26 protein-coding genes and 2 pseudogenes (2 of these 28 only partly in view) are annotated in these 57,671 nt (G+C 72.0%); 6 read left to right on the top strand and 22 right to left on the bottom strand.

Features of this window, described 5'->3' with window-relative positions:
- Nucleotides 1–392, top strand: the end of a protein-coding gene (locus tag M4V62_RS39090) for an alpha-hydroxy acid oxidase (RefSeq protein WP_249591932.1). The gene continues 721 nt to the left of window position 1, outside the view; only the last 392 of its 1,113 coding nucleotides appear in the window; the start codon falls outside the window, past its left edge; it ends in the stop codon at nt 390–392.
- 24 nt (nt 393–416) lie between these two features.
- Here M4V62_RS39090 and M4V62_RS39085 read toward each other — a convergent pair whose 3' ends face one another.
- From M4V62_RS39085 to M4V62_RS39010, 16 genes and pseudogenes are all read right to left on the bottom strand, one after another.
- Nucleotides 417–629, bottom strand: coding sequence for a ferredoxin (locus M4V62_RS39085; protein WP_249591931.1), 213 nt, complete (start codon nt 627–629; stop codon nt 417–419).
- A gap of 23 nt (nt 630–652) precedes the next feature.
- The gene (locus tag M4V62_RS39080; RefSeq protein WP_249591930.1) at nt 653–1,864 is read right to left on the bottom strand and encodes a cytochrome P450; all 1,212 of its coding nucleotides are present in this window, start codon (nt 1,862–1,864) and stop codon (nt 653–655) included.
- A 71-nt stretch (nt 1,865–1,935) separates the two neighbouring features.
- Entirely contained in the window at nt 1,936–3,108 is a 1,173-nt protein-coding gene (locus tag M4V62_RS39075) for a cytochrome P450 (protein WP_249591929.1), read from the bottom strand.
- Between the two features lie 14 nt (nt 3,109–3,122).
- On the bottom strand, nt 3,123–4,634 hold the full coding sequence (locus tag M4V62_RS39070) for a tryptophan 7-halogenase (protein WP_249591928.1): 1,512 nt from the start codon (nt 4,632–4,634) through the stop codon (nt 3,123–3,125).
- Nucleotides 4,635–4,740: 106 nt separating this feature from the next.
- Nucleotides 4,741–6,027 (bottom strand): cation:proton antiporter, encoded by a 1,287-nt coding sequence (locus M4V62_RS39065; RefSeq protein ID WP_249591927.1) that lies wholly within the window; start codon nt 6,025–6,027, stop codon nt 4,741–4,743.
- Entirely contained in the window at nt 6,028–6,255 is a 228-nt protein-coding gene (locus M4V62_RS39060) for an MbtH family protein (RefSeq protein ID WP_249591926.1), read from the bottom strand.
- 3 nt (nt 6,256–6,258) lie between these two features.
- A complete protein-coding gene (locus M4V62_RS39055; protein ID WP_249591925.1) occupies nt 6,259–12,834 on the bottom strand; it encodes an amino acid adenylation domain-containing protein in 6,576 nt (2,191 codons plus the stop codon).
- A 35-nt stretch (nt 12,835–12,869) separates the two neighbouring features.
- Nucleotides 12,870–26,885 (bottom strand): non-ribosomal peptide synthetase, encoded by a 14,016-nt coding sequence (locus M4V62_RS39050; protein WP_249591924.1) that lies wholly within the window; start codon nt 26,883–26,885, stop codon nt 12,870–12,872.
- Between the two features lie 87 nt (nt 26,886–26,972).
- A pseudogene (locus tag M4V62_RS43995) lies at nt 26,973–34,891 on the bottom strand (amino acid adenylation domain-containing protein).
- 207 nt (nt 34,892–35,098) lie between these two features.
- Nucleotides 35,099–38,188: pseudogene (locus M4V62_RS43990) on the bottom strand (amino acid adenylation domain-containing protein); the annotation flags it as partial.
- Between the two features lie 62 nt (nt 38,189–38,250).
- On the bottom strand, nt 38,251–40,197 hold the full coding sequence (locus tag M4V62_RS39035; RefSeq protein ID WP_249591921.1) for an ABC transporter ATP-binding protein: 1,947 nt from the start codon (nt 40,195–40,197) through the stop codon (nt 38,251–38,253).
- A gap of 388 nt (nt 40,198–40,585) precedes the next feature.
- Nucleotides 40,586–41,533: a ParB/RepB/Spo0J family partition protein gene (locus M4V62_RS39030; RefSeq protein ID WP_249591920.1), complete on the bottom strand. Its 948-nt coding sequence runs from the start codon at nt 41,531–41,533 to the stop codon at nt 40,586–40,588.
- Between the two features lie 422 nt (nt 41,534–41,955).
- Entirely contained in the window at nt 41,956–43,011 is a 1,056-nt protein-coding gene (gene aroF, locus M4V62_RS39025; protein WP_249591919.1) for a 3-deoxy-7-phosphoheptulonate synthase, read from the bottom strand.
- A 105-nt stretch (nt 43,012–43,116) separates the two neighbouring features.
- Nucleotides 43,117–44,406: a sensor histidine kinase gene (locus tag M4V62_RS39020; RefSeq protein WP_249591918.1), complete on the bottom strand. Its 1,290-nt coding sequence runs from the start codon at nt 44,404–44,406 to the stop codon at nt 43,117–43,119.
- Between the two features lies 1 nt (nt 44,407).
- Nucleotides 44,408–45,061, bottom strand: coding sequence for a response regulator transcription factor (locus M4V62_RS39015; protein ID WP_249591917.1), 654 nt, complete (start codon nt 45,059–45,061; stop codon nt 44,408–44,410).
- Between the two features lie 355 nt (nt 45,062–45,416).
- Nucleotides 45,417–48,329, bottom strand: a complete 2,913-nt coding sequence (locus M4V62_RS39010; RefSeq protein WP_283779134.1) for a helix-turn-helix transcriptional regulator — start codon at nt 48,327–48,329, stop codon at nt 45,417–45,419.
- A 479-nt stretch (nt 48,330–48,808) separates the two neighbouring features.
- Between M4V62_RS39010 and M4V62_RS39005 the strand changes: the two genes are divergently transcribed.
- The gene (locus M4V62_RS39005) at nt 48,809–49,594 is read left to right on the top strand and encodes an SAM-dependent methyltransferase (RefSeq protein ID WP_249591916.1); all 786 of its coding nucleotides are present in this window, start codon (nt 48,809–48,811) and stop codon (nt 49,592–49,594) included.
- Between the two features lie 3 nt (nt 49,595–49,597).
- Here the strand turns inward: M4V62_RS39005 and M4V62_RS39000 are convergent, their stop codons facing one another.
- Nucleotides 49,598–50,041 (bottom strand): winged helix-turn-helix transcriptional regulator, encoded by a 444-nt coding sequence (locus M4V62_RS39000; protein ID WP_249591915.1) that lies wholly within the window; start codon nt 50,039–50,041, stop codon nt 49,598–49,600.
- 102 nt (nt 50,042–50,143) lie between these two features.
- Between M4V62_RS39000 and M4V62_RS38995 the strand changes: the two genes are divergently transcribed.
- Nucleotides 50,144–51,028, top strand: coding sequence for an alpha/beta fold hydrolase (locus M4V62_RS38995; protein WP_249591914.1), 885 nt, complete (start codon nt 50,144–50,146; stop codon nt 51,026–51,028).
- Here M4V62_RS38995 and M4V62_RS38990 read toward each other — a convergent pair.
- Together M4V62_RS38990 and M4V62_RS38985 are read right to left on the bottom strand one after the other, a co-directional pair.
- Nucleotides 51,025–52,200 carry an FAD-dependent oxidoreductase gene (locus tag M4V62_RS38990; RefSeq protein ID WP_249591913.1) on the bottom strand — a complete coding sequence of 392 codons (1,176 nt, stop codon included), beginning with the start codon at nt 52,198–52,200 and terminating at the stop codon, nt 51,025–51,027. The genes M4V62_RS38995 and M4V62_RS38990 overlap by 4 nt on opposite strands.
- A gap of 44 nt (nt 52,201–52,244) precedes the next feature.
- Nucleotides 52,245–52,943, bottom strand: a complete 699-nt coding sequence (locus M4V62_RS38985; protein ID WP_249591912.1) for a TetR/AcrR family transcriptional regulator — start codon at nt 52,941–52,943, stop codon at nt 52,245–52,247.
- Nucleotides 52,944–53,193: 250 nt separating this feature from the next.
- Between M4V62_RS38985 and M4V62_RS38980 the strand changes: the two genes are divergently transcribed.
- The 3 genes from M4V62_RS38980 to M4V62_RS38970 all read left to right on the top strand — a co-directional run bounded on the left by M4V62_RS38980 (nt 53,194) and on the right by M4V62_RS38970 (nt 55,510).
- Nucleotides 53,194–53,610: an ATP-binding protein gene (locus M4V62_RS38980; protein WP_249591911.1), complete on the top strand. Its 417-nt coding sequence runs from the start codon at nt 53,194–53,196 to the stop codon at nt 53,608–53,610.
- Nucleotides 53,611–53,769: 159 nt separating this feature from the next.
- Nucleotides 53,770–54,126: a DUF779 domain-containing protein gene (locus M4V62_RS38975; protein ID WP_249591910.1), complete on the top strand. Its 357-nt coding sequence runs from the start codon at nt 53,770–53,772 to the stop codon at nt 54,124–54,126.
- Nucleotides 54,127–54,325: 199 nt separating this feature from the next.
- A complete protein-coding gene (locus tag M4V62_RS38970; protein WP_249593192.1) occupies nt 54,326–55,510 on the top strand; it encodes a phosphodiester glycosidase family protein in 1,185 nt (394 codons plus the stop codon).
- A gap of 68 nt (nt 55,511–55,578) precedes the next feature.
- Here the strand turns inward: M4V62_RS38970 and M4V62_RS38965 are convergent, their stop codons facing one another.
- From M4V62_RS38965 to M4V62_RS38955, 3 genes are all read right to left on the bottom strand, one after another.
- Entirely contained in the window at nt 55,579–57,159 is a 1,581-nt protein-coding gene (locus M4V62_RS38965; protein WP_249591909.1) for a hypothetical protein, read from the bottom strand.
- 70 nt (nt 57,160–57,229) lie between these two features.
- Complete coding sequence (locus M4V62_RS38960) at nt 57,230–57,424, bottom strand: hypothetical protein (RefSeq protein WP_160503040.1); 195 nt, start codon at nt 57,422–57,424, stop codon at nt 57,230–57,232.
- 135 nt (nt 57,425–57,559) lie between these two features.
- Nucleotides 57,560–57,671: the 3' portion of a phosphatidylinositol-specific phospholipase C/glycerophosphodiester phosphodiesterase family protein gene (locus M4V62_RS38955; RefSeq protein ID WP_249591908.1), read on the bottom strand. It continues 746 nt past the right edge of the window; 112 of the gene's 858 nt are visible here — the last part of the coding sequence; its start codon lies beyond the right edge, outside the window; the stop codon is at nt 57,560–57,562.

Raw genomic sequence — 57,671 nt, 5'->3', positions numbered from 1 at the left:
CCGCCGAGGACGCGGTGCGGGCGGCGGAACTGGGCGCGGACGCCGTCGTGGTGTCGAACCACGGCGGCCGTCAGCTCGACGGCGCGCTGCCCGGCATCGACGCCCTCCCCGAGGTGGCCGATGCGGTCGGCGACCGGTGCGAGGTCATGGTGGACGGCGGAGTGCGCGGCGGCACGGACGTGCTCAAGGCGCTGGCGTCCGGAGCCGACGGGGTCCTGGTGGGGCGGCCACCGGTGTGGGGGCTCGCCGCAGGCGGGGAGGCCGGCGTACGGCAGGTCCTCGATCTGCTGGCCGACGAGTTGCGCGACGCGCTGGGGCTCGCGGGATGCGCCGGTGTCGGGGCGGCCGGGGAGCTGCGTACGGTGCGGCTGCCGCAGGGCGGCCGTGCGTGAGTGAACGCGGTTGCGGGCGCGGCATCAGTGGTCGGCGGTGTCCCGTTCGTGCAGCGTGATCGCGCCGGACGGGCACCGCGCGGCAGCCAGGCGCACGGCGGCGGCCAGCTCGGGGGCCGGGGCCGGTGCGTTGAGCAGGACCTTGCCGTCCTCGTCCGACTGGTCGAAGACGGCGGGGACCTGGGCCATGCAGAGCCCGGAACCCGCGCAGCGGTGGCGATCGACCCGTAACTCCATCTGCTCCTCCTTGGCCTTCTTATTCACCAGGTGACCGGCAGCCGGTCCACGCCGTGGGCGAGCGCGTGCACGCGGAACGGCACCTCGTCATCGGGCACGGCCAGGCGCAGGCCGGGCAAGCGCCGCAGCAGCGCCGGGTAGGCGATCCGCAGTTCCATCCGGGCCAGTGCCGCGCCCAGGCAGTGGTGGATGCCGTGGCCGAAGGCGACATGGGCCGCGGGCTCGCGTGTGATGTCGAAGCGGTCGGGGTCGGCGAGCAGCGCAGGATCGCGGTTGGCCATCGGCAGCGAGCACAGGACGTGTTCGCCCGCCCTGATGAGCTGCTCCCCGACGGTGACGTCCGCCAGGGCGGTGCGGGGCGTCGGGGCGTGCGGCACCGACAGGTGGCGCAGCAATTCCTCGACCGCGCGGTCCACCGCTCGGGGGTCGTCGCGCACCACGGCGAGCTGGTCGGGGTGGCCGAGCAACAGCAGGGTGCCAAGGCCCAGCATGCCGGAGATGTTGTCGAGGCCCGCGAGCACCAACAGGACGCACACGCCCCGCAGTTCCTTGTCCGTGACCTCGTCGCCGTGGTCGCGGACCAGCATGCCCAGGAAGCCTTCGTCGGGGTCCGTGCGCTGCCGGGCCACCATCGCGGCGACGTACCGCGAGAGCAGTTCCCCGGCCGCCGCACGCCGCTGCCGTCCCCGGCCCGGCGCGAGGAAGGCGTGGCAGCGGCGCAGGAAGTCGACGCGGTCGTCGCGCGGTACGCCGATCAGCTCGCACAGGGCCGCGCCGGGGACCGGCGAGGCGAACGCCGTGATGAGTTCGGCGGGCGGACCCGTGCGTTCCATGGCGTCGAGGTGCTCGGTGACGATGCCGGTGATGCCCGGCTCGATCCTGCGCATCCGGCGCAGGGTGAACTCGGGCGTGAGGATCTGTCGCAGCCGGGTGTGCTCGGGCGGGTCGTAGTCCATGAGCTGCCCGATCAGTTCGTCGGGCCGCGGTCCTTCGCCCCGGCCCGCCGACGAGGGCGGCCCGAAGCGGCGCCGGGTGGAGAACCGCCGGTGGTCGCCGAGCACTTGGCGCACCTCGGCGTGGCCCGTGACCAGCCAGACGGGCACCCCGTCGGTTCCCGGACCCACGTCGATCCGGGTGACGGGCCGCCCCGCGGACAGCCGCCGCAGCTCTTCGGCCGGGCCGAAGCGTTCGCGGCGGGTGTGGACGAGGCCGGCTCCGGCCGTGGATGTCGTCATTGTCATCGCTCCCCTGCCCATCGTTCGCGTGCCCATCGGCCCCTGCCCATCGGCCCCTTGCCCATCGCTCCCTACCAGGTGACCGGCAGCGTCTCCACGCCGTACGGCGCCTGTGTCCGGAAGCGGATCTCCTCCGGTGGCACGGCGGAGCGCAGCTCGGGAAAGCGGCGCAGCACCGCCAGGTAGGCGCTCCTGAGCTCCATCCGCACCAGGGAAGCCCCGATGCAGTAGTGGATGCCGTGGCCGAGCCCCACATGGGCGGTGGCCTCACGGGTGATGTCGAGGACGTCCGGCGGCGCGCCGGGCGGCCGGACGCGGTTGGCGGCCAGCAGTGAACAGGCCACCTGGTCCCCTGCCTTGATCACCTCGCCCGCGAGGCGCACGTCCTCGCGGGCGGTCCTCGGCGATGCCGTCGGGATGATCGACAGGTAGCGGATGAACTCCTCCACCGCCTGGTCGATCAGGTGCGGGCACTGCCTGAGCAGGTTGAGCTGGTCCGGGTTCTCGAGAAGGGCCAGGATGCCGAGGCCCAGCATGCTCGCCATGTTCTCCACGCCGGAGCCCATCACGAACGCGGTGAGGCCGACCAGTTCGTCGTCATCGATGTCGTCGCCGTGCGCGCGCACCAGCCTGCCGAGCAGGTCGTCGCCCGGTGCGCGCCGGTTCCTGGCCACGAGCTGGTCGACGTACGCGAGATAGGCGGCGCCCGCGGTCATCTGGAGCTGCCGGCCGCGGAAGGCGGGCCTGCTGACCTTGAGCAGCCGCGCCAGCTCCGCCCGGTCGTCGCGCGCCACGCCGAACAGCTCGCACATGACGAGGCCGGGCACGGGCCAGGCGACGTGCCGCATGAAGTCGGCGGGCTGCCCCGCCTTCTCCAGGGAGTCCAGGCAGTCCGCGACGACCGCTTCGACGGCGGGCTCGAGGCCGCGCATCCGGCGGACCGTGAACTCGGGTGTCAGCAGCAGCCGGAGCCGGGAGTGGTCGGGCGGATCGTACTGGATGAGGTTGCCCGCCTGGACCGGCCGGGTGCCGCCCGCGGGCGGGGCCGTGCTGAACCGCTCCGCGTCGCCGAGGACCGCGCGCACCTCGTCGTGGCCCGTCACGAGCCAGCCCGTCGACGAGCCTGGTCCCTCGCCGAGTTCGACCTGGGACAGCGGCGCCCGCTCGCTGAGTTCGCTGAGCTCGGGCAGCGGGTCGAGGCGGTCCCTGCGGTTGTGCATGGAGAGGTCTGACGGCCGCGCCATGCGCGGACCTCCTTCTACTCGGCCGGGCTCGGGGCGGAGACGGGCGACTGCCAGAACATGCCGTCCTGCGACGGCACAAGACCCCCGCTGAACAAGGGGGATTCGGCTTCGGCGTCCTCCCCGAGCAGGGCGCGCATCTGGACCTGGCCGCCCTCCTGCATGACTTCGCGCACCACCGAGGACTTGAACAGCGGCACCATGCTTCCGTCGTCGCTGCCGGCCAGTTCGTCGACCGCGGCGGCGAACTCCGCCGAGCCCGACGAGAAGCGTTTGGCGAGGATCTCGGCGTCCGTCAGGACGCGTTCGCCGGAGGAGACGCCGCCGATGAGCTCGACGAACGACTGGAGTTCGGGCCGCTCGGTCCGGGTGACCTTCTTGGCCTGCCAGAAGTAGGAGTCCTCGTCGTGGTGCATCTCGTAGAAGGACAGGAGGAATTCGTAGAAGACGCCGTACTCGCGGCGGTAGCGGGCCTCGAACTCCTTCAACGCCCGTTCCTCGTCGACGCGTTCGGACAGGACGCTGTTGATGGAGCGTGCCGCGAGCAGCGCGCTGTAGGTCGCCAGGTGGACGCCCGACGAGAACACCGGGTCGACGAAGCACGCCGCGTCGCCGATGAGGACGAGGCCGGGGCGGGAGAAGGTCGTCTGGTGGTACGAGTAGTCCTTGCGGACGCGCAGTTGTCCGTACTGGCCTGTGGTGACCCGCTTGGCGTTCGCCAGGTACTCGCCGATCAGGGGGCACTCGTCGACGAGTGCCATGAGCGCCTTCTCGCGGTCGCCCTGGATCTTCTCGGCCATCTCGCGCCGCACCACGGCGCCGACGCTCGTCAGGGTGTCGCTCAGCGGGATGTACCAGAACCAGCCGCTCGGGAACGCGACCGACAGGATGTTGCCCGAGTTGGGTTCCGGCAGCCGCTTGCCGCCTTCGAAGTAGCCGAACAGGGCGAGGCTGCGGAAGAACTCCGAATACTCGCGCTTGCCTCCCACCCGCTGGTGCAGGCGGCTCATGTTGCCCGAGGCGTCCACGACGAACGTGGCGAGCGCCCGGCGCTCCTTGCCGTCGGCGTCGGTGTACGTGACGCCCCGGACCCGCTCGTCGTCGGCGACGACGTCGAGCACCGCGCACCCTTCGCGCACCTCGGCGCCCACCTTGCGGGCGTGCTTGAGCAGGATGTCGTCGAACTTGGACCGCTCCACCTGGTAGGCGAACGACGTCGGCCCGCTCATGCGCGGGGAGACGGAGAAGGAGAAGGTCCAGGGGTCCGGGTTGGCCCCCCACCGGAAGGTGCCGCCGCGCTTGCGCGGGAAGCCCGCCTTGGCCAGTTCGTCTGCGACACCGGTCAGCCTGCACACGCCGTGCACGGTGGACGGCAGCAGCGATTCGCCGATCTGGTGGCGCGGGAAGAACTCCTTCTCCAGGACAAGCACCCGCCTGCCCTGCATGGCCACCAGAGCGGCCAGTGTCGATCCTGCGGGACCTCCGCCGACCACCACCACGTCGAATTCCTCGGAATCCGGCAAGGTCATCCCTCCTCCCCTATTCTCCCGGCCTGGCTGCCGCATTGCGTAAAGCGCGGTACCCGCCCAGGGAGCCCCATTGCTCAATTGAGTCTGAAATCGCCCTGCCCGGGCGTCAAGGTTGTCCATCCGCCAGCGCGGGAACGACCTTCTTCTTCGGATCGTGCGGAGTTTCCCGCTTGTTCCTGCGCGCCGTCAGGGACAACAAAGGACCCGTCATGAAGGTCGTGACCAAGGCCATGAGTACGAGAACGGTGAAAAGCGCGGGTCCGATGATCCCGGCGTCCAACGCGACGTTCAGGACGATCAGTTCCGTGAGCCCGCGGGTGTTCACCAGCACGGCGACGGTCACCGACCGGTGCGTGTCCATGCCGCTGATCCGCGAAGCCGCGTACGCCGGTCCCAGCTTGCCCAGGATGGCGATGGCGAGGATCAACAGGAGCAGGAGACCGCCGTCGCCGTCCAGCGAGCCGATGTTGAAGGACAGGCCCGTCGTCACGAAGAACAGCGGGAGGAGCAGATCGGACGTCTGCTCCATCGGCCGCAGCACATCGGCGTCGGGCACCCCGTCCCTGCGGGGCATCGTGAGGCCGGCGAGCAGACCGCCGAACACGGGGTGCAGTCCGAGCTCGGCGGTCACCCAGGCGCTGCCCAGGGCGAGACCGAGCGCGATCGTGAGCTGGTTGGCAAGCGCCACCCTGGACCGCCGGAGCCACCGTCCGAGCACCGGACGCACCACCAGGAACATGGCCGCCACGAACAGGGAGATCAGGAGCAGCGTCAGCTGCCACGACCGCCCGGTGGCGTGCCCGGTGCCGGCGAGAGCGGCGGCGAGGACCAGCCAGGCCACGACGTCCATGAGCCCGGCGGCGGTGGTGGCCACCGTGCCCTCGGGGCTGCCCGCGAGCCCTCGCTCACGGACGATGGCCGCGAGCACGGGCAGCGCGGTGACGGAGACGGCCACGGCCATGAACAGCCAGAACGCCCTGCCGTCCGCGTGCCCCGGCTGGACCGCGTCGAACGCCCCGTGGAACACCCCCACAGCGCCCACACCCAGGCCTGCGGGAACCAGGAACGCGCACAGCGCCACGGTGGCCGCCGCTCTGCCTCCCTGGCGCAGCTGCCGCCCGTCCATCTCGTACCCCACGACGAACATGAAGATCACGATGGCGATCTGCGAGAGCACCGTCAGGAACGGCAGCACCTCCGGTGGGAAGAGCCGCGAGGTCGGATCTCCCGGCAGCCGGCCCAGGAGCGTCGGGCCAAGGGCGATACCGGCGACGATCTGGCCGATGACCACGGGCTGTCCGCAGCGGCGGGCCAGCGCGCCGAGGAGACGGGAGACGATGACGATGACGGCCACATCACCGATCGCCACCGTCACCAGTGCTTCGGTGTCCACCTAGGGCACCGCCGTCTCGTTCCTGCTCATGTCGGCGACGAGGCTCTTGGGGCGCATGTCCGTCCAGTTCTCCTCGATGTACGCGAGGCATTCCTGCCGGGTTCCCTCGCCGTGCGCGGTGGTCCAGCCCTCAGGTATCTCGGCGAAAGCGGGCCACAGGGAGTGCTGTCCCTCGTCGTTGACGAGGACCAGGAAAGTGCCGTCTTCGTTGTCGAACGGATTGGTCATCGTTCAGTCCTTTTCGGTTGCTGTCCGCTGTTCCGGATTCTTTTCCTTCGCCTTTCCCGTCGTGGCGCCGAGTTTCCGCGCGACGACGGGCGCGATGCGCGTCAAGGCCTCGGCCTTGAGCATGTCGTAATGGCCGACGGGTACTTCGTGCGCTTCGATGGCGCCGCCGATGAAGGGCTGCCAGCGCGCGGTGGCGTCCGGCTCGGGCCGTTCCGCGGTCCCGTCGGCGGCCGCCACGAAGAGCAGCAGGTCGCCGCGGGTGGGGCGGGGCGTGTGGTCCGGCGCGAATCCCGACATGTTGCGCACGACCGTCTCCAGGTTCGACAGGGCCTGCTCGCTCATGCCCGACGAGCGGTAGAGGGCGGCCACGTCGGCGCCCTGCCCCAGCTGCCCTTGCTCTCCCTGCTGCCCTTGCTGCAGCACGCTGTAGCCGTCCGTCGCCTGTCCCTCCTCGCCGCGGAACCGCGACTTCGGGGCGGCGCCGCTGCCGGGATAGGCGTCGAGCAGCGCCAGGAGCGAGACCTCTTCGCCCAGTTCTTCCAGGCGGGCTGCGACGGCTTGAGCGATGGTTCCGCCGACGGACCAGCCCAGGAGCTGATAGGGGCCGACGGGCTGGACCGTGCGGATCTCGTCCGCGTAGTCCGCCGCCATCTCCTCGATGCTGCCCGGCAGTTGCCCGGCCCGCGCGATCCCGCGCGCCTGCACGCCGTACACCGGGAGGTCCTGCGGGAGGTGCGGCAGGAGAGCGGCGTACGTCCAGCTCAGGCCCATGCCGGTGTGCACGCAGAACAGCGGGGGGCGGGTGCCTTCCGGCCGCAGGGGCAGCAGCACTCCCAGGTCACCGCGGTTCCTGCCCAACCGCCGCCCTGTTCCGGTGTCCCGGCTCCGTCGCTGGTCCTCGGGCTGTACGGCGATCAGGCCGGCGCCGGTCCGCTTCGCCCGTTCACCGGTACGGAACATGCGCTCACCCGCAGGGCCGAAGGGGCACGCGACGAACCGTTCACCCGTGCGCCCCGGGCCGCCCGCGTAGCCGCGTGCCAGCGTGGCGCCCGCGACATACAGGTCGCCGGGAACACCCGGCGGCACCGGGCGCAGGCGTTCGTCGAGCACGAGGCCGCGGGTGTTCAGGACCGGGCCGCCGGTCCTGGGTTCCCACGCCTCGGCAGCGTCGGAGTCCGTCCGGTGCTCCAGCCAGGCTCCGCCCGTCTCCGGCGATCCGTAGCCACTCACCAGCGGGATCGAGGGGTGGCGCTCTTGCCATGCGTGCACCTGGTCCACGGCCTGCGGCTCGCCCGTCACGTCCACGACCAGGGCATCGGATGCCGACTCAAGGAGCTCCGGCGTGGTGACCACCAGCGTCCCGCTCTCCCCCGCCGCCAGGTCCTGACCGGGTGTGCCGAGCCGCACGCTCCCTCCCGCGCAGAGCGCCGCGAGCAGCGGCGTCAGGAGCGCCGCGAACGGGGCCCTGGCATCCAGCAACGGAGCCGCGCCCAGAGCCGGGGAGGCATGCATGCGGTACGTCGTGTGGGAGGTGAGCGTGCGGTGTTCCATGACGGCGCCCGCGAGGACGAGCGCCGGGTGCCCCGGGAGGGCTGGGTGTGGTGAACCGGCCTTCGCCGACGCCCTGTTCGTCTCGTCCGGCGCAAGGCCGTCGAGCACCACGACCGGAATCCCGGCACCGTCGGGCACCGACGCGACGGTCTCATCGGAGCAGACCAGGATCTGGCAGGACCCGAGGTCGACGCCCTCCAGAGGCCGCGCGGGATCTTCGGCGACCCAGCAGGCCGCACCGGATTTCAGCACCCCGAGCAGCGCGACGACCAGGGCCTTGCCGGTCGGCTGCGCCACGGCGACGACGCTCCCCGGGCCCGCCCCGTGCTCCACCAGCTGGCGGGCGAGCCGCTCCGCAGCGGCGTCCAACGCCTCGTACGTCAGCTCGTACGTCAGGGTGCCGTGGAGATCCGTCACGGCGACCGCGTCCGGCGTACGTGCCGCCTGCTCGGCAAGGAGTTCCACCACGGTGCGCGCGGGATGCGCCGCCTCCGTGTCGTTCCCGCTCGCCACGAGCCGATGGGCCTCGTCGGCGTCGAGCAGCACGTCGACATCGCTCAGGCGCAGCTCCGGATCCGCCGTCACCTGCTCCAGGACGCGGACGAACCGCTGCGCGAGCGCCTCCGCCGTCGACCGGTCGAACAGCTCGGCCGCGTAACGGAGTTGACCGTCGATGCCGCCCAGGTCGCCGTCGGGTTCGTACCGTTCGGTCAGGCTGAACGACAGGTCCAGCTCGGTGGCTTCGGCGCCGAGGTCCATGCGGGTGGTGCGCAGGCCGGGCAGCTCCCAGGGGTCCCACGGCTCGTCCACCCTGTCGTCGACCTCCAGGAGGACCTGGAAGACCGGGTGGCGTGCGAGCGAGGGCGGCAACTCCAGGGCGTCCACCAGGCGTTCGAACGGCACGTCCCGGTGCTCGCGCGCCTCCTGGTTCGCCGCGAGGACCCGGCCGAGCAGCTCGCTGAACGTGGGGTCGCCGGACGCGTCCGTACGCAGCGCGAGCGCCCCGGCGAAGGGGCCCACCAGCGTTTCGAGGCCGGACTCGTCCCGGCGAGGGATGCGCGTGCCGATGGTGACGTCGGTGCCCGCGCCGAGCCGGGCGAGCAGGATCACCAGGGCCGCCTGCACCACCATGAACGGCGTCGTTCCGTCGCCCTCGGCCAGGTCGGCCAGGTCGGCGAGGCGGCCGTGTGCCTCCGCGTCGAGACGCAGCGGGACGGTCGCGGCCCGGTGCGAGGCGACGGCCGGCCTCGGCCGGTCCGCGGGCAGCTCGATCTCGGCCTCGATGCCCGCCAAGGCGTCCTGCCAGTAGGCGAGTTGGTCGTTGACCAGACTCTCGGGTTCCTGCTCGCCCCGGAGCAGTGTCTGTTCCCAGAGGGCGTAGTCGGCGAACTGGAGGGGCAGCGGGGCCCGTTCGGGCACCCGGCCCTCGCGGCGCGCGCCGTACGCGGTCGCCAGGTCCCGGACCAGGACGTCCAGCGAGGCTTCATCGGCGGCAATCCGGTGGACGACCAGAAGCAGCACGTGCTCGGTGTCCGAGAGACGGAGGAGCGCCTGCGTCCACGGCGTCTGACTGTCGAGGTCGAACGCGTGCCTGGTGCGACCGGCCAGCAGGCCGGCCAGCAGGCCGGGCAGCTCCGCCTCGGTCGTCCGCACCACGGCCGGCTCAGGGCGGGACGCGGCGGCGTCCAGGACGCGCTGGCGCATGGCGCCGCCCCGCGCTCCGTCGAACGTAGTGCGCAGGATCTCGTGCCGGGCGGAGACATCGCCGAGGGCGGCCCGCAGCGCCTCCTGGTCGAGATCGCCGCTGAGCCGCAGCGCCACCGGGATGCGGTCGCATCCCGCCTCGTCGTCGAGCCGGGACATCAGCCAAGTGCGGAACTGCCCTGCTGTGAACGGGACTTCATCGCGGTGCCCGGCCGGTTGCAGCACGGGCCGCGCCTTCGTGGCGAGCAGCCGGGCCACTCCGACCGGTGTCGGCGAGCCGAAGAACTGCCGGATGCCGAGCTCGGCGTCGAACTCCTCGCGGATCCGTCCCGCCAGGCGCATCGCGAGCCCCGAGTCGCCGCCCAGGTCGAAGAAGCTGTCGTCGGGCCCGACGCGCTCCAGGTCGAGCACCTCGGCGAACAGACGGCACAGCGTCTCCTCGGCCGCGGTCTGGGGCTTGCGTCCGGAGACGCGTTCGGCGAAGTCGGGGGCGGGCAGGGCCTTGCGGTCAACCTTGCCGTTGCGGGTCACGGGCAGGGCGCCCAGGGCCAGTACGGCGGCCGGGACCATGTAGTCGGGCAGGGTCCTGGCCACGTCCGCGCGGACGAGCTGGGGGTCGATGGGGTCTGCCCCCTCGGGGACGACGTAGCCGACGAGGCGGCGCTCGCCAGGGCCGTCGTCGCGGGCGATGACGACCGCTTGAGCCACGGAGGGGTGGGCGGCCAGGGCGGCCTCCACCTCGCCCAGCTCCACGCGGAAGCCACGGATCTTGACCTGGGCGTCCGCGCGGCCGACGAAGAGCAGCTCTCCGTCCTCGGTCCAGCGCACCAGATCGCCGGTGCGGTACATCCGCTCGCCGGGCGCGTACGGGCAGGCCACGAACCGGTCCGCCGTCGGACCGGGGCTGTTCCAGTAGCCGTGCGCCAACCCCGCGCCCGCGACGTACAGTTCGCCGGTCACACCCGGCGGCAAAGGCTTGAGGAACGCGTCCAGGACGAAAACCTGCCGGTGCGGCAACGGACGCCCGATCGGCAGCACGGAACCCATCCCGTCGCCCGGCTCCAGTACGTGCCAGGTCGCGCAGAGCGTCGTCTCCGTCGGCCCGTACAAGTGGCGGACCGCCACGTCCGGGCAGGTCTCGCGCACTCGGGCCACCGCTCCAGCGGGGACGGCATCCCCTCCGGTCAGCACTTCGCGCAGTCCCGCGAAGCAGTCGGGCGACTCGTCGGCGAGGACCCGGAACGAACCGGCGGTCAGATGCAGCGCCGTCACACCTGCCTTCACGTGCTCACGCACCTGCTGGGCATCCACCACTCCGGGCTCGGCGATCACCACCCGGCCACCCGCGGCCAACGGGACCCACACCTCGAACAGCGACGCGTCGAAGGCGTGCGGGGCGTGCATCAGGACCGCGTCCGCCGGGCCGACGCCCCAGTCCAGCTCCCCCACCAGCGCCGCGACGCTGCCGTGCGGCACGGCCACGCCCTTGGGCACGCCCGTCGAACCCGACGTGTACATCACGTACGCCACGTCATGCGCCGCCACGGGCACGACCGGCCGGTCGGCTCCGCATGCCTCCAGCGCCGCCCGCGTCTGCGGGTCGTCAAGAACCAGCAGGCGCGCGGCAGTTCGCTCCGGCACCGCGCCCCGGCTCTCCGACGTGCACACCACCACCACCGGAGCCGCGTCCGCCACGACGAACGCCACCCGCTCCTGCGGCCAGCCCACATCCACCGGCACATAGGCGGCACCCGCCCGCCAAATCCCCAGGAGCAACGCCACCAGGTCCGGCGACCGCTCCATCACCACCGCGACACGGTCACCACGCCGCACTCCCACCGCCGCCAGGTACTGGGACCAGCGGCCCGACTCCGCCCACAACTCCCCGTACGACAGCGCCCGTTCACCCTCGACGGCCACCGCACCCGGCGTCGACACCACTCGCCCCGCGATCAGCTCGGGCACCACCTCGCGCGGCGGCGCACCAGCCGTCCCTCGTTCGGCCGCGGCCATCGCCCCGACGCGTCCCACCGTCACCGCGGGCTCGGCGACCACCTGTTCCAGCACGCCCACGAGCGCGTCGAGCGCCGATGCGACGACACCGCGCGCGAACAGGTCAGGCCGGTACTCGAGCTTCAGGTGCATGCGTTCGCCGGGGCCGACCACCAGCGTCAGCGGATAGTGCGCCGCCTCTCGGGTGAACCCCGCCGGCCTGAGCGACAGGCTCTCGCGGTCCGGCGGCGCGGAGTCGGCGGGTGGTTGAGGGAAGCTCTCGTACACCAGGAGCGTGTCGAAGCCCGCTCCCGGGCCCGCGGCCTTCTGGATCTGCGGGAGGCCCAGGTGCTGATGGGCCATCAGTGCCGACTGGCGCTCCTGCAAGGCGCGGAACATGTCCAACACCGACTGTGCACCGTTCAGTTGAACCCGGACCGGCAGCGTGTTGATGAGGAGTCCCACCATCGATTCCACGCCCGGCAGCTCGGGTGGCCGCCCCGCGACCGTCGCGCCGAACACGACGTCCGTGCGCCCGGCGAGCCGCGCCAGGACCAGCGCCCAGGCACCCTGCACCACGGTGTTCACGGTGAGGCCGTTGGCGCGGGCCAGTTCCACCACACGGCGCGTGGCATCTTCCGGAAGGTCTCCGCTCACGTTCTCGGGGAAGACCGGGAGCCGGTCAGGGACGGCCGGTGCCACCAGCGTCGGCTCGTCCGTGCCCGCGAGCTCCGTCTGCCAGGCGGCCTCTGCGGCCTCCCTGTCCTGACGGCCGAGCCACTTCAGGTACGCGCCGTAGGAGGTCGTGCGTCCAAGGCCGGAGGCGTCACCCCCCGCCGCGTAGATCTCGGAGAGTTCGCCGATGAGGATCGGGGCCGACCAGCCGTCCATGAGGATGTGGTGGCTGGTGACGACCAGGCGGTGCCGTTGCTCGCCGACGCGGATCAGGAGCAGGCGCAGCAGGGGCGGCGCCGCCAGGTCGAAGGGCTCCGCACGCTCGCTCTGCGCCAGACGTTCCAGCGCGGCGGGCGTCTCGGGCTCGGCCAGGTCCGACACGTCCTCCGTACGCCAGGGCAGCACCACGTCCCGCGCGATGACCTGCACCATCTGCGCCCCGCTCACCTGCCGGAAGCAGGCGCGCAGTGCGGCGTGCCGGGCGAGGAGCGCCTCCCACGACGCCCGTAACCGGTCCGCGGCCACGGGGCCTTCGATGTCGAGCGCGGACTGCACGGTGTACACGTCCGGACCCTGGTCGTCGAAGGCGGCGTGGAAGAGCAGTCCTTCCTGCAGCGGCGACAGCGGCCACACGTCCTCGACTGTGGATCGGGTCATCACTTCTCTCCTCGGAGCCTCGGAGTCTCAGGGCTTCAGAGCGGGTTGAATCCGGCTTCGAGCTCCTCGATCTGGCTCTGCGCGAGGCCGAGGAGGGGGAAGTCGGAAGGGGTGTGTCCACCGGCCGTGGGATCGGTGGTGTGGGCGGCGAGGCCGCCGAGCATGTCCAGCCAGAGCCGGCCGATGCGTTCCGCCGCGGCACTGTCGACCACCTGGCCCGCCCAGCTGAGCGAGATGGTCAGCTCGGGCCCGTCAGCAGTGTCCACGATGGCCGCGCCCGCTTCCAGGGCGTGCATGGACGGCATGTCCGGGTCGGCCGAGCCGCCGATCGCCGCGTTTCCGGCCATCTGCCAGGCGGCGACCGTGCCGCTGTCGGTCGGGGCGCCGTCGGTCGGGGCGCCGTCGGTTGGGGCACCCGCCGTGAAGCGGCCCAGGTAGTTGAAGCCGATCTGCGGGCCGGGCAGTGCCGCGAGGGCCTGGCCCGTCTCAGGGTTCAGGTGGCGCAGCAGGCCGTATCCAAGGCCGTCGCCCGGGACCGCCCGCGCCTGTTCCTTGACCGCCTTCAGGAGTGTCCCGGCCGCCGGACCGCCGTCCGCCGCTTCGGTCAGGTCCACGTCGGCGACGTCGAGGCGGAGGGGGTGGGTGCTGGTGAACCAGCCGATCGTGCGCGAGAGTTCGGCGCCCTCGACCGGTTCACGGCCGTGGCCCTCCACATCGAGCAGTACGTGTCCGCCCTCGCCTCGCCCGTACGTGATCTCGCCTCGCCAGCGCGTGACGGCGCCCGCGAGCGTCGACAGGAGCACCTCGTGGACCCCGCAGTGGAACAGCGCGGGCGTCCGGCCCGCCAGCGTGTCCGCTTCCTCCCGTGGTACCTGCCAGGACGCGCGGTGTGTGGTCTCGGCGGTGTCGGCCGCCGGGTCGAGCGCACGCCTGCCGATGAGCGGTTCCGTGCCGTCGAGCAGGGCCGTCCACGCGTCGAGCTCCGCCGCCCGGTCCGGCCCGTTCGCCTGTGCGGACAGGAGGTTCGCCCAGCGCCTGAACGACGTCCCCACGGGGTCGAGCACGGGTTCCTGCCCCGCCGCCGCGGCCTCGCAGGCGAGGGCCAGGTCGGGCAGCAGGATCCGCCAGGACATTCCGTCCACGGCGAGGTGGTGGACCATCAGGACCAGTCGGCCGACCCGCGCCGGGCCCGCGTCCACCCAGACGACCTGGAACATCGCGCCCGTCGACGGGTCGAGACGCCCGGCGGCCTCCTTCGCCGCGCGTTCCGCGGTCTCGTCCAGCGCTTCGGCCGCCGTGTCCTCGGCGGCCACCCGGGTGACCCGGTTCGCGGGGTCAACGGATCCTCGTTCGCCGACGACCAGGCGCGGCTCGGTGCCGCTGCTTCCGTCGTCCGCCGTGGCCACGCGTGCGCGCAGCATGTCGTGGGTGTCGAGGACGGCGGCCACACCGGCCAGGAGTACGTCACGTCCGAGGCCGGCCGGAGCGCCGACGACGGCCCACTGCGCGAACCTCGGGCGGCGCGCGGGCTCGCCGAGCTCGCGCATCACCGGGGTCCAGGGCACCTCGCCCACTCCGATGTCCTCGACGGCACTCTGCCCTGCGCCGTCGGCCGCCTCCGCCACCGTCGCGAGGCGCTCGGGGGTCTTCTCCTCGAAGATCTGCCGGGGCGTCACCACGAGTCCGGCGCGACGCGTGCGGGACGCCAGTTGCATCGAGGAGATCGAGTCGCCGCCCAGCTCGAAGAAGCTGTCCGTGACGCCGACCCGTTCCAGGCCGAGCACCTCGGCGAACAGGGCGCACAGCAGCGCCTCGGTCTCCGTGCGCGGCTCCCGTCCCGAGACCTTCCCCGCGAAGTCGGGGGCCGGCAGGGCACGCCGGTCCACCTTCCCGTTCGCGGTGAGAGGCAGCCGGTCCAGCGGGACGAACGCCGAAGGGACCATGGAGGCGGGCAGCCGCTCTGCCGCCACGTCGCGCAAAGCGGTGAGGAGTTCATCGGTGCGCCAGGCCTCCGACGGCTCGGCGACGACGTACGCGACGAGCTGATGCTCGCCTGCCCGCCGGTCGTCGCGCGCCACGACCACCACCTGGGCGACCCCGGGATGCGCGCCGAGTACCGCTTCGACCTCGCCCGGTTCGATCCGGTGGCCCCGCACCTTCACCTGCGCGTCCGCGCGGCCGATGAAGACGAGTTCCCCGTCGTCGGTCCAGCGCACCAGGTCACCGGTGCGGTACATCCGCTCGCCGGGCGCGTACGGGCACGCCACGAACCGCTCGGCGGTCAGACCGGGCCGCGCCCAGTATCCGCGGGCCACTCCCGCGCCCGCGACGTACAGCTCGCCCGGCGTTCCCGGCGGGACGGGCTGGAGGAAGCGGTCGAGGACGAACACCTTGACGTTGGCCATCGGGCGCCCGATCGGCACCGCGTCCCGGCCTGTCGGCCCGCCGGCCTCATCACGTGTCCCCGCATCCGCCGACAGGGGCTCGCTCATGGCCGCGCACACTGTCAGCTCGGTGGGTCCGTACGCGTTCACCATCCGCCGCCCCGCGGACCACCGGTCCACGAGCGCCGGGGGACACGTCTCTCCGGCCACCACCAACGTCCTTAGTTCCGCGGGCAGTTCCTCCTCCACCGCGAGCACGCTCGGCGGCACCGTGACGTGGGTCGCGCCCCAAGCGCGGACCGCCTGCCCGAGCGGCGCCTGCGGCGGCAGTGCGTCCGCGCCCGGCAGCACGAGCGCGCCTCCCGAGAGCAAGGCCATGCACAGTTCGGAGACCGCCGCGTCGAAACTCAGCGAGGCGAACTGGAGCACCCGCGCGTCCGGCCCCACCGCGAACCGCTCGATCTGCGCCCGCGCCAGATTGCCGAGCCCCGCGTGCGGTACGACCACGCCCTTCGGCGTTCCGGTCGACCCCGATGTGTAGATCACGTACGCCGCGTTGTCCGCGCTGAGCGGACCGGTCCGCTCGGCGTGACCGATGGGTCCCGCCGCCTTCCCTGCGACCTCGGCGGAGACGTCCGGATCGTCGAGGACGATGAGACGGCCCGCGAACCCCTCCGGCCCCTCCGGCACCACGGCCCGCGTCTCTTGTGTGCAGAGCACGACGGCCGGGTCCGCGTCCGCGAGCACGAACGCCACCCGCTCCGGCGGGTGTCCCGGGTCGACCGGCACGAAGACCCCGCCCGCCATGGACACCGCGAGGACGGCGATCACGGCCGCCGCGGATCCCGGCGCGAGGACGGCCACCCGTTGCTCAGGACCGACCCCGGCCGCGATCAGGCAGCGCGCCCAGCGTCCGGCCTCGGCCTCCAACTCCGCGTACGACAGCGTCCGCTCGCCCGCCACCAAAGCGACGGCGTCCCGCGACAGCTCCACCTGCCGCCGCAGCAGTTCGGGCAACGTCTCGGCGGCCACCGACACCCGCGTGCGGTTCCACTCGCCCACGACGCGCTCGCGCCGCGCCCCGCCCAGTGCGCCCACCCGTGCCACGGGCGCCGACGGATCGGCGGCCATCCCTTCGAGCACACAGCCCAGCGACGCCACCATCTCCTCGGCCCACGCACGGTGGAACACGCCGGGGCGGTAGATGAACTCGCCGTGCAGGCGCTCGCCGGGCACCGCGATCAGCGTCAGCGGGTAGTGGCCCGTGTCCTGTGGTGTGCCGCCGGGGCGGATGGACAGGGTGTCGGGCGAGGGCTCCCTGAGGGGCGGGCGCGGGTAGTTCTCGTACACGACGAGCGTGTCGAAGGCGGCGCCGGGACCCGCGAGCCCGCGGATCTCCGAGAGACCGATGTGCTGGTGGGACATGAGCGCGACCTGCCGCTCCTGGAGGCCGGTCAGCATCGCGGCGACCGACTGCTCGGCCCGCAGATCGACCCGTACGGGCAGGGTGTTGATGAACAGGCCGACCATCGACTCCACGCGCGGCAGCTCGGCAGGTCGGCCGGCCGCCGTCGCGCCGAACACCACATCCGTGCGCCCGACGATCCGGGCGAGGAGCAACGCCCAGGCGCCCTGCACCACCGTGTTGACCGTGAGGCCGTGCCCGCGCGCCAAGTCGACGACGCTCCGGGTGAGTTCCTCACCGAACTCGAAGGGCACGCGTTCGGGAACGGCGGGCGCGGCGGACGGGTCGTCGGGCACCGTCAGCGTGGGCTCGTCCGTGCCCGCCAACTCCCCGCGCCAGGCCTCGCGCGCCGCCTCCTTGTCCTGGCCCTCCAGCCAGGCCAGGTACTCCCGGTACGAGGTCGCGGCGGGCAGGGCGCGCCCGTCGCCGCCTGCCGCGTAGATCGCGGACATCTCGGTAATGAGGACGGGCAGCGACCAGCCGTCCGTGACGATGTGGTGGTTGATGACCACCTGGACATGCCGGTTCTCGTCGAGCCGGATCAGGAGCAGGCGCAGCAGCGGGGCCGCCGTCACGTCGAGACGGCGGGCACGCTCGTCCTCGACGACGCGGTCCAGCTCGGCGCGCGCCTCGGCCGTCGCGAGCATCGACAAGTCGACCCCGCGCCAGGGCAGTTCCACCTCCCGCGCGATGACCTGCACCGCCTGACCCGACGCACGCCGGTGGAAGCTCGCCCGCAGGATCGGGTGCCGGGCGAGGATCGCCGCCCACGAAGCCCGCAGCCGGTCCACGTCCAGTGGCCCGTCCAGGTCGAGCACGCGCAGCCCTTCGTAGAGGTCCGGCCCCTGCTCGTCGAACCCCGCGTGGAACAGCAGCCCGTCCTGCAACGGCGAGAGCGGCCATACGTCCGCCAACTCGGGCACGGCTGCTTCGAGTTCGTCGACTTCGTGCTGCGTGAGGTCCAGGAGAGGGAAGTCGGAGGGGGTGTGCCCGCCCACGGTGGAGCCGGGGGTGGGGCCGGTGGTGGAGCCGGTGGCGGTGAACCCGGTGGTGTGGGTGGCCAGACCGGCGAGCAGGTCGAGCCAGGTCCGGGCGAGGTGCTCCGCGTCGGCCTCGTCCAGGATTCCGGTGGACCACGTGAGCGTGACGGTCAGCTCCGGCCCTTCGGGGGTGTCCCGCACCGCGGCGCCCGCCTCCAGGGCGTGCAGGGCGGGCATGTCGGGGTCGACCGAGCCGCCGATCGCCTCGCCACCGGCGAGCTGCCAGGGGGTGACCGTGCCGTCCGTCGTCTCCGCCGCGAAACGGCCCAGGTAGTTGAAGCCGATCTGCGGGGTCGGCAAAGCCGCCATGGCCGGTGCGGTGTCGGGATTGAGCTGACTCAGGAGACCGAAGCCGAGCCCGTCGCCCGGTACCGCCCGCGCCTGCTCCTTGACCGTCTTCAGCAGCACCCCGGCCGCAGGACCGCCGGTTCGTGCGTCGCCCAGGTCGATCCCGGCGACGTCCAGACGAACCGGGTGCGTGGTGGTGAACCACCCGACCGTGCGCGAGAGTTCGGCGTCCGCGAGCGGCTCCCTGCCGTGTCCTTCCATGTCCAGCAGTACGTGCTGCCCGCCCTCGCCCCGTCGCCGGTGCGCGACCGCACCCGCGAGCGTAGACAGGAGCACCTCGTGCACGCCGCAGTGGAAGAGCGTCGGCGTCCGGCCCGCCAGCGTGGCCGCCAGGTGCGTCGGCACGGTCCAGGAGCGGCGGCACATGGTGGCCGCGGTATCCAGCACCGGGTCCAATTCCCTTCGGCCGAGCGGGGGTTCGGGTGAGCCGAGGAGCTCGGTCCAGGCCGGGAGCTCGGCGGTCCTGCTGCCGCTGGTGGCCTGCTGCACCAAGGTGTCCGTCCACTGCTTGAACGACGTGCCCACGGGGTCCAGCTCCGGCTCTCGCCCGGCGGCCAACGCCTCGCAGGCGGCCCGCAGATCCGGGACGAGGATGCGCCACGACAGCCCGTCGACCACCAAGTGATGGACGACGAGAGCCACTCGGCCGGTCCGCTCCGGCCCGGCATCCACCCACACGGCCTGGAGCACCACACCCGCCGAGGGATTCAGACGCTCGGTGGCCTCCCGGGCCGCCTCGTCCGCCAGGGCGTCAAGCGAGTCGGCCGGCGCATGCGTCGCGTCGACGCGCGTGACCAAGGCCGCCGCATCGACCGAACCGCGCTGCCCCACGGACAGCTTGAGCCCGTCCCCTGCGCCCTCTCCGGTCGTGGCGCGAGCCCGCAGCATGTCGTGCGCGTCGAGAACGGCGGCCACACCGCCCACCAGCACGTCCCGGCCGAGATCTGCCGGGGCGCCGACGATCGTCCACTGGGCAAACCTGCCGCGCAGGCCTCGCTCGCCGAGCGCCCGCATCACGGGCGTCGGGGGCACTTCACCGATGCCCGATTCCGCCGTGCCCGTCTCCGCGCCCACGTGCCGGGCCACGGCCGCGAGGCCCGCGGGTGTCTCGTGCTCGAAGACGTCCTGCGCCTTGAGGAGCAGGTTCGCGCGGCGGGCACGGGCGACCAACTGCATCGACATGATCGAGTCGCCGCCCAGCTCGAAGAAGCTGTCGTCGGGCCCGACACGTTCCAGGCCCAGCAACTCGGCGATCAGCGCGCACAGGACCGCCTCGGCCGCCGTGCGCGGCGCCCGCTCGGTGGCCCTCCCCGCGAAGTCGGGGGCGGGCAGCGCGTCGCGGTCGACCTTGCCATTGCGGGTCACCGGGAGGGTGTCCAGGGTGAGTACGGCGGTGGGGACCATGTAGTCGGGCAGGGTCCTGGCCACGTAGGCGCGGATCAGCTCTGGGTCGGGCGGCGTACCGTCCGGGACCACATAGCCGACGAGACGGCGTTCCGCCTCCCGGTCCTCGCGGGCGACGACGACCGCTTGAGCCACGGAGGGGTGGGCGGCCAGGGCGGCCTCCACCTCGCCCAGCTCGACGCGGAAGCCACGGATCTTGACCTGGGCGTCCGCACGGCCGACGAAGAGCAGCTCCCCGTCCTCGGTCCAGCGCACCAGGTCGCCGGTACGGTACATCCGCTCGCCGGGTGCGTATGGGCAGGCCACGAATCGGTCCGCCGTCGCGCCGGGGCTGTTCCAGTAGCCCTGCGCCAACCCCGCGCCCGCGACGTACAGTTCGCCGGTCACGCCCGGTGGCAAGGGCTTGAGGAACGCGTCCAGGACGAAAGCCTGCCGGTGCGGCAACGGACGCCCGATCGGCAGCACGGAACCCATCCCCTCACCCGGGTTCAGTACGTGCCAGGTCGCACACAGGGTCACCTCGGTCGGCCCGTACATGTGGCGCACGGTGACGTCCGGGCAGGCCTCCCGCAGCCGGGCGACCGACCCCGCCGGGACGACGTCCCCGCCGGTCAGCACCTCACGCAACCCGGAGAAGCACTCGGGTGTCTCCTCCGTCAGGGCCCGGAACTGACCGGCCGTGGCATGGACGGACGTCACGCCGCGCTGCACGTGCTCACGCATTCCCTGGGCGTCCACCAGGCCGCTTTCGGCGATGACCACGCGGCCACCGGCGGCCAGCGGCACCCACATCTCGTACAGCGACACGTCGAAGGCGTGCGGGGCGTGCATCAGGACCGCGTCCGCCGGGCCGACGCCCCAGTCCCGCTCCCCCACCAGCGCCGCGACACTTCCGTGCGGCACCGCCACACCCTTGGGCACACCCGTCGAACCCGACGTGTACATCACGTACGCCACATCATGCACCGCCACCGCAACGACCGGCCGGTCGGTCCCGCATGCCTCCAGCGCCGCCCGCGTCCGCGGGTCGTCAAGGACCACGACGTGAGCGGCAGCTCCGTCCGGCACCGCACTTCGGCTCTCCGATGTGCACACCACCGCCGCCGGAGCCGCGTCCGCCACGACGAACGCGACCCGCTCCTGCGGCCAGCCCACATCCACCGGCACATAGGCGGCACCCGCCCGCCAGATCCCCAGGAGCAACGCCACCAGGTCCGTCGACCGCTCCATCACCACCGCGACACGAGCACCTCGCCCCACGCCCACCGCCGCCAGGTACTGGGCCCAGCGGCCCGACTCCGCCCACAACTCCCCGTACGACAGCGCCCGTTCACCCTCGACTGCCACCGCGTCCGGCACTGACTCCGCCCATCCAGCGATCAGTTCAGGCACGGTCCCGCCAGGGGCCCGCGCGTCTGTGGCGTTCCACTCCTCCACGACCGCTGCGCGGTCCACGGGGTCGAGCGCGTCCACCCAGGCCACCGACACCGAGGGGTCCGCCACCAGTCGCTCAAGGACTCGTACGACCTGACGTGCCGTCCTGAGGGAACTCTTCCGCTCGATGAGATCGGGCCGGTACGTCACAAGGACCCGCAGCTGGTCGGCGGGGATGACTCCCACGGCCAGCGGATAGTGCGTCCCCGCCAGGGTGTTCAGCTGCGTGATCGTGACCTCGCCGTCCGCCGGTCCGGGCAGGGTGGACGAGTCACGGGGGTAGTTCTCGAACATCAGCATGGTGTCGAAGGCCGCGCCAGGACCGGCGAGTTGCTGGATCTCCGACAGGCCCAGGTGCTGGTGGGCGATGAGAGCCGACTGGTGTTCCTGGAGTTCGGCGAGCATCTTCAGGACCGGCTGTCCTGGATCCAGCCGCACGCGCACGGGCAGCGTGTTGATGAAGAGGCCGATCATCGACTCCGCGTCGGGCAGCTCAGGGGGCCGCCCGGCCACGGTGCCGCCGAACACGACATCCGTGCGCCCGGCGAGCCGCGCGAGGACCAGCGCCCAGGCGCCCTGCACCACCGTGTTCACCGTCAGGCCGTGGGTGCGGGCCAGTTCGGTCAGCGCCCGGGTCGTCTCCCGGGAGAGTTCCGCCGAGCTGACTTCCGGCATCACCGGCGGCCGGCCCGGATCCGCCGGAGCCACCAGCGTCGGTTCGTCGGCGCCGGTCAGTTCCGTCTGCCAGGCGGCCCGTGCGGCCTCCTTGTCCTGCCGCTCCAGCCAGGCCAGGTAGTCGCGATAGGAGGCGGTCGGCTTCAGGTGCGCCGCGTGGCCGTGCACCCCCTCACCACTCGCCGCGTCACCACGCACCCCCTCACCGCTCGCCGCGTACAGCGCGGACACCTCGTTGAGGATGACCGGCATGGACCAGCCGTCCACCAGGATGTGGTGGCTGGTGACGGCGAGGCAGTGGCGGTTCTCGCCGAAGCGGACGAGCAGCAGGCGCAGCAGGGGCGCCCGCGTCAGGTCGAAGCGCTCCGCCATCTCGTGCTCGGCCAGTCGCTCGGCCTCGGCCTGCGCGTCGGCTTCAGCCAGGTCCGCCAAGTCGGCCTCGCGCCAAGGGAGTTCCACCTGCCGTGCGACGACCTGTACCGCCTCGCCCGACTCGGGCCGGTGGAAGCTCGCCCGCAGCGCCGCGTGCCGGGCGATGAGCGCCTCCCATGCGGCACGCAGCCTGTCCACGTCGAGCGGCCCGTCCAGCGCCATCAGGCGCTGGCTCTGGTAGACGTCCGGCCCTTCCTCGTCGAACGTGGCGTGGAACAGCATCCCTTCCTGCAACGGCGAAAGCGGCCATACGTCCGCCAACTCCGGCCCGGATGACTCCAGTTCCGTGACGGTCTGCTGGGTGAGGTCGAGGAGAGGGAAGTCGGACGGTGTGTGTCCGCCTGCGGCGGGGTCGGTGCTGTGAGCGGCCAGACCGCCGAGCACCTGCTCCCAGGCACGGCCGATCCCTGCCGCCTCGGCGTCGTCGAGAAGCCCGGAGGGCCAGCTCAAGGTGAGGGTCAGCTCAGGCCCTTGTGGGGTGTCCTGCACGGCGGCGCTCGCTTCGAGGGTGTGCAGAGCCGGTGTGTCCGGGTCGATCGAGCCGCCGATCGCCTCGCTCCCTGACAGCTGCCAGGGGGTCGCCACGCCCTGGGCCGCGTCCGCCGCGAACCGGCCCAGGTAGTTGAAGCCGATCTGCGGGCGCGGCAGGGCCGCCAGGGTCGGTGCGGTGGCGGGATTGAGATGACGTAGAAGACCGAAGCCAAGGCCGTCGCCCGGTATCGCCCGCGCCTGCTCCTTGACCGTCTTCAGCAGTGCTCCGGCCGCCGGTCCACCGGCCACCACCTCGTTCACGTCTACGGCGCCGACATCCAGCCTGACGGGGTGGACGCTGGTGAACCAGCCGACCGTGCGGGACAGGTCCGCGCCCGAGATTTGCTGACGGCCGTGGCCCTCCACGTCCACCAGCACCCCTGGGGTGCCCTCCCGCCGCCAGTGGGCGACCGCTCCGGCCAGGGACGCGAGGAGCACCTCGTGCACACCGCAGTGAAAGGCCGTCGGCGTACTGCCCACCAAGGTGGCGGCGTCCTCCGCCGTCACCGTCCATGACCGGCGGCGCATGGTCGCGGCGGTGTCCAGTTCTGGCGCCAACTCCCTTTGCCCGAACAGCGGTTCCTTCTGTCCGAGCAGCTCGCTCCACCGCGTGAGTTCGGCCGTACGGCGCTCGCCGCTCGCCTCCTCGACCAGGGCCTCGGCCCACTTCTTGAACGGTGTCGCCACCGGGTCGAGCCGCGGCTCCCGACCGGCCGCGATCGCCTCGCAGGCATCCCGCAGGTCCGGCAGCAGGACCCGCCACGAGACTCCGTCCACGACCAGGTGATGCACCACGAGGGCCAGTCGCCCCACCCGCCCCGGCCCGGCGTCCACCCACACAGCCTGGACCATCACGCCCGCTGCGGGGTCAAGCCGGTCCGCCCCCTCCCGTGCCGCCGTCGCCGCCATGCCATCCAGCGAGTCGGCCGACGCGTCCTCGGCACCGACACGGACGACCAGGCCATCGGCAGCCACCGAACCCCGCGGCCCGACCGACAACTTGGGCCCTTCGGTGCCGGCCACCACACGCGCCCGCAGCATGTCGTGCGCGTCGAGAACCGCGCCCACACCGCCCACCAGCGCATCCCGGCCCAGCCCCGCCGGTGCGCCGACGATCATCCACTGCGCGAACGTGCCGCGCAGAGCGCCTTCGCCCAGCTCCCGCATCACGGGGGTCCAGGGCACATCGCCCACACCCGCGTCCCGGTCCGTGCCCGCACCACGTGTGCCGTCGGCCGCCTCCGCGACGCGGGCGAGCCGCTCCGGGGTCTTCTCGTCGAAGACCTGCCGGGGCGTCAGCACCAGTCCGGCACGGCGCGCTCGCGCGACCAGTTGCATCGACATGATCGAGTCGCCGCCGAGCTCGAAGAAGCTGTCCTCGACGCCGACCCGCTCCAGGCCGAGCACCTGGGCGAACAGGCCGCACAGGGCCGACTCGGTCTCCGTGCGCGGCGCCCGCTCAGTCGCCCTCGCCGCGAAGTCCGGTGCGGGCAGGGCCTTGTGGTCGACCTTGCCGTTGCGGGTGACGGGCAGTTCGTTCAGGGGAAGTACGACGGCCGGGACCATGTAGTCGGGCAGCGTCCTGGCCGCGTACGCGCGGACCAGCGCGGGGTCGAAGCCCTCCGGGGTCTCGGGGACGACGTAGCCGACCAGGCGGCGTTCGCCCGGACCGTCCTCGCGGGCGACCACGACCGCCTGCGCCACCGCCGGATGCGCGGCGAGCGCCGACTCCACCTCGCCGAGCTCCACCCGGAAGCCGCGCACCTTGACCTGCGCGTCGGCGCGGCCGACGAAGAGCAGCTCCCCGGTGTCGGACCAGCGCACCAGGTCCCCGGTGCGGTACATGCGCCCGCCGGGCACGAACGGGCAGGCCACGAAGCGTTCCGCCGTCAGCTCCGCCCGGCCCCAGTACCCCTGCGCCAGGCCGTCGCCCGCCACATACAGCTCCCCGGTCACGCCCGACGGCACCGGCTGGAGGAACGCGTCCAGGACGAACACCCGCCGATTGCCCAGGGGGCGCCCGATGGGCAGCACCGACCCGACCGCGTCACGCGGCCCCCAGACCCGCCAGGTCGCGCACAGGGTCACTTCGGTCGGCCCGTACAGGTGGCGTACGACCACGTCGGGGCAGGCCTCGCGCACCCGCGCCACCGCGCCGACCGGGACCACGTCACCGCCCGTGAGGACCTCGCGCAGTCCGGCGAAGCACTCGGGCGACTCCCCTGCGAGGACCCGGAACGAACCGGCGGTCAGATGCACCGAGGTGACCCCGCGGGCCACGTGCTCCCGCACCTGCTCGGCGTCCACCGCTCCCGGCCCGGCGACGACCACCCGGCCACCGGCGGCCAGCGGCACCCACATCTCGTACAGAGATACGTCGAAGGCGTGCGGGGCGTGCATGAGCACCGCGTCGTCCGGGCCGACCGACCAGCCCCGCTCCCCCACGAGCGCCACGACACTGCCGTGCGACACCGCCACGCCCTTCGGGGTGCCGGTGGAGCCCGAGGTGTACATCACGTAGGCCACGTCGTCCGCGCCCACGAGCACAGGAGAATCGTCGGCGCTGCGTGCGGCGCGCACGGCCCCGCGCACGCGCGGGTCGTCGATCACGAGCGGCTCGGCACCTTCCGGCACTGCGGCCCGCGTCTTCTCCGTGCACAGCACGACGACGGGGGCCGCGTCCGCGAGGACGAAGCCCACGCGGGCCGGCGGAGAGCCCGCGTCGACCGGCACATAGGCGGCGCCCGCCCGCCACACTCCGAGCAGCAGCGGCAGCAGGCCCGCCGACCGCTCCATCACGACGGCGACGCGGTCACCGCGCCGCACCCCGATGTCCGCCAAGTGCCGCGCCCAGCGGCCGGACTCCGTCCACAACTCCCCGTACGTCAGCGTCCGTTCGCCCTCGACGGCCACCGCGTCCGGCGACACCTCCACGCGCCCGGCGATCAGCTCAGGCACCAGACCGCCCGGCGCCTCGCCCGCCGTGCCGCCCCATCCCTCCACGACCAGGCCGCGCTCGGGCGCCGCGAGCACCCCGACCCGTCCCACGAGAACCGAAGGGTCCGCCACCAGTTGCTCGATGACCCGCACCAAGCACGCAAACACCGACTCGGCGCTCTCGCGGTCGAACAGGTCGGGCCGGTAGTCGAGCTTGCAGAGCATGCGATCGCCGACGGGCGCCACCACGAGCGTGAACGGATAGTGCGCGGTCTCCTGACCGGCGGCGACACGCACGGTGAAGGTGTCCTGCGACGGGGGTGCGGCGGGCGGGCTCGGATAGTTCTCGTACACCACGAGCGTGTCGAAGACGGCGCCGCCGGAGTCGGCGAGCCCCTGCACCTCGGGGAGCCCCAGGTGCTGATGGGCCATCAGGGAGGATTGGCGCTCCTGGAGTTCGGTCAGCATGCGCGCCACCGGCTGCTCGGCGTCGAGCCGCACGCGCACCGGCAGTGTGTTGATGAACAGGCCGACCATCGACTCCACGCCCGGCAGCTCCATGGGCCGTCCCGCCACGGTGGCACCGAACACCACGTCCGTACGCCCGGCGAGCCGCGCGAGGACCAGCGCCCAGGCGCCCTGTACCACCGTGTTGACCGTCAGCCCCCGGCCACGGGCGAACCGCACCAGGCCTTCGGTCAGCTCCTCGGGAATCTCGTTGATCAGGCTTTCCGGGGGCATGGGCGAGCGGCCCGCGTCAGCGGGCGCCACCAGGGTCGGCTCGTCCGCCCCCGCCAGTTCCGCCTGCCAGGCGGCCCGTGCCGCGTCCTTGTCCTGGCGGCCGAGCCAGGCCAGGTACGCGCGGTACGACGTCACCGGCGGGAGCCCGGCGGTGGCGCCGCCCGCCGCATAGGTCGCCGAGAGTTCGTCGAGCAGCACCGGCATGGACCAGCCGTCCATCAGGACGTGATGGCTGGTGACCACCAGGCGGTGCCGCTCGGCATCGATCCGGACCAGCAGGAGCCGCAGCAGCGGCGCGGTCGCGAGGTCGAAGCGCTCGGCCCGCTCCCGGGCCGCGAGCCGGTCGGCCTCGGCCCGCGCGTCCGCTTCCGCGAGCCCGGAGAGATCGGCCGCACGCCACGGCAGCTCCACGTCCCGCGCGATGACCTGCACCGCCTCGCCCGACTTGCGCCTGCGGAAGCTCGCCCGCAGCGCCGCGTGCCGGGCCAGGAGCGCCTGCCACGACGCCCGCAGCCGGTCCGCGTCCAGTGGGCCGGTCAGTTCGAGCAGCCGCTGCCCTTGGTAGACGTCGGGACCCTCACTGTCGAAGGCGGCGTGGAAGAGCAGCCCTTCCTGCAGTGGCGACAGCGGCCACACGTCCTCGACCAGGGTTCGGGTCATCGCTTCTCTCCTCAGAGCGAGTTGCTTCGAGCTGATTCAGGACCAGGGCAGGACGGCTCAGGACTCAGGACGGCTACGGGTCATGAGCTAGGGGATGTCGTCGGCGAAACCGGATTCGAGCTCGTCCACCTCGTCCTGCGCGAGGTCCAGGAGCGGGAAGTCGGAGGACGTGTGTCCGCCCGCGGCGGGATCGGCGGTGTGGGCCGCCAGACCGGCGAGCAGGTCGAGCCAGAGCAGGCCGAGGCGTTCGGTCGCCGCCTCGTCCAGGAGTGCGGCGGCCCAGCTCAGCGTGAGGGTCAGCCTGGGTCCCGCGGCCGTCTCGACGATGACCGCGCCCGCCTCGATCGTGTGCGTGGCGGGCATGGCCGGGTCGAGCGAGCCGCCGATCGTGGCGCTCGACGCGTCGGCGGTGAAGCGGCCCAGGTAGTTGAAGCCGATCTGCGGGCGCGGCAGGGCCGCCAGGGTCGGTGCGGTGGCGGGGTTGAGATGACGTAGGAGACCGAAGCCAAGGCCGTCGCCCGGTATCGCCCGCGCCTGCTCCTTGACCGTCTTCAGCAGTGCCCCGGCCGCCGGACCACCGGCCACCACCTCGCTCACGTCTACCGCCCCGAGGTCGAGGCGGACCGGATGGACGTCGGTGAACCAGCCCACCGTGCGCGACAGATCCACGCCTTCGGCCGGCACCCGGCCGTGTCCCTCCACGTCCAACAAGACGCCGGGGGCCGCCTCCTGCCGCCAGTGGGCGATCGCTCCCGCCAGGCCGGACAGGAGCACCTCGTGCACACCGCAGTGGAAGACGGTCGGCGTCCGGCTCGTCAGCGTCTCGGCCTGCTGGGTCGGCACGGTCCACGAACGGCGGCGCAGGGTGGCCGCGGTGTCGCGGCCTGGATCCAACTCCCGCTGCCCGAGCGGGGGTTCGACCTCACCCAGCAGATCGGTCCACTCGGCGAGTTCGGCGACCCGTGCCTCTCCGGTGGCCTGCTCGACCAGCAGCCGAGACCACTGCCTGAAGGACGTGCCCACCGGGTCGAGCCTCGGCTCACGCCCGGCCGCCACCGCCTCGCACGCCGCCTTCAGATCCGGTACCAGAATGCGCCACGAGACCCCGTCGACCGCCAAGTGATGCACCACGAAGGCCAGTCGCCCGACCCGCCCCGGCCCTGCGTCCACCCACGCCACCTGCAGCATCACACCGGCCGATGGATCGAGGCGCTCCGCCGCCTCCTGTGCCGCCTCGTCCGCGATGGCGTCGAGGGTGCCCGCCACCGCGTAGGTCGCGTTCACACGGGTGACCAGGGTCCCGGCATCCACCGAGCCCTGCTCGCGGACGAGCAGCCGAGGCCCCGTCTCCCCCACGGACACCATGGAGCGGAGTACGTCATGGGTGTCCACGACCGCGCTCAACGCGCCCACCAGGACATGCCGTTCAAGCCCGGATGGAGCACCGACGATCGTCCACTGGGCGAACTTCGGGCCCATGGCGCGCTCGCCCAACTCCCGCATCACGGGCGTCCAGGGCACATCACCCACACTCACGTCAGGCGGCACCGACGCCTCGTCCGGGACGCGGCCCACGGCCGCGAGCCCGGCGGGTGTCTCGTGCTCGAAGACGTCCTGCGCCTTGAAGAGCAGGTTCGCGCGGCGGGCGCGTGCGGCCAGCTGCATCGACATGATCGAGTCGCCGCCCAGCTCGAAGAAGCTGTCCTCGACGCCGACCCGCTCCAGGCCGAGCACCTCGGCGAAGAGGAGGCACAGTGTCTCCTCGGCCTCGGTCCGGGGTGCGCGCCCGCAGACGCGTTCGGCGAAGTCGGGCGCGGGCAGTGCCGCGCGGTCGACCTTGCCGTTGCGGGTCACCGGCAGGGCGTCGAGGGCGAGCACGACGCCGGGAACCATGTACTCGGGCAGCTCTCGGGCGACGTCGTCGCGTACGAGTAGAGGGTCGACCGCCAGACCGTCCGGGACGACGTAGCCGACGAGGCGGCGCTCGCCTGGACCGTCCTCACGGGCGACGACCACGGCCTGGGCCACGGCAGGGTGGGCGGCCAGAGCCGCCTCCACCTCACCCAACTCCACGCGGAAGCCACGCACTTTGACCTGACTGTCCGCGCGGCCGACGAAGAGCAGCTCTCCGTCCTCGGTCTCGCGCACCAGGTCGCCGGTGCGGTACATCCGCTCGCCGGGCGCGTACGGGCACGCCACGAACCGGTCCGCCGTCGGACCGGGGCTGTTCCAGTAGCCCCGCGCCAACCCCGCGCCCGCGACGTACAGTTCGCCGGTCACACCCGGCGGCAAGGGCTTGAGGAACGCGTCCAGGACGAAGGCTGTCCTGTGGGGAAGCGGACGCCCGATGGGCAGTACGGAGTCCACCTCGTCGCCCGGCTCCAGTACATGCCAGGTCGCGCAGAGCGTCGTCTCCGTCGGGCCGTACAGGTGGCGGACCGTGACCTCGGGGCACGCCTGCCGGACCCTCGCCACCGACGCGGCCGGGACCACGTCCCCTCCGGTCAGCACCTCACGCAGGCCCGCGAGGCATTCCGGGGACTCCTCCGCGAGCACCCGGAAGGAACCGGCGGTCAGATGCACCGCGCTCACGCCTGCCTTCACGTGCTCACGCACCTGTTGGGCATCGACAACACCGGGACCTGCCATCACCACGCGGCCACCGGCGGCCAGCGGCACCCACATCTCGTACAGCGACACGTCGAAGGCATGCGGGGCATGCATCAGGACCGCGTCCGCCCGCTCGACACCCCAGTCCCGCTCCCCCACCAGCGCCGCCACACTTCCGTGCGGCACCGCCACCCCCTTGGGCACACCCGTCGAACCCGACGTGTACATCACGTACGCCACGTCATGCGCCGCCACCGGCGTATCGAGCTCCCTGAACTCCCGGCCCGCAGCGGTCGCCTGCGCCTCCTGGACCTGCGGGTCATCCGCCCGGAGCAGCCGCCCGGCGAAGCCCTCCGGCACCACAGGACGACTCTGCGACGTGCACACCACCGCCGTCGGGGCCGCGTCCCTCAGCACGAAGGCCACTCGTTCCACCGGCGAGCTCACGTCCACCGGCACATAGGCGGCGCCTGCCCGCCACACTCCCAGCAGCACGGCCACCAGGCCCGGCGTCCGCTCCATCAGCACAGCGACACGGTCACCCCGCCGCACGCCGTGTGAGGCCAGGTGCGCCGCCCAGCGCCCTGCCTTGTCCCACAACTCCCGGTAGGACTCTGCTCGTTCACCTTGGACGGCCACCGCATCCGGTGACGCCGCCACCCGCTTCGCGATCAGCTCCGGCACCGGCTCACGGGCCGGAGCAGCCACCGCGACGGGCGTGAGCAGCTCGCGGGCCACGCCGACGCGTCCCACCGCCACCGAAGGATCGGCCACCATCCGTTCCAGGACCCGGGTCAGCAGCCCGGCCAGCGCCTCGCCCACCGCTTCGTCGACCAGGTCGGGCCGGTACGTCACATCCACCCGGAGCCGCTCGCCGGGGGCGATGCCGATCGACAGCGGATAGTGCGTCGCCTGGCGGGACTCCACCGTGGTGAGGGAGAGCGCGTCGGGTGCGGTCGCCCTTCCGGGCGGCCGGGGGTAGTTCTCGTACACCAGGAGCGTGTCGAAACCGGCGCCGGGGCCCGCGAGTTGCTGGATCTCCGAGAGCCCCAGGTGCTGGTGGGCGAGGAGCGCCGACTGGCGGTCCTGCAGTTCGCGGAGCATGTCGAGCAGCGGCTGCGAACCGTCGAGCCGTACCCGTACCGGGAGCGTGTTGATGAAGAGGCCGATCATGGAATCGGCGCCCGGCAGTTCCGGAGGGCGTCCCGCCACCGTCGCGCCGAACACCACGTCCGTACGTCCGGCGAGGCGGGCCAGGAGCAGCGCCCACGCGCCCTGGACGACGGTGTTCACCGTCAGGCCGTTGGCGCGGGCCAGGGCGGCGAGCGCCTCGGTCGTCTCCTGGGTGAGGTGGCAGGAGCGTTTCTTCGGGGGTGTGTCGCCGTGTGCCGGGTTCGCGGGGCCTGCCACGGCCTGCGTCGGTTCTTCCGCTCCTGCCAGCTCCGCCTTCCAGGCGGCTCGGGCGGCCTCCTTGTCCTGGCGGGAGAGCCAGGCCAGGTAGTCGCGGTAGGACGTCGCGGGTGTGAGGGCCGAGGCGTCGCCGCCCGCCGCGTAGATCTCGGCCAGCTCGTCGAGCAGGAGCGGGGCCGACCAGCCGTCCATGAGGATGTGGTGGCTCGTCATCACCAGGCGGTGACGGCGTTCGCCGGTGCGGATCAGGAGCAGGCGCATCAGGGGCGCCGCCGCCGGATCGATCCTGTCCGCGCGTTCGCGTGCGGCAAGGCGCTCCGTCTCGGCCGCCGCTTCGGCCTCGGTGAGGTCCGAGACGTCGGCCTCGCTCCACGGCAGGACGACCTCGCGGGTGATGAGCTGCACGGCCTCGCCGGTCCTGCGCCGCTGGAAGCTCGCACGCAGCGCCGCGTGCCGGGTCAGGAGCGCTTCCCAGGAGGTGCGGAAGCGGGCCGCGTCCAGGGGTCCTTCGACCGCCAGAATGTTCTGCACGGTGTAGACGTCGGGTCCCTGACCGTTGAAGTCCGCGTGGAACAGGAGCCCTTCTTGCAGGGGCGAGAGCGGCCAGACCTCCGCGAGCGCGGAACCCTTGGCGTGCGGAGCCGGCCGGTGAGCGGCGGATGCGTGCCCCGTGGCGGGAGTGGGAGTCTTCACAGCGAACGCCCTCCTTCGAGCTCTGCTGCCATCGCTTCGAACTGCTCGACCTCGTCCTGGGCGAGCTCGACGAGAGGGAAGTCGGACGGGGTGTGGCCGCCCGCCGTCGGGTCGGTGGTGTGGGCTGCCAGGCCCGCGAGCAGGTCGAGCCAGTGGCGGCCGACGCGTTCCGCCACGGACTCGTCGAGGACCGCGCCGTGCCAGCTCAGCGAGAGGGTCAGCTCGGGCCCTTCGGCGGCGTCGCGGATGGTCGCACCGGCCTCAAGGGTGTGCGTCGCGGGCATGGCCGCCGCGGTGGAGCTTCCTATCGCCTCTTCGCCTGCCATCTGCCAGGGCCGGACATCGGCGCTTCCGCCGACCGCGGGGAAGCGGCCCATGTAGTTGAAGCCGACCTGCGGGCCGGGCAGCGCGGCGAGCACCGGGCCCGTCTCGGGGTTCAGGTGGCGAAGCAGGCCGTGTCCGAGTCCGTCGCCCGGCACCGCCCGTGCCTGTTCCTTGACCGCCTTCAGGAGCGAGCCGACGTCCGGTCCACCGGCTGCCGCCCTCGTCGTGTCGATGCCGGACAGGTCAAGGCGGATGGGGTGCACGCTGGTGAACCACCCGACGGTGCGCAGCAGATCGGCGTCCTGGACCGGCTTGCGTCCATGTCCCTCGACGTCGATCAGGACCGTTCCGTGAGTGCCGCGCCGCCCTTGGACGACGGCTCCGGCCAGCGTGGCGAGGAGCACCTCGTGCACTCCGCAGTGGAAGAGGGCCGGTGTGGATCCCGCGAGCGTGGCCGCCTGCTGGGGCGGGACGGTCCAGGACCGGTGGTGCATCCCTGCCGCTGTGTCCCGTGCCGGGTCGAGGGCCCGGTGACCGAGGGGTGGTTCCGCCGTCGCCCTGTCGCCGAGCAGCGTGGTCCAGGCGTCGAGTTCCGCGACGCGGTCGCTGCCGGTTGCCTCCTCGACGAGGAGCCTGGACCAGCGCCTGAAGGACGTGCCGACAGGGTCGAGCCCCGGCTCCCGCCCGGCGGCCGCCGCCTCGCACGCGGCGCGCAGGTCCGGGGCCAGGATCCGCCACGAGACCCCGTCCACCGCCAAGTGGTGCACCACCAAGGCCAGTCGCCCGACCCGCCCCGGCCCCGCGTCCAGCCACACCGCCTGGACCATCGCACCGGCGAAGGGATCCAGGCGCAGGACCGCATCGCGCGCGGCACGGCCCGCCAGCTCGTCCAGGCCCTCCGTCGGGACCTCCGCCGTGTCGAGCCGGGTGATCAGGCGGGCGGCATCGACGGATCCGCGCTCGCCGACCACCAGGCGGGGCCCGGTATCGCCGTCGGCCACCGCGTCAGTGGCCACCGCGTCAGTGGCCACCGCGTGGGCGCGCAGCATGTCGTGCGTGTCGAGTACGGCGCCCAGGCCCGCCGCCAGGACTTCGCCGCCGAGACCCGCGGGGGTGCCCATCACCACCCACTGGGTGAATCCGCCGCCGAGTGCCCGCTCGCCCAGGGCCCGCATCACGGGTGTCCAGGCGACCTCGCCCTCGCCCACGTCCGGTCCCGCCACGCGTCCGGCACCGAGCCTGACCACGCGCGCGAGGCCTTCCGGCGACCCGTGCTCGAACACGTCCTGGGCGCTGAAGAGGGCACCCTCCCGGCGGGCGCGGCTCACCAGCTGCATCGAGCTGATCGAATCCCCGCCGAGCCGGAAGAAGTTGTCGTCGGCGCCGACCCGCTCAAGGCCGAGGACCTCGGCGAACAGGGCGCAGAGGATCTTCTCCGCCTCGCCCTCCGGCGCCCGGCCCGACACATGGTCGGCGAAGTCGGGCGCGGGGAGCGCGGGGACGTCGACCTTGCCGTTCGGGGTGACGGGCAGTGCGTCGAGGGCGAGGACGGCCGCGGGCACCATGTACTCCGGCAGCGCCTCGGCGGCGTACTCGCGCACTGATTGCATGTCCAGGGGTCGTGGGGCCATCCGGTGCTCGGCTCGGGCCCCGGCCCCGGCCCCGGCCTGGGCCTGGGCTTCGGCTCGGGCGTCGGTGCCCACCACATAGCCGACCAGGCGGCGTTCCCCCTGCCGGTCCTGCCTGAGGATCACCACGGCCCGGTCGACGGCGGGATGCCCCGTGAGGGCCGCCTCGATCTCGCCGAGCTCCACCCGGAATCCGCGCACCTTCACCTGCGCGTCGGCACGACCCGCGTAGACGAGGTCGCCGGTGCCGGTGCGGCGCACCAGGTCCCCGGTCCTGTACATCCGCTCGCCGTGCGCGAACGGGCTCGCCACGAAGCGCCGCGCCGTCAGCCTCGTCCGCCGCAGGTAGCCGCGTGCCAGGCCCGCGCCCGCCACGTACAGCTCGCCCACCGTGTCCGCGGGCACCGGCCGCAGGAACGCGTCAAGGACGTGGGCGGAGGTGTTGGCGACCGGGCGGCCGATCGACGGCTCGTCGTGGGCGTCGAGAGGGCGGCTCACCGTCGAGGCGACCGTCGCCTCGGTGACCCCGTACTCGCTGTAGATCTCGCGGTTCACCGACCACTGACGGCGCAGCTCGTCGGAGACGGGCTCGCCGCCGATGACCAGGACACGCAACGCGGGCAGTTCCTCCGGCGGAAGCTGCGCCAGGAGGGTCGGTGTCATCGCGACGTGCGTCACCCGCTGCGTGCGCATCAGGTGGACCAGCTCCTCGCCGGTCGCGTGCCGACGCGCGGGCGGTGCGAGGACCAGCCGGCCACCCGCGCAGAGCACCGGCCAGATGTCCGACATGGAGACGTCGAAGCTCGGCGAGACGAGTTGGAGCACCGCGCTGTCCGCGTCGATCCGGTAGCGCGCGATGCGGTCGGCGACGAGGTTGCGCAGGCCCCGGTGGGGGACGACCGCACCCTTGGGGGTGCCGGTCGACCCGGATGTGTAGATCACGTACGCCGCGTTGGAGGCGGTGAGCGGTGTGCGCCGCTCCGCGTCCTTCATCAGGCCGTCCGCGAATCCGGCCTGTTCGGCCACTCCGCCGGTAGTCAACTGGTCGTCCAGGAGCATCAGTTGGCCGGTGAATTCCTGCGGTACCGCGTCGCGAGTCTGCTCCGCGCACACCAGGACCGGCGGGGCCACGTCGTCGAGGAGCAGGCGCAGCCGCGCCGGGGGAAGCCCCGGGTCCACGGGGACATAGACACCTCCGGCCGCCGCCACCGCGAGGAGGGCCGTCACCAGTTCCGCCGAGCGGTCCGCCATGACGGCCACCCGTGTCTCCGGACCCACTCCCCTGTCCGTCAGGCAGCGCGCCAGCCGTCCGGCGCGGGCGGCCAGTTCGCCGTACGTCAGCGAACGCCGGCCGTCGACCACCGCCACCGCGGCGGGCGTGGCCGCGGCCTGCTCGGCGAAGAGGTCCGGTGCCGTCACGTCGGGCACGGCTGCCCGCGCCGACGCGTTTCGCTCCCCCCGCTGCCGTTCCTGCTCCCGCGCCACGAGCGCGCGTTCGGTCTCGGTGAGGATGTCGAGCCGTCCCACCGGCGACGACGGATCCGCCACCATCTGCTCGATCACGCGGACCAGCGAGGAGATCACGGCCTGGGCCCGGTCGCGTCCCACCACGTCCGGGCGGTGCACGACGAGCCCCCGCAGCCGGGTGTCAGGGACCACGATCAGCGCCAGCGGGTAGTGGCCCCTGTCCTCCGGCTCCCCTACGGGACGGATGGCCAGCTCTGCTGCGGCACCGGTCCCGTCGGGCGTCCGGGGAAGGTTCTCGAACACCACGAGCGTGTCGAACACCGCGCCGGGCCCGGCGATTCGGTGGATCTCGCGGAGTCCCAGGTGCTGCCGGGACATCAGCCCGACCTGGCGCTCCCGCAGGTCGGCGAGCAGCCCGGCGACCGACTGGTCCGCCGCCAGGCTCACCCGTACGGGCAAGGTGTTGAGGAACAGGCCGACCGCCGACTCGACCCCCGGCAGCTCCGCGGGACGGCCTGCCACCGGAGTGCCGAACACCACGTCCGTGCGCCCCACCAGCCGGGCGAGCACCTGGGCCCACGCGCCCTGCACGACCGTGTTGACGGTCACCCCTTGGGAGCGGGCCAACTCGGCCACACCGCGGGTGAGTTCCTCGGTCAGCTCGAACGGCACCGGTTCCGGCACGACCTGCGGCCCGACCGGCTCGTCGGGCACCAGCAGCGTCGGCTCGTCCGCCCCGGCGAACTCGGCGCGCCAGGCGTCGCGCGCCGCTTCCTTGTCCTGCCTGTCGATCCAGGCCAGGTATGTCCCGTAGGACGTCGTCGTGGGCAGTGTCCGGCCGTCGCCGCCCGCCGCGTACAGCTCGGAGAGCTCCGCGAAGACGACGTCGGTGGACCAGCCGTCCACCAGGGAGTGGTGGACGGTGACGATCTGGCGATGCCGGCCGGCGCCGAGGCGTATCAGGAGCAGCCTCAGCAACGGTGCCGCGCGGAGGTCGAGCTTCTCGGCACGTTCGGCCGCGGCGAGGCGTGCCACCTCGGCGGGCACGTCACCTTCCGGCAGCTCCGAGAGATCGGCCTCGCGCCAGGGCAACTCGGCGTCGGTCGTGATGACTTGCACCGTCTGCCCGGAGTCGCGCTGGTGGAAGCTCGCGCGCAGCACGGCGTGCCGGGCGAGCAGCGTGTGCCACGACGTCCGCAGCCGGGCGACGTCAAGGGGGCCGTCCAGTGCCAGCGTCCGCTGGCTCGCGTACACGTCCGGCCCTTCGTCGTCGAAGGTGGCGTGGAAGAGCATCCCTTCCTGGAGCGGCGACAGCGGCCATACGTCCACCAGGCCGGGCACCGCGGCCCGCAGCCGGTCGGTCTCGTCCTCGCGGAGGTCGTCCATGAGCGAAGCGGCGGAGCGGTCGCGTCCGGTCGTCTCCTGCCGCTCCCCGGGCCCGCCCGGCACTCCGGACCGCTCCCCGGCCCCCTGCCCTGATCGGGCGACCGCGGCAAGGGCCGCCGGTGTCGCGTGCTCGAAAACGTCCTCCGCCCTGAAGAACAGGTGCGCGCGCCGGGCGCGGGCGGCCAGTTGCATCGACATGATCGAGTCGCCGCCGAGCTCGAAGAAGCTGTCCTCGACGCCGACGCGTTCCAGGCCGAGCAGCTCCGCCATCAGGGCGCACAGGACCGCCTCGTCCTCGGTGCGCGGCGCGTGGCCCGTGACCTTCGCGGCGAAGTCGGGGGCGGGCAGGGCGTCGCGGTCGACCTTGCCGTTGCGGGTCACGGGGAGGGACGCGAGGGCCAGTACCGCGGTGGGGACCATGTACTCGGGCAGTGTCCTTGCGACGGCATCGCGGACGAGCCGGGGGTCAAGGCCTTCCGGCTCCTGCGGGACGACGTAGCCGGCCAGGCGGCGCTCCCCGTGCCGGTCCTCGCGGGCGACGACCACGGCCTGGGCCACGGCGGGGTGGGCCGCCAGAGCCGCCTCCACCTCACCCAACTCCACGCGGAAGCCACGCACTTTGACCTGGCTGTCCGCGCGGCCGACGAAGAGCAGCTCTCCGTCCTCGGTCTCGCGCACCAGGTCGCCGGTGCGGTACATCCGCTCGCCGGACGCGTACGGGCACGCCACGAACCGGTCCGCAGTCGGACCGGGGCTGTTCCAGTAGCCGCGCGCCAGGCTCGGCCCCGCCACGTACAGCTCCCCCACCGTGCCGGCGGGCAGCGGCCGCAGCGCCGCGTCCAGGACGAAGGTCCGCCGGCGGGGCAGCGCGCGCCCGATCGGGAGCACGGAGTCCGTCTTGTCGCCCGGCCGCAGCACGTGCCAGGTCGCGCACAGGGTCACCTCGGTCGGGCCGTACAGGTGCCGGACGGCCACGTCCGGGCAGGCCTCGCGCACGCGGGCCACGGAGCCGGGCGGGACCACGTCACCGCCGGTGAGCACCTCGCGCACCCCCGTGAAGCAGTCCGGGGACTCCTCGGCCATGACGCGGAACGAACCCGCGGTCACGTGCACGGCGCTCACGCCGTTCTTGACGTGCCGGCGCACCTTCTGGCCGTCCACCGCGCCCGGTTCGGCGATCACCACACGGCCACCGGCGGCGAGCGGCACCCACATCTCGAACAGCGTGACGTCGAAGGCGTGCGGGGCGTGCATCAGGGCCGCGTCGTCCGGGCCGATCGCCCAGCCTTCCTCGCCGACCAGGGCCGCGACGCTTCCGTGCGGCACCGCGACGCCCTTGGGCACCCCGGTCGAACCCGACGTGTACATCACGTACGCCACGTCCCGCCCGTCCACCGGCGCGCGGACGTCGCCGCCGTCGCGGGCGGCCACCGCCGCCCGTACCCGCGGGTCGTCCACCACCTGCACGGCGGCGCTCTCGGGCACCACACCCCTGCGGTCAGACGTGCACAGCACCACCGCGGGAGCCGAGTCCTCGACGACGAAGGCGATGCGCTCGGGCGGTGAACCCGCGTCGACGGGCACGTAGGCCGCGCCCGCCCGCCACACGCCCAGGAGCACCGTCACCAGCTCCGGCGACCGCTCCATCACCACCGCGACGCGGTCGCCCCGGCCCACTCCGAGCCCAGCCAGATGCGCCGCCCACTGACCCGACCGCGCCCACAACTCTCCGTACGACAGCGTCTGTTCGCCCTCGACCGCGACCGCGCCGGGCGACGACTCCACCCGTGCGGCGATCAGCTCCGCCACCACCGACGACTCCACCACTTCCCCCTTCAGGCAGGCGCTCAGCGCTCGTCCGGGTCGGCACCGAGGCGCAGGATGTGCTCGCCGCCGACCGCCGGCGGCGGACCGCTGCCGCCGAGCACGGGGCCGCTCCCGCCCAGGGCGGGTCCGCTCCCGATGACAGGGCCCTGCAGCACGGGCTCCTTGCGGGCGGCCGGGCCCGCTCCGTTGGTGCTGGGGCGGTTGAACTGCGTGTGGTAGAGCTCGGAGTAAAGGCCTCCTGCCGCGAGGAGTTCCTCGTGTGTCCCGCTCTCACGGACGACGCCCTCGTCGATGACGAGGATCTGGTCCGCCTCGCGGATGGTGGACAGGCGGTGGGCGATGACCAGCGAGGTCCTGTCCCGCAACGCGGTGGTCAGCGCCAGCTGGATGGCCGCCTCGGACTCGGAGTCCAGGTGCGCGGTGGCCTCGTCGAGCACCACGATGGAGGGCGCCTTCAGGAGGAGCCTGGCGAGGGCGAGGCGTTGCTTCTCACCGCCGGAGAGCCGGAAGCCGCGGTCGCCGACCACGGTGTCGAGGCCGCTCGGCAGGGATCGGATCAAGTCGCCGATCTGGGCCGCGTCGCAGGCTCGGAGCAGATCGCGCTGGGTGGCGTCGGGGCGTGCGTAGGACAGGTTCACGCGGATCGTGTCGTGGTAGAAGTGCGCGTCCTGGCTGACCACTCCGACGACGTCGCGCAGTGAGTCGAGGCTGACGTCGCGCAGGTCGTGGCCGTCGATGCGGACGCTTCCCGAGGTCGGGTCGTAGAGGCGGGACACCAGATGGGTTGCGGTGGTCTTGCCGCCGCCGGACGGGCCGACGAGGGCGGTGAGCTTGCCGGACGGCACCCGGAAGGTCATCCCGTGGAGCACCTCGGCCGTCTCCTTGGCCCGTTCGGCCGCGGACAGGGCGTTGGACTCGAGCGAGGCCAGGGACACGTCACTGGCTCGCGGGTACCGGAAGGACACCTGGTCGAACTCGATCTCCGGTGCGGGGCCGCTGCCCGGAGCGGCGAGGGCGACCGGGTCCGGCTTCTCCTCGATGAGGGGCTTGAGGTCGAGCACCTCGAAGATCCGGTCGAAGCTGACCATCGCGGTCAGCGCGTTGGACTGCAGGCTGGACAGTTGCGTGATGGGCCCGTATAGCCGGCCGAGCAGCGCGGCGAGGGCCACGAGCGTGCCGATGCGGAACACGTCATTGAGCACAAGGCCGCCGCCGACGCCGTACACGAGGGCGGTCGCCAGGGACGCGAGCAGGGCCATGAAGACGAAGGAAAGCCTGCTGTACACCGTCCAGATGATGCCGACCTGGCGCACCTCGCCCGCTCGTGCCTCGAACGCGGCCGCCTCCTCGCGGGGGCGCCCGAAGAGCTTGGCGAGCATCGCCCCGCCCACGTTGAAGCGCTCGTTGATGATGCCGCCGAGTTCGCCGTTGGCCTGCATCTGCGCCCTGGAGTAGTGCTGCAGGCGCCGCCCCACGTAGATGCCGGGGACGATGAACAGGGGCAGCATGGCGATGGCGATCAGGCTGATGAGCCAGGACAGATAGAACATCTCGGCCAGGACGAGCGTCACGGTCAGCACGCTGGTCGCGGAGACCAGCATCGTGGTGAGGGCCTGCTGGGCCAGCATGACGTCGCCGTTGAGGCGGCTCGCGAGCAGCCCCGTCTGGGTCCGGGTGAAGAACGCCATCGGCTGGCGCTGTACGTGCTTGAAGGCCTCGACCCGCAGATCGTGGCTGACGCCCTGCCCGATGCGCCCGGAGAAGTAGCTCTGCACGAGCTGCGCCACCGCGTCGACGACGGCGAGTCCCGCCACGACGAGGGCGACGGTCGTGATGACCCCGGCGTCGTCCTTGAGTATTCCTTCATCGATGATCACTTTGAGGAGCAGAGGCGTCGACACGATGATGAGGGAATCCACCACGGTGGTGAGCAGCAGAAAGGCGAACGCGGGTTTGTGCGACTTCATGTAGGACATCGCCCGGCGCACTGATCCCGGCCGGAGCGATTGCTTCTGGGCCCCGGATTGCGGCCCTCCGACGGTAGGTCCACCAGGTCCTTGGGTGATCAACACGCGACGGAATCCTCCTGCCTCGGCATTACGGAATGGTGCTCGCTGACATGACACGCAATGTGCTCACCGGCAGGACGATACCTTTCTGCATTCCCGTCCGTATTTCCGTCGTCCAGACCTCAATTGGGCATGGAAATACCGGCGTTAGAGCAGAGAGACTCTCTCTGCGGGACGCACTGCGGAGCTCGCGGAACTGGCCGTGGCCAGGGCCGTGGAAAAAATGCGGGGCCGGCGAGATCGGCGTCCAAGTGGGCAGTCTGCCCACTTGGACGCCCGGGGCGTCCTAGGCCGTCTCGGCGACCTTGCGCTGGACGCGCACCGCGACCTCCGCCCACATCTCCGCGCACTCGTTGGCCAGGTAGGCCACGATCCGGCCGCAGTGCGGCGGGGCCTTGTCGATGATCTCGTCCCACTCCTCCGCGCTGATCGTGTGGATGTTGAGCAGTCGCAGCAGGGTGCGGCCGGTCTCGCTGAAGCGCAGCGCCGGGTCCGCGTTGAGGCGTTTGAGGACCGCGGTGCGGTCCTGGCCCGCGTCACGGTCGGGCACGACGGTGGGCCCGGTGCCGCCGCTCGGGGCGCTCGCGACGCCTTCGCCGCCGCCCCGTTTCCCGCGCTGGGGCAGCGGGTCCTCGCCGCGCATCATCCGGTTGCGTACGTCACGGACCGTCTCCGGGGAGATGGACGCGACGCGCGCGATCTGACGCAGGGACAACTGGGGGTTCTCGGCGATGAGTTCGCTCGCCACCCTGCGTCCCTCGGTGCCGTTGAGCGGGCGCACCCGGCCGTCGTGGCCGACCCTGCCCGCCGTGCCGGCCTGCTCGGCCGGGGCCCGTCTGCGGATCTCCGCGACGGTTCCCGGGGCGATGCCGCTGACGGAGGCGATCATCCGGTCCGACCACTGCGGGTGGGAGGCGATGATGCGCCCCGCGGCACGCTTCCTGTCCGCCGTGGTCAGCGGCAGACCGTGCGTGACGTTGGACTCGACGGCCAGGACGAAGGCGTCGGCCGTGTCCCCGTCGAAGAACTTCACCGCGATCTTGCGTTGCCCCCGCAGCTCGGCGGCCCGCAAGCGGTGCAGTCCGTCGATGACGCGCATGGTCGATCGGTGCACGGTGATGGGCGGCAACGGGCTCTGCACCACTGCCAGCGCCTCGACGTGTTCCTGGTCTATTCCGGAGATTCGCGGTGAGTCGGCCGTCGACAGCGAAGTGATCTCGACTTCGACGACCATAAGTTGGTCGATCTGCGCATGCCCAGGTATTGCCAACTCAAGTCCCCCTAGTGATCTGATGTCGCCCGTGCGCGCATGACCGCCCGCCGGTCAGAATCGGCGCAGCATCCGGGAGAGATCGACCATGAAGTGAGAAGTGGTGCGCGTTCAGAAGACCGGTTCGCCCGGTGTCCGGGCGAAGAACGAGGTGCGCGGAAATACATCACCGCCACCGCGGTGATGAGCCCGAGCCGCACAACTCTCGTCGATTCGCAGAACTACACCCGCACTCGGCGCCACTTCCCCTCCGTCGGGATTCCGCCCCGGTCCTGAATGGGGGCGGAAGCCCGCTGGCCGAACCACGCTCACCCTAACAACGCGCTTTCCGGCCTGGTACCCCTCACTAGCAGAATTGATCTAGGGCTGGAAACCCCTATTCACCCCTATCGGGTGCCCGGACCGACCCCGGCTCGCGCCCTCGGCCGCGTGAGCGTGCGGCCCATCAGCGGCGAAAGGACCGCGACGATGTGCGCGAGGTCGTCGATCTCCGGCCGGGTCACGGCCTGATCGCCGTCGCACAGCGCCGTCCTGGGGTCGGGATGTACGTCGATCATGACGCCGTCCGCGCCGACGGCGAGGGCGGCGCGGGTGAGGGGAACGACGAGGTCGCGGCGGCCGCCCGAGTGCGAGGGGTCGACGATCACCGGCAGGTGGGACAGGCGCTGCACCACCGGCACGGCGCTGATGTCCAGGGTGTTGCGGGTGGCGGTCTCGAACGTACGGATGCCGCGTTCGCAGAGCACGATGTCGAGGTTGCCCCGCTGCGCGATGTACTCCGCCGCCATCAGCCACTCCTCGATGGTGGCGCCGAAGCCGCGCTTGAGCAGCACAGGCCTGCCGGCCGTACCGACGGCCTGGAGGAGCGCGAAGTTGTGCATGTTGCGGGTGCCGATCTGCAGCATGTCCGCGTACGGGGCGACCAGTTCGACGCTGGCGGGGTCGATGACCTCGGTGACCACCGGAAGGCCCGTCTCGTCCCTGACGTCGGCGAGGATCCGCAGCCCCCGCTCGCCGAGCCCTTGGTAGGCGTATGGCGACGTGCGCGGTTTGAAGGCCCCGCCGCGCAGCAGCGAGGCACCCGCCGCCTTGGCCATGTGCGCGGCGGCCAGGGTCTGTTCGGGGCTCTCCACCGCGCACGGTCCCGCGATCACGGTCAGGGTGTCGGGGCCGATGGGCACGCCCCCGACCCTGATCACGGACCGGTCGGGGTGGTGCTCCCTGCTGACCAGCTTGTACGGCGCCGAGATCCGCACGACGTCCAGGACGCCGCGGCGGTTGGACAGATTGAGGGCGTCGAACGCGTCCACGTCTCCCACCAGGCCGACGATGGTGCGGGTCACGCCGCGGCTGACGAACGCGTCACCGCCCGCCGCCCGCACCAGCTCCACGACCGCGTCCACGTCCTGCTGTGTGGCCTCGGGGGCCATCACGACCACCATGGGTTCCTCCCGTTGCTCGAGACGGCTTCGCCGTGTCCGGCGGCACATGCGGACGGGGGGATCCATCAGGCGCCGCGACAACCGTAGGAGTTCACGGCCCGCGCCTCAACGGATGGCCGTGCCATCGTCCAACTGCTCAATCCGCGTGGCCCGTTGGAGCGGATCCGTCCGCGGCGGGAAGGAGACCTCCACCACGAGTCCGCCGCCGGGCCGGGCGTGTGCGCCGATCACGGCGTCGTGGGCGACGGCGATGGCGCGGACGATCGAGAGGCCGAGCCCGTGGTGGCCGTCGCCCGCGGTGCGTCCGAGCCGCTGGAAGGGTTCGAAGAGCCGCTCCACCTGCTCCGGCGGCACCTCGGGTCCGGTGTTGGCCACGGCGACGACGGCCCGCCCCGCGTGCGTACGGGTGGTGATCTCCACGTGCCCGCCGGGGGTGTTGTAGCCCATCGCGTTGTCGACGAGGTTGGCCACCAGGCGTTGGACCAGCGCCGAGTCGCCCGACGCCGCCGCGGGCCCGATGGCGGTCTCGATGCGCAGCCCCCGCCGCCGCGTCTCCGGACGCGAGGCCTCCACCACCTCCTCGGTGATCTCCGCGAGGTCGAGCGGTTCGCGGTGGTCGAGGCCGCGCTCGCTGCTGGACAGGGTGAGCAGCGACTCCAGGAGGCGCGCCTGCTGCTTGCTGATATCGAGCAGCCGCTCGAAGTTCGACCGGAACGACTCGCGGGTGGCGTCGCGGTCGATGAGGGACTCCTCGAGGAGCGCGTGCTCCAGGGTGAGCGGCGTACGCAGCTCGTGCGCGGCGTTGGCGACGAAGCGTTTGTGGGAGTCGAGGGCCGTCTCCAGACGGCCGAGGAGTCCGTCGACCGTGTCGGCGAGGTCCTTCAGCTCGTCGGCCGGGCCGACGACGGCGAGCCGCTCGTGCATGTTGCGGGCCGAGATGCGCTGGATGGTGCCCGTCATCGTGCGCAGCGGACGCAGGACGCGCCCGGCGACCACCCAGCCGAGCACGATCGCGATCACGGCCATGATCGCCAGCGCGATGCCCGACTGCACAAGGAGGTGGTCCATCTCGATCTCGTGCTGACGCAGCGCCTGGTCGCGCAGCTGCTGGGTGATGTCGTTGAGCTGCACGGAGGAGTTGGACTCGGGATAGCCGAGGTAGAGGCGGCCGTCGGCGCCCGGCGCGAGCACGGGCTCGCCGCCCCGGTTCTTGACGAGGACGAGGTTCGCCGGAGTGCGGGCGACGAGCAGGTTGGTGATGGCGAGCAGCACCACGCCCGAGGCTACGAACAGCACTCCGTACAGGAGCGTCAGGCGTACGCGCACACGCCGTGGCAGCAGCCTGCGGACGATCCACGGTGACAGGGCGAAGGACGTGGGCAGACGCATGGGCATCTCAAATCCGGTAGCCGCCACGGGGAACGGTCTCGATCACGGGCGGCTCGCCGAGCTTCGGGCGCAGACGGTTGATGGTCGCCTTGACGGTCGTGGTGAACGGGTCGGCGGCCTCGTCCCACACCCGCTCCAGGAGTTCCTCCGCCGACACCACCCGGCCCTGGGCGGCGAGCAGGTACTCGAGCACCGCGAATTCCTTGGGCGTCAGGGCCAGGCGCACCCCGGCACGGGATGCGATGCGCTGCGCCGGGTCGAGCCGCAGGTCGCCCTGGACGAGGACCGGCGGCAGCGCGGGCTGCGAGCGCCGGGCCAGCGCACGGATGCGGGCGACGAGTTCGGCGTACGCGAAGGGCTTGGGGAGGTAGTCGTCCGCGCCGAGGCTGAACCCCTCCACCCGGTGGGCGATCGTGCCGGACGCGGTGAGCATGAGGACCCGGGCGTGCATCGGCTGGGTGGCCAGCGCGCTGCAGACCTGGTCCCCGTGGACTCCGGGGAGGTCCCGGTCGAGCACGACCACGTCGTAGTCGACGACCGTCGTGCGTTCCAGCGCGTCCGAGCCGTCGTAGACCACGTCGACCGCCATCCCCTCGCGGCGGAGCACGCGCGCCACCGAATGCGCGAGCTCGGCGTGGTCCTCGACCACCAGTACCCTCATCGCCCACCCCTCGATCGGCACGTCTGATGCGGAGGGGATGAGTGGCGGGAAACGCCGCCGCGGCAGAGGCTGATCATGCGGCACCACATTGCCCGATCCCACGTCACACACCGGTCACAGCTCCGGTGACGGCCCCCCGTCGACGCGCTCTCGTGTTCGACCTGCTGCTCCCGGAAGCGTACCGCCGCGGTGGTGGATCCTCCGGTCACAGATTCGCGGACCGCAGTGTGACCGGCCGCCGCGTAGAAACGGAGACGGACACGGAAACCCATGAGGAACGCCCGAACGTGGTCCGCGAGAGGAGATGCAGGCCGTGGTCACCAATCCGCGTGGCGACCTGCACCTCCCGCAGCCCCTACACCACGCGAAGACGGTCGCGCGCCCCGCCGTCCTTCCTCCCCTCGTGGCGCCCTTCCCGGTGCCCCTCCCTCCTGCCGGAGCCCGCGACGGGTACGGGAACGGGGCTGAGTTTCGCCGCCAGGTCCGCCCGGCGCTGGACGGCGAGCTTGCGGTACGCGCGCGTCAGGTGCTGCTCGACGGTGCTGATCGTGATGAACAGCTTGTCGGCGATCTGCCGGTTGGTGTGGCCGCGGGCCGCGAGCGTCGCCACGCGCAGCTCCGCGTCGCTGAGCTCGTCGGCCCCGCGCCGGGAGCCGGGCGGCCACGGCTGCTCGGCGGGAAGGGAGTTGCCGGTGTCGGCCACCGGGGACACCCTGGGGACGCGGACCCCGCACTCCCGCCCCAGCTGCTGCGCCTTGCGGGCGAGGGCGCGGGCCCGGCCGCCGTTGCCGAGCTCGCGATGGGCGCGGGCCAGCTCGTCCGTCGCGCGGGCCAGCTCCACGCGGTGGCCGCGCTCCCGCAGGGTGTCGATGGCTTCGCCCAGGAGGGAGAGCCTGCGCCCGGGGTGGAGCGCACTGGCGAGGACCCGCAGCGAGACGCCGCGCGTCCAGGCGGCCCCCGCGTTCGGGCCGCCGGTCAGGGCCAGTTGCTCCTGTGCGAGCGTCCGGGCCCGGTCGTCGTCACCGAGCAGCAGATGGGCCTCGGCCGCGTCGGTCCGCCACGGGACGAGCGCGGGCACATCGAACTCCCAGCGCGTCATGAGGTCGCCGCACGCGTGGAAGTCGTCGAGCGCCGCATAAGGGCGTCCGGCGGCGAGGTAGTAGTGACCGCGCGCCCGCAGGTAGAGCAGTCCGTCGGGGGTGTGGAACGCCGACTCCGGTACGGGGACGGCGAGTTGGGCGGCTGCCTCGTCGAGCCGACCCATGGCGGTATGGGCGTACACGGAGGTGGCGACCGGCGAGGCGATGGCCACGCCCCACCCCTCGGGCGGGACCAGCGTGACCGCAAGGCGCGCCGACTGCTCGGCGGCGGCGAGTGCGCCGAGCCTGAGTTCGATGCGCGACCTGACCGCGGCGAGGAGAGCCTGCCACATGGGTGCGCCGCGCTCGGCGGCTTCCTTGGACAGCGTCTCGCACCAGAGGGCCGCGGTGTCCAGACGGTCGGCCAGGACAAGGGAGTTGAGGGCGACGACGAGCGCGGTGAGCGTGCTGTCGTCGAGGCGGGTGCTCTGCAGTATCTGCTCGGCCCTGACCACCACGTCGTCGCCCGCCCCGTCGAGGACCGCCTTCATCAGGGTCGCCGCGCGCTGATGGGGACTGCGCGCCGGCGTCCGCCCGCTCCGCTCGTCGTCGCCGTGCCGGGCACGGGCACGGGCGGAGCCGGGGAGGCCCGGATATTCGTACGCCATCCAGGACCGTACGCAGTCGAGCCGGCGCGAGGCCTGTGCCGCAGGCTGCCCGGGGGCCTCGCGTCCTGCGCCGCCGCCCCGCTCGGCGGCGTCGAGGATCTCCAGGACCGAGTCCGCCTGGCCGAACCAGAGCAGATGGCCGACGAGTTCGACCGTGTGCCGGGCCCCGAGGCCGCCGTCCAGCGCGTCGGCGGTGAGCTCGGGCAGGTGCCGGGCCGCGGTGGCCGGGTTGAGCCGCCATCCGGCCCGGGTCAGTTCGGCCCTGATCGCCACGGACTGCCGGGCGTCGGTGCAGGTGTCGCGGGCGGCGCGCAGACAGGTGAGGGCCAGTTCGACCTCGTCGTCGGCCAGCGCGCGCTCGGCCGCCTCGAGGAGCGTGCTGAGCGCCCACGGGGCATCGATGGGCTCGGCCGCGATCAGATGCTGCACCACCACGGTCGCCGCCTCGCCGTGCTCGTGCAGCACTTGGGCGACGCGGGCCTCGATGCGGGCGCGGTGTGCGGGCTCCAAGCTCCGCAGGACCGCGGTCCGTCCCGCTTCGTGGCGGAACCAGCCGGAGTCGAGCAGCCCCGCGTCGTTCAGGGCGCGCAGGCTGCGGTGGACCGACTCCCGGCTGGTTCCCAGGACTTCCACCAGCTCGGCGAGCGGCACGTCGGGGCCGACCACCGCCAGCGCCCACGCGGTGTTCCGCGTCGACATGTCACTGCGGAACAGGCCCGTGGTCACGGCCTGTGCGAAGGCCTCGCCCGGCACGAGAGCGGCGGAGCCGCACCCGCCGCCGTCCGCCGTACGGCGGTCCTCGATCAACGCCCTTGTCAGGAGCGGGTTTCCGCCGCCCGTCCGATGGAGATCCGAGACGAGCTGGCGCGTCCCCCACCCCTCGTCCCCGAATCCGGAGATCATTTCGGCCACTCCGTGCCGCTCGAGCGGTCCGAGCCTGATATTGCGGCAGCCCGGCAGACGCAGCAAGTCAACGTGTAATCGCGTATTTCCGGCCAGAAATCCGCTGTTCTCGCCCAGGACCACCAGAATACGGCTGGTGTCGAGTCGGCGGGCCAGGTACAGGATGCATTCCAGGGAGTGGCCGTCGGCATGATGCACGTCGTCGATGCTGAGCACCACCGGCCTTTCCCTGGCCTGTTCCAGGACAATCCCGCAGAGCCCCGGAATCTCATTCATCACGACGGCGGGCAGCACCCCCTCGGCCCGCCGAATCTGCGCGGCCACCGCCATCAGGTCCACAAGGCGGGCCGCCCGCTTGGCGTCGGCCCCCGGCAGATCCGCGCCGAGCAGCAACTGCCCCATCACGCCAAGGGGCAGGTCGCTCTCCGCCTCTGACGCTGTGGCCTGCAAGAACAACGCACCCGCGGCGCTTGCGCGTTCACCGAACGCGCGCAACAGAGCGGTTTTCCCACTGGCCACCGCGCCGCTTACCAATAACACTCCGCCATGCCCCGCCATACAGGCGTTGAGCATGCCATCCATGATCGAGAATTCTTCCCCACGGTCCACCAAGTTCATGAGCCGACTTCTCCCCCGTGCCTGACGGCTGATCCTAGAGCGGCCGGACGGTCAGCCGGATCTCACCTTTCGACTTGCCCGGCCACTTGCTCGAAGACTCTGCCATATCTGAAAATCAACCACCAGCGTCATTTGACTCAATGATGTCGAATAACCGTCGTGAACGCGCCACTTGGCCGAAGAACGGACTTCCCTGTTCCATATCGCCGGGAAACTCCTGCGGTATTGCCGGGAGTACGGAAACCAATGGAATTTTGGAAGGTTCTCCCGGACCCGTACACAGAGACGGCAGATACGGCAGAGAACACCCGTGGCGGCTGAGCCGGCAGGACGAATGGCGCGAACGGCACGGCCCGGCCGCACGGGGTGTGACTTGTTCTTCGCCCATGCGTACGCAGCCCCAACACCCCATGCTCAAGACGATGTTGCTGTGGCAGACTGCGGCGATCCAGCCTCTCGCAGCAGCAACGGAGTACGTCATGACCGCAGGTGTGCCAAGGCCGACGATCGACACCAGCAACCCGCACCCCGCGCGCGTCTACGACTGGCTGCTCGGCGGCAAGGACAACTACCCCGTGGACGAGGCGGTGGGCGAGAAGCTGCCGCCCGAGGCGAAGGACGCCGCACGGCAGAACCGCGCGTTCATGAACCGTGCGGTCGCCTGGCTGGCCTCCCAAGGCGTGGACCAGTTCCTCGACATAGGCACCGGGATCCCCACCGCGCCCAACCTGCACCAGATCGTCCAGGAGGTCGTGCCGTCGGCGCGGGTCGTCTACACCGACAACGACCCCATCGTGCTGCGCCATGCCGAGGCGTTGCTGGTCAGCAGCTCCGAGGGGCTCACCGACTACATCCAGGCGGATGTCCGCGAGCCGCTGGAGATCCTCGAACACGCACGTGGCCTCCTCGACTTCGAGCGCCCGATCGCCCTCTCCCTGATCGCGCTCATGCACTTCCTGCCCGACGACCAGGACCCGTACGGCATCGTGAGCACGCTGATCGGCGCTCTGCCCTCAGGCAGCCACCTGGTCCTTTCGCACGCCTCGTCCGACATCTACCCGGAGCTGGCCGAGCGGGTCACCGCGGAGTACGCGAAGGGCGGCATCCGGCTCGGCTTCCGCACCCGTACCGAGGTCGCTCGCTTCTTCGACGGGCTCGACCTCGTCGAGCCGGGCCTGGTGACGGCCCCTGGGTGGTTCAAGGCGACCGCGCGGCCGGACGCGGAGGGCAGCGGGATCTACGCGGCGGTGGCGCGCATTCCCTGAGCCTCAGCCGCCGTCGAAACCGTCGCCTGCCGCGGCGCTGCGCTCGTTGGCCCGGTCGATCTCCGCCATGTGCTCCTCGGCCCACGCCCTGACCGCGGCGAGCGGCCCCTCCAGGGAGAGCCCGAGCGCGGTCAGCCGGTAGTGCACGCGCGGCGGCACCACCGGCTCCACCCGGCGGGCGACCAGGCCGTCGCGCGTCATGGCCCGCAGGGTCGTGGACAGCATCTTCTGCGAGACGCCCGGCATACGACGCCGCAGCTCGGCGAAGCGGACCTCGTGCGGCTCGGCCTCCGCGAGGACCTTGACGGCCATCGAGGTCCACTTCGTACCGATGCGGTCGAGGAGCCGGCGGGTCGGGCAGTCGGGATCGAAGAGATCCCCGCGCGCAGTCGCCTGGGGACTCCCCTTGGGACCGGCCTTGGGCCTCGCCTTGGGAGGGGTGGTCACCTCGGGCTCACCACCTGTCGGGAAAGTGCGTTCTTGGCAGGCCAGGGAGGGTTACCTAGCCTCATGTGGTCACCAATGGTAACCACCTCGGAGCCACTCATCATGCGCCTCCCCTCAGCCGAACCCACCTCCCCGGGCATCTCCCTGCGGCGGATCACCACCAACGGCATCACGGCCAACGTGGCGATCGCGGGCACCGGCCCCGCCGTCCTGCTGCTCCACGGCTTCCCCCACACCTGGCAGCTCTGGAGCGAGGTCATGCCCCGGCTCGCCCGGCGGCACCGCGTCATCGCCCCGGACCTGCGCGGACTCGGCGCCAGCACCCGGGCGGCCGACGGCTATGACGCCGACAGCCTCGCCACCGACGCCGAAGGGCTCCTCGACGCGCTCGGGGAGCGGAGCGCGTCGGTCGTCGGCATCGACGCGGGCACGCCTCCCGCGTTCCTCCTCGCGCTGCGGCGCCCCGATCTCGTACGCAGGCTCGTCGTCATGGAATCACTCCTGGGGCCCCTGCCGGGCGCTGAGGACTTCCTCGCCGGGGGCCCGCCCTGGTGGTTCGGCTTCCACTCGGTTCCCGGGCTCGCCGAGAGCGTCCTCGCGGGGCACGAGGCCGAGTACGTCGACTGGTTCCTGACCACCGGCACGCACGGCCGCGGCGTCCCTGACCGTGTCCGGGACGCCTTCCGCAGCGCCTACACCGGCAGTGACGCGCTGCGCTGCGCCTTCTCCCACTACCGGGCCATGCCCACCAGCGGACGGCAGATCCAGGCCGCCGCCGCGCGCGCCAGGCTCACCATGCCGACGATGACGATCGGCTCCCACCCCGTCGGAACGGCCCTCGAACGGCAGGTCCGCCCCCTCGCCGACGACCTGACGGGCCGTCTCGTCCCGGACTGCGGCCACATCATCCCGCTGGACCGCCCCCGGGCCCTGCTCGACCTCCTCGGCCCGTTCCTCGCCGCCGGTCTCCCTGGCCTGGACGGCTAGTCGCCGCGGGTGAACATGTCGAGCAGGCCCTGCGGCGCGTCCTTGCTGAAGCAGAGGACGAGGCTGTCCGCGGACGCGGCTGCGGCGCTCTCGCTGCGCGGGAACAGCGCCTCTTCGTAGGCGGCGAGGGCCGCTTCGGTGGCACCCGGATGCGCGGCGAGCGCACCGGCGAGTTCGGCTCCGTCGAACATGGCGAGGTTGGCACCCTCCCCCGCGAAAGGGGACATGACGTGGGCCGCGTCACCGAGCAGCGTGACACCCGGGACTCGTTCCCAGCGGTGGCCGACCGGCAGGGCGTGGATCCGGCGCGGGATCAACGCGCCGTCGGCGTCGGCGACCAGCGCCTGAAGGCTCTTGTCCCAGTCGGCGAAGTGCTCAAGGACGGCCGCCTTGGCGAGGTCCGTGGCGTCGGCGGTGAAGTCGATGGAGGAGATCCAGTCCTCGGGTGTCTTGAGCGCGGTGTAGACGTGCAGGCTGCCGTCGGGCTCGCGGTGGGCGAGGAAGCCCTTGTCCTCACCGAGCGCGAAGAGCATGCCGCCGCCCACGACGGCGGCGCTCTCGGGGTGTCGGACATCGGCGTCGAGGAGGTCCGCCTCGACGAAGGAGAGGCCGGAGTAGGCGGGAGTGGCGTCCGAGACCAGGGGCCTGATCCGGGACCAGGCTCCGTCGGCGCCGACCAGGAGGTCGGTGGTGAACGTGGAGCCGTCGGCGAGGGCCACCTCGTGACGACCGCCACCGAGCGGACGCGCCCCGGTGACCTTCGCGCCCCAGTGAACGGCGCCGTCCGGCAGCGAACCCAGCAGGAGGTCGCGCAGTTGGCCGCGCTCGACCTCGGGACGCCCGCCGTCGCCCTCGTCCTCTTCCGCCATGCGGACGACGGCGTCCTTGTCCAGGACGCGCGTGGCCTCGCCGCCGGGGTGGACGAGCGCGCGGAACTCCTCGTACAGATCGGCGGCGCGCAGGGCGGCCTGACCGGACTCCTCATGGATGTCGAGCATGCCGCCCTGGCCGCGGGCGGCCGCCGAGGCCTCCAGGTCGTACAGGACGGCCTCGATGCCGTTGACGTGCAGGACACGGGCGAGGGTGAGGCCTCCGAGGCCCGCGCCGACGATGGCGATGGGGTGGTGCGCGGTGTGCGCGGTGTGTGTGGTGTGCGCGGTGTGCGTGGTCATGGCGATGCTCCTTGGCGTGGTGGCCGCTTGCGAGGTGCCGGTGCTCAGCTCCGGGGGCCTTCGGGCGGGAGAGGCGTGTGCAGGATGCCGTCGATCAGCGCGCGCAGGCCCCAGGAGAGGCGGGCCTCCGGATCGCCTGACAGCAGCTCGACGGCGAGCCCGGCGACATGCGGATGGGTCTGCTCGGGCGCGTCCCGCAGGGCTTCGGCGAGCGCGTCCCACTCCTCCTGGGGGCCCGCGGCCCCGCTGCCCGGGGAGTGCTCTGCGGCGGTCGCGGTGGCGTGCTGCAGCAGCAGGTCGACGCCCCAGGCCGCCTGCCCCGGCGGGACCCCGCCCTCGTCGAGCAGGGCGAGCAGCGTCTCGATGAGACGCAGGTAGTGCTCGCCCCTGGGCCTGGCCACCAGCGCGGCCATGGCGAGGCCGCGGTGACGGAAGAGCACCGCGGTGTAGGAGGTGAGCACCTTCTCCAGGCGCTCACGCCAGTCACCCCCGTCCGGCGCCGCCTCGACCGTGCCGAGGAGCTCGTCCAGGATCGCCGCGTGCAGCTCGGCGGTGTTGCGGACGTAGACGTACAGGGAGGCGGGACCGGTGTCGAGCTCCTGGGCGAGCCGACGCATGGTCACCTTGCCCAGGCCTTCGGCACGCATGATCTCCACCGCGGCGGCCACGATCCCGGCCCGTGTCAGGGCGGGCTTCGCCGGGCGCTCGCGGCGGCTGCGCGGGGCATCGGAATGAGGGGTCATACGTCCACCATAACGAACATGTTCGTTACGAGCATGTTCGGAGCGAACGTGTTCGCCCCCATGGACTCCTCGCAAGCACCCGCGCACTGTGACCGACTGTGACCCACAACGCTTCCAGGGACTTGGTTGGCGATCAGCGAGGGCGGGCATCACCGTGGGGCAGGACGGCCGCGCAAGACATGCCGTGGCCCCGGCGAGCGGAAGTCCTCGCGAGTACGCCGGATGTCCCAGGGGAGGGAAGTGAGTCGCCATGCGTGCGCACAAGCGCGCCCATCGGCACGTCGCCCGCGTCGAGTACGCACTGCCGCAGGAGGCCGCATCGGCCGGCCGGGCGCGGAGACTGACCTCCGCGTTCCTGACCCGGCCCCGTCGGCACCTGACGGAGGTGGACGCCGAGCGGGTGGACGACGCCACGTTGATCGTGTCCGAACTCGTCACCAACGCCACCCAGCACGGCCACAGCTCCTGCCGGCTGCGCCTTGAGGTCTCCGACGACCACGTGACCGTCGAGGTGCACGACGCGAGCCCCGTCGGCCCACGCGCGCTCAAGCCGAGCACCGAGCGGGAGAGCGGGCGGGGCCTGGCGATGGTGCGTCACCTCGCCGCGCGCCTCGAGGTCGTGGGCAGCGGCCGCCGCGGCAAGGCCGTACGGGCGGTGCTCGCCTGACGACGCCGTGAGCCACGCGCACGCGCACCGCCACGCCCAGGACCACGACACCGGCATCGGCATCGGCATCGGCATCGGCTGCAACGTCCTCGCAACCTTGCCCGGCGTTGACTGGAGCCCCGCCTCGACGGCGGCCCGGTGTCCAAGGAGCGGCTGCCCATGACCGATACCCCGCGCGTGGAGCTGACCCCCGCCGCCGCCGATCTGGTGAGGCGGCTGCGGGAGGCCCACGGGCCGCTGATGTTCCATCAGTCCGGCGGCTGCTGCGACGGCAGCGCGCCCATGTGCTTCCCGGAGGGCGAGTTCCGGACCGGTGACTCCGATGTGCGGCTGGAGTCGCTGGCCGTGGACGGCGTGGCGGAACCGGTCTCCTTCTGGATGTCGAAGAGCCAGTACGACGTGTGGAGCCACACCCGGCTGATCGTGGACGTCGTGCCGGGCCGTGGCAGCGGCTTCTCCCTGGAAGCCCCGGAAGGCGTACGTTTCCTCATCCGTTCACGATTGGTCGGCACATAGCCACCGACGCGGCACCCGTCCGGCTCTGCCCTCTGGTGCACTTTCTGACCGACCCTCAGACTGAGGCGGTCGGTCGGCCAGTGAGACATCAGGGGGCACGGTGGCAACACGGCGCAAGCACACCTTGGGACGGTTCAGAACGGCGAGAGCGACGCTCTCGGTATTGACGGCATTCGGCACGCTGGCCGGTGCGGCTCTGATGGGAGCGGCACCGGCCAGCGGCGTGGAGGCGACCGGGAAGTCGACCGCGTCGATGATCGCGCCGGGCGTGCAGTACCGGCAGTTCGACATCGTGGCCTCCCACGGCATGACCCGCGCGCACGTACTCGACGTCGACCTGAGCAACCGGCAGACCAGTGTCGGATTGCTCTATCCGGGTGCAGTTGGCGCCCGGTCCGTCGTCTCCGCGCTCGCGGACGGAGCGGGGGCGGTCGGCGGGATCAACGGCGACTTCTTCAACATCTCGGAGACCCAGCATCCGGGCGTCGAGGCCACCGGCGCGCCCGTCGGCCCGGCCGTCGCACACGGCCGGGCCCTCAAGGGGGCGGTGCCCAACGGTCAGCGCTTCGGTCCCGCGATGCCTCCCGGGGTGACCACCGAAGCCGTGCTCGGCGTGGGCCTCGACCGCAAGGCCCGCATGGACAACCTCCGTCTGGACGGCGAAGTACGCACCGATCAGCAACGGTTGCCCCTCGGCGGACTCAACCAGTACGCCCTGCCCGTGGGATCCGTCGGCGCGTTCACCAGCGACTGGGGCAGCACGTCGCGGGTGCGCTCCACCTGCGGCACCGACACGAACCGCGGCGCCCCCTGCAGCACGGACACCCATGAGGTGACGGTGCGCGGCGGCCGTGTCGTGGGGTCGGCGGGATCGCCCGGCAGCGGGCCCGTGGCCTCCGGCAGCACGGTCCTCGTCGGTCGCGAGGCGGGCGCACAGGAGCTGCGCAAGCTGTCGGTCGGCGACCGGGTGCAGGTCAAGCACCGCCTGGTGGCGGGCAAGTCACGCGTCCCGTTCCGCTTCGCGCTCGGCGGCTATCCCGTCCTGCGCGGCGGCGCCCCGTTGCCCGGCCTCGACGCCGTCACCCCGGCCGTGCGGACGGCGGCCGGAATCTCCGACGGCGGCAGACGCCTCCTGCTCCTCTCCCTCGACGGCTCCCCCGAGTTCCGTACGGGGCTGACCATCGCCGAAGTGGCCCGGACCCTGACGGAGTTGGGCGCCCAGGACGGCTTCAGCCTGGACGGCGGCGGCTCCTCCACGCTCGTCTCGTCCGCCACCCTGGTCGCGAAGGCCCCGGGCGCGGAATCCGTCACCGTACGCAACCACCCCAGCGGCGGCGCGGAACGCCCGGTGGCGAACGGCATCGGCGTCTTCTCCCAAGGCTGATCCCAGGACTGACCCCACGGCCGACCGCGTCGGCTGAGCCCTGTCCTCCGTGCACGGGCGGGACGCGCTCACTCGGCGTCCCGCACCGCCACCAGGCCGTTGAACACGCCCACGTACGCGGTGCCGTCCGGACCGAGTGTCACCGGCGCCCAGTTGTTGTCGTAGGCGATGCCCGTACCGGCGAGGCGCTTCCACTTGGTCTCGCCGGTGCGGAAGTCGACAGCCGTCAGGTACCAGGCATCGATGCCGAGGCTGCTTGGCTCCTTCGTGTAGAAGTACAACAGCCCGGAGGCGGTGGACAGTTTGGGCACGTTCGACGGGGCGCGGACGTCGCTCTCCCAGACGGTATCGCAGCCGCTGCCGTCCTCGCGTACGTCGATCCTGCTGACGCCGCCGACGACGCTGCGCCCGAAGGTGAGCGAGGTGATGTTCTCGTAGCCGTAGTTGTTCTCGACGACGAGGCTGTTGCCCCAGGTGATCAGCGAGTTGTCGGTGGTGGACGCACCGGAGCGGAAGACGGGGACCTTGCAGACGAGGCGCTTGTCGTCGGCGACGTCCTCGCCCCGCCGGTAGACGAGGACGTTCATGCGGTCGTCGGCGTTGTCGGTGATCGCCACGTAGTCGTCGTCGCCCTGGCCGAAGAGGTCGGGCGTGGTGCCCGAACCCTGGTTCACCGAACCGGGCTTGGTGCCCGTCCCCCGGTCGTAGGTCTGGCGCCAGAGTGCCTTCGGGGTGCCGTCCTTACCGGCCCGGAAGCTGTAGAGCGCGTGGTCGGAGACGATGGACACGCCGTCCTCGGCGACGGAGAACGAGTTCTGGATCTCCTCGCCCTCAAGGCGGATGGAGCGGATGTCACCGGACGCGGGGTCGACGGTGCCGACGCGCCCCTGCCGGGTCACCCACCAGATGCGGCCCTCCCAGTCGGGCATCACCGAGGTGACCGGGTCACATTCGCCGCTCGGGTAGAGATTTGTCCAGGTCACGCAGTCGTGCGGGACGTGCGCCGTCAGGTCCCAGTCCTTGTCGACGACGAACCGCCAACTGCCGTCCGCCGCCTGCTCGTGCGCGAGCCGGACGATGTGCTGGCGGGAGTCGGCGAGGACGAGCCGGTCCTTGTCGTCGAGGTACGAGTAGGCGCCGCCCGAGGTGTCCTTGAAGATCTTCGAGAAGTCCAGGCGTGTGATGGCCTCGACGGTGGAGGGGCGCTGCGGCAGCTTGTACTCGGCGAGCGTGTCCATCGTGTCCGGGTCGAGCAGCTTGACCAGAAACCCGGTGAACGTGCCGCAGACGGTGACGATGCGGCCGGCCTTGTCGAAGGTGACGGTGGCGCACTCACCGCCGAGCGCCGCCATCTTCTCGCTGCTGACCTGCGGCTTCTTCCCGAGCGGCCCGTTCCAGGGGTACGTTCCGCTGCCCGCCGCGTCCGCGTGCATCCCGCTGCGGCCGTTGGCGGCGAGATACGGGTGCTGGGGCGGCTGTTCGCCGGGCAGCGGGCGGGCGTCGGCCGGCCCGCCGGTGTACTGGTCGACGAGCCGGTGCCCCGGCGCCTTCGGTATGTCGTCCGCCTGGGCGGGATACGCGAAGGACGCGGCCGAGACGGTGAGAGCGGTCAGGGCCAGGGCACTGCTGAGGGTTCTGCGACGCGACATGGGCCGAAGCTAGGGCCAGACCCTTGAGGTGTCCATGGAAAGGTGAGACTTGTTCATGAACACGCAACGATCACGGTTGCAGGCCGCTGACGATGTCCGCGGCGGCCGTGACCCCGTTGTGAATGGTCGGCGCCATGCTCGAACTCGCCAGATAGAAGCCGAGCAGCGCACAGACCAGGGCGTGCGAGAACTTCAGTGCGCCGTTGCGCAGAAAGACCACTGCCAGGATCACGAGCAGCAGCACCACGGAGACCGAAATGGCCATGGGGACAACCTCCTCCGCCACGTCAACACCGCGGCTCTGGGCCGAGTGTGGCGCAGCGGAGGGACCGTCCGGGCGACCGGCATGTCCTCCGAACGGGTGTTATGTGCCGGGGCGTTGCTTCGCGCGGGCCGGGGGCTACTGCCCGTGGGCGTCGAGGAACGACTCAAGCCCCGCCAGGTCGTCGGTGTTCAAGTGGTCGACGCCGGCGGCGAGGAGCTCGCCCCACACGGCTTCGCGCGCCGGACCC

Source organism: Streptomyces durmitorensis, assembly GCF_023498005.1.
Taxonomy (GTDB): Bacteria; Actinomycetota; Actinomycetes; order Streptomycetales; family Streptomycetaceae; genus Streptomyces; species Streptomyces durmitorensis.
The sequence above is the reverse complement of the archived record's forward strand: the minus strand, read 5'-3'. Positions and strand labels throughout refer to the sequence as shown.

Excerpts from the sequence above, each read along its gene's own strand:
- M4V62_RS39085 (WP_249591931.1), bottom strand. The coding sequence starts at position 629 with ATGGAGTTACGGGTCGATCGCCACCGCTGCGCGGGTTCCGGGCTCTGC.
- M4V62_RS39080 (WP_249591930.1), bottom strand. The coding sequence starts at position 1,864 with ATGACGACATCCACGGCCGGAGCCGGCCTCGTCCACACCCGCCGCGAA.
- M4V62_RS39075 (WP_249591929.1), bottom strand. The coding sequence starts at position 3,108 with ATGGCGCGGCCGTCAGACCTCTCCATGCACAACCGCAGGGACCGCCTC.
- M4V62_RS39070 (WP_249591928.1), bottom strand. The coding sequence starts at position 4,634 with ATGACCTTGCCGGATTCCGAGGAATTCGACGTGGTGGTGGTCGGCGGA.
- M4V62_RS39060 (WP_249591926.1), bottom strand. The coding sequence starts at position 6,255 with ATGACCAATCCGTTCGACAACGAAGACGGCACTTTCCTGGTCCTCGTC.
- M4V62_RS39055 (WP_249591925.1), bottom strand. The coding sequence starts at position 12,834 with ATGACCCGATCCACAGTCGAGGACGTGTGGCCGCTGTCGCCGCTGCAG.
- M4V62_RS39050 (WP_249591924.1), bottom strand. The coding sequence starts at position 26,885 with ATGACCCGAACCCTGGTCGAGGACGTGTGGCCGCTGTCGCCACTGCAG.
- M4V62_RS39035 (WP_249591921.1), bottom strand. The coding sequence starts at position 40,197 with ATGAAGTCGCACAAACCCGCGTTCGCCTTTCTGCTGCTCACCACCGTG.
- M4V62_RS39030 (WP_249591920.1), bottom strand. The coding sequence starts at position 41,533 with ATGGTCGTCGAAGTCGAGATCACTTCGCTGTCGACGGCCGACTCACCG.
- aroF (WP_249591919.1), bottom strand. The coding sequence starts at position 43,011 with ATGGTGGTCGTGATGGCCCCCGAGGCCACACAGCAGGACGTGGACGCG.
- M4V62_RS39020 (WP_249591918.1), bottom strand. The coding sequence starts at position 44,406 with ATGCCCATGCGTCTGCCCACGTCCTTCGCCCTGTCACCGTGGATCGTC.
- M4V62_RS39015 (WP_249591917.1), bottom strand. The coding sequence starts at position 45,061 with ATGAGGGTACTGGTGGTCGAGGACCACGCCGAGCTCGCGCATTCGGTG.
- M4V62_RS39010 (WP_283779134.1), bottom strand. The coding sequence starts at position 48,329 with ATGAACTTGGTGGACCGTGGGGAAGAATTCTCGATCATGGATGGCATG.
- M4V62_RS39005 (WP_249591916.1), top strand. The coding sequence starts at position 48,809 with ATGACCGCAGGTGTGCCAAGGCCGACGATCGACACCAGCAACCCGCAC.
- M4V62_RS38995 (WP_249591914.1), top strand. The coding sequence starts at position 50,144 with ATGCGCCTCCCCTCAGCCGAACCCACCTCCCCGGGCATCTCCCTGCGG.
- M4V62_RS38990 (WP_249591913.1), bottom strand. The coding sequence starts at position 52,200 with ATGACCACGCACACCGCGCACACCACACACACCGCGCACACCGCGCAC.
- M4V62_RS38985 (WP_249591912.1), bottom strand. The coding sequence starts at position 52,943 with ATGACCCCTCATTCCGATGCCCCGCGCAGCCGCCGCGAGCGCCCGGCG.
- M4V62_RS38980 (WP_249591911.1), top strand. The coding sequence starts at position 53,194 with ATGCGTGCGCACAAGCGCGCCCATCGGCACGTCGCCCGCGTCGAGTAC.
- M4V62_RS38975 (WP_249591910.1), top strand. The coding sequence starts at position 53,770 with ATGACCGATACCCCGCGCGTGGAGCTGACCCCCGCCGCCGCCGATCTG.
- M4V62_RS38970 (WP_249593192.1), top strand. The coding sequence starts at position 54,326 with ATGGGAGCGGCACCGGCCAGCGGCGTGGAGGCGACCGGGAAGTCGACC.
- M4V62_RS38965 (WP_249591909.1), bottom strand. The coding sequence starts at position 57,159 with ATGTCGCGTCGCAGAACCCTCAGCAGTGCCCTGGCCCTGACCGCTCTC.
- M4V62_RS38960 (WP_160503040.1), bottom strand. The coding sequence starts at position 57,424 with ATGGCCATTTCGGTCTCCGTGGTGCTGCTGCTCGTGATCCTGGCAGTG.